Genomic DNA, 57,671 nt, shown 5'->3' with positions numbered 1-57,671 from the left:
TTCCCCAATCAAACGAGGCGTCAGGAATGCACCTTCAATCGTCTGCACGACCAAAAAAACCGCACCTACAAGCGCGATCTGGAGCGGGTCAAACCCCCACTGGCCAAAAGCCATCGCCACAGCTACGCCCGCCGCGAACAACGCCCCGACAAAGGGCACGAAGGACAGCACACCGGCCAGAACACCAAGCACAATCGCGAAATCGAGCCCGGTGAGAGCCCAGCCGACGCCATACAAAACCCCCATTGTGGTGCTGACCAGAAGTTGTCCTCGCACAAAACCAGCCAACACGGTATCAACTTTTGTGGCAAGAGTTCTGACTGTTGTTGCTTTAGAAGGCGGCAACCAGCTATCGATTTTATCGACAATGCGGTCCCAGTCCCGAAGCAGATAGAACGCAACCACGGGGGAGATTAAGGCCAATGAAAGCAGGTTAAATAGCGCGAGGCCGCCTTTCAGCGCGCCTGTCGCGGCATCACGTATCTTACCCAGAATTTCGCCTGAGAAACTTGCCATAAGACCATCGACATCGGTCGACAACTCAGCGCCAAAGCGTTCTGAGAAGGTAACCAACAATTCATTTAGCCAAGGGCGCAGGCCAGCAAGCGTTTTTGGTAGCGTGTGAGAAGCCGCAATGATCTGGGATTGCAGCACCGGCCAGAACGCGAGCAAGATAGCGATAATAATAAGGAAAAATAGTGATATGACCAGCGTGGCAGCCAGACCTCTCGGCACTCTTCGGGCCTCAAGTTTATCTGCAACCGGGTCTAGAAAATAAGCGATCGCAAGCCCGGCTAAAAAAGGTAACAGTATGCCGCGCGTGAGATAGAACAGCAGCGCAGTAACACCAATGCCGCCGAGCCAATACCATCTGTTCATAACGTCCCCCTATTCACCCTCGACGCGTAACCCAAGCAATCGGTCTCTTCCGTACTGACTGAGATCAAGGCCTGCATACCGTAGCGCTAATACCAGTTGATCTTCCCTGCCGGTATAGCTGAAGGCGATACGACTGAACGGTAAGCCGATTTCAATGGCTCTAGCATCTCGAACCAATGACACATCTTTCAGCCGCGCCTGAATATCAGCCAGTATATCTAGCGACGTCGTTGGCACCAAAGCGACAATCTCGCCGCCTACGCCAGTATCAACGAGAAGCTGACTGCGCCACGCGCTATCAATCGTGTCTAAAACCCGTTCATACATCGCCGCTAGGGCGGTTGCTTCATCTGCCGCATCGTCAACCATGCCTTCGCCTTGCATGTTGCCATCCGTTGAACGGTAACGGTAGTTCAAAACAGGGCCATCCCAACTCGTCGTCCATTCACTGGCGATCAGGAGCGCGTCACGCACCCCGTATCGAAGTGCAACTTGTTTTGCTTCATTCGATGATAGTGCCTGAACTTCAGCAAAGGTAATTGCCGCGCGTTCGCTGATCTCACCGCGGGGGAAAACATATTCCCTGATTCGGTTAACCCAGTCTACACGCTCTCGCGCCGCTCGTATGGTTTCGTCCTGCTCCCACAAAAGTTCCGTCAGGCCACGTTTGTGCCCATGCATAACCAGAATGCCTTGCCCGGTACTCAGCACATGCGGGACACTATATTTCGCCAAAAGCTCGCTTACGAGCCCTGGCTCAAACCGCACATTGAGCGTTGCGAGATACCTTCTCGAAGAGGACTGCTCTTCAACCACCTCAATCGCAGTAATAAGTGACTGGATTTCAGGCCGGGTCAGCTCTGGCAACTTCTGCCGGCCATCCTCCTGTGCCAGTTTACGAATAAGCGTTTGATAGGCCTGCAATTCGGCCCTCTCAAGAGCAGTTTCGCGTGCTTGGCTGGCGCGGCTTGCAACCTCGTCCACCTTGATGTCGCGGATGGTAAAGAGGCGATCAGTCCTGTCCTCCTGCGCATACACCGGCGCGAAATCGCCAGTCAGAAGCGCCAAGCCCACTAAAATGCCAAAAGCAAGCTGGAAAACTGTGCTATTTCTAAAATACTTGTGCATAAACTCTTTCATAACCGACGCAGCGACACTATAACGCCCCCTTATAGCAACTGGTTATAACAATTGGGCAACCAATTGCCAGTAGCGGATAGGCTGGCAAGCAATTTTGCCTTATTTACGGCAGGACGGGTCTCTATCGTGGCAGAAAATACTCAATCATACACCTATAAGCAGGCTGGCGTTGATATCGACGCAGGCGAAGCCCTTGTTGAAAACATCAAACCGTTGGCGGCTTCAACGCGCAGGTCTGGCGCAGATGCTGACCTTGGCGGTTTTGGTGGTTTGTTCGACCTGAGAGCCGCTGGTTTTAGCGATCCCATACTTGTTGCCGCAAACGACGGGGTTGGTACCAAACTCAAGGTCGCCATCGACGCTGAGATCCATGACACTGTAGGGATCGACCTTGTTGCCATGTGCGTAAACGATCTGGTGGTACAGGGTGCGGAGCCGCTTCTGTTCCTGGACTATATGGCTACTGGCCATCTCGATGTTGCACAGATGACTGATGTGGTTGCTGGCATTGCGGAAGGCTGTCGCCAAGCAGGTTGCGCGCTTATTGGTGGCGAAACCGCCGAGATGCCCGGCATGTACCAAGATAAAGACTATGACCTCGCAGGTTTCGCCGTCGGTGCCGCCGAACGCGGCACTCTGATCGATGGGTCCACGGTACAGGCGGGTGACGTCCTTCTCGGCCTGGCCTCCAACGGCACACACTCAAATGGGTATTCACTGATCCGCCGCATTGTTGGCGACAAAGGCTTCAAGTATGGAGAGAAGGCGCCATTTGATGATAGCGTGACACTCGGTCAGGCATTGCTGGCGCCAACCAAAATCTATGTGAAGAGCTGCCTTGCTGCCATCAAGGAAGGTCATGTCAAGGCGCTTTCCCATATCACGGGTGGCGGGTTTCTGGAGAATGTACCGCGCGTCATGCCTAAAAACACACTGGCGGAAATTGACAGCACCACCTGGGACCTGCCGGGCGTTTTTGAATGGTTGCAGCAAGAAGGCAATATCGAAACCGCAGAGATGTCCCGCACTTTCAACTGCGGCATCGGTATGGTTGTTGTCGTTGCTGCTGAAAACGCTGCCGCCGCAAAGGCTGTTTTCGAGCAACACGGCGAAACCGTATATGTGATCGGCCAGATCACAGAAGGCACCGGCGCGCCCAAATGCCAGGTAACCGGCAGAGCCGGAACCTGGGGTGCAGATAAAGACTGGTCAGCGATCACAGCGGAAGGTTAGGACTGTGCGAAAACTACGCCTAGGGGTGATGATTTCAGGTAGCGGGACCAACCTGCAAGCGCTCATTGATGCCTGCGAGCAGCATGGCTACCCGGCCAAAATTGAGGTTGTTATCTCCAACCGGCCTGACGCGAAAGGGCTGGAGCGTGCTCGCACCGCCGGGCTTAAAGCTGTAACCATAGACCACAAAGACTATGAAGAGCGCGCCGCCTTTGAAGATGCTGTGCATGAGTGCCTGACGGACCACAAAGTGCAGTTGGTTTGCCTTGCAGGCTTTATGCGCCTTTTGGGCGCTGACTTTGTTGGGCGCTGGAAAGATCGGATGATCAACATTCACCCCTCTCTCCTGCCGTCATATAAGGGTTTGCACACCCACGCCCGTGCGCTTGAAGACGGTGTCAAGTTCGCAGGCTGTACTATTCACTACGTGCGCCCCGAGATGGATAACGGCCCTATCATCATGCAGGCCGTCATTCCCATCGCGCCTGACGAGACCGAAGACAGCCTGATTGCCAAGACACTGACGTACGAGCACCGTATGTACCCCGCCGCGGTTCGCCTGATTGCCGAAGGGAAAGCGCGGGTATCTGGCCACAAGGTGGTGATCAAGGAAGATGTGCCCTTACCTGAGGTTGGGCTTATCTGTCCCCTGCCCTAATATTTCACGCCAAGCAAAAAGGCCGGAGCATATAGCCCCGGCCTTTCTTCATTCATCCGCATTGAGAGTGGCGGATTAGCCAACAATCTCGTTGCCGGAGAAGAACTGAGCGATTTCAATCGCAGCATTTTCTTCACTGTCTGAACCGTGAACGGAGTTTTCACCGATTGAGAGCGCGAACTCTTTACGAACGGTGCCTTCGGCAGCTTCAGCCGGGTTGGTTGCGCCCATAACTTCGCGGTGCTTCAGAACAGCGTTTTCACCTTCAAGAACCTGAACAACAACAGGTGCAGAGGTCATGAACTCAACCAGCTCACCAAAAAACGGACGCTCAGCGTGAACAGCGTAGAAAGTCTTCGCTTGAGCTTCTGTCATTTGGATACGTTTTTGAGCAACAATGCGCAGACCATTTTTCTCAAAGATCGCGTTGATAGCGCCTGTGAGGTTACGGTTGGTTGCATCTGGTTTAATGATCGAAAAAGTGCGTTGCACAGCCATGTGACTATCCCTTGTACAAATGGGGTTAAACAGATTCGCGCGCCTTATAGCTTCTAATTTGCGGAAAGCCAAGTGTTGCGTGCGTTTGCACATTTTGTGTCATTGCCAGCCCATGCCGCATGTGATACCTCGCGCTCCATGCTGCATATCAACGACATAACATTCAGAATTGGGGACCGCCTGCTTTTTGATGCGGCGACGGTCCATATTCCGGCAGGCCACAAAGTTGGTTTTGTTGGGCGCAATGGTGCCGGTAAATCCACCCTTCTGAAGATGATTCTGGGGGAACTCGCAGCAGAATCCGGGGATATATCCATCAGGCCGCGTGCGCGAGTTGGTCACGTAGGCCAGGAAGCGCCAGATGGCCCGCAAAGCTTGCTTGAGACCGTCCTGCGCTCCAACAAGGAAATGACAGCCCTTGAAGCCGAGGCTGAAACGGCGACCGACCCACTTCGCGTTGCAGAAATTCACACACGCCTGGCCGATATTGGCGCCCACACCGCAGAAGCGCGTGCAGCCATTATTCTAGCGGGTCTTGGTTTTGATGAAGCTGCGCAGGCGCGGCCATGTGCCAGCTATTCCGGCGGTTGGCGCATGCGCGTTGCACTTGCTTGTGTGCTGTTTAATGAACCCGACCTGCTACTGTTGGACGAGCCAACAAACTATCTCGACCTTGAAGGAGTGATGTGGCTCGAGAATTTCTTGCGTTCATACCCTTACACCGTGCTGATCGTCAGCCACGACAGGGATCTTCTAAATAAGGCTGTTACCCATATCGTGCACCTTGAGCAGGCAAAGCTTAATCTCTACACCGGTGGGTATGATCGATTTGAGCAACTTCGGCACGAGTTGATGGAACGCCAGATGGCGCTCAAAACAAAACAGGAAGCCGAGCGCAGGCACATCCAGTCATTTGTTGACCGTTTCAAGGCCAAAGCAAGCAAGGCCAAGCAGGCCCAGAGCCGTCTCAAGGCCTTGGAGCGCATGAAGCCAATCGCAACAATGGTTGAGGCCCATACGGTGCCGTTCCGCTTCCCGAAGCCAGACCCACTGTCCTCCCCGCTTATTGCACTTGAAGAAGCAAGTGTTGGTTATGAAGAGGGAAACCCCATCCTCAAGAAGCTCGACCTTCGGGTGGATATGGACGACCGCATCGCCCTTCTTGGCGCCAACGGTAACGGCAAGTCTACCTTTGCAAAACTGGTGGCTGATAAGCTGAAGCCCATGGAAGGCAAGATGCGCAAGTCGCGCGTTTTAAAGGTAGGCTATTTCGCGCAACACCAACTGGACGAGTTGGTTGCCAAAGCATCGCCATTTGATCATCTCCAGAAGATGATGCCCGACGCAATCGAAGCAAAAGTTCGGGCGCGCCTGGGCTCCTTTGGCTTTGGCGCGGATAAAGCTGACAGGCCCGTTGAGTCCCTGTCGGGTGGCGAGAAGGCGCGCTTGATGTTTGCGCTTGCAACCTTTGAAGCGCCGCAACTCATCATTCTTGACGAACCCACCAACCATCTGGACGTCGATAGCCGCGAAGCACTCATTCATGCCATCAACGAATATGATGGCGCAGTACTATTGATCAGCCACGACAGGCATTTGGTCGAGGCTTGTGTTGACAGGCTTTGGATCGTTGAGAAAGGCGATGTGAAACGTTTTGATGGCGACCTGGAAGACTATAAACAGCATCTTCTCAAGGAACGATCTGGCGAACGTGCGGAACGCCGCGGACCAAAACAGGAAAATCAGAAAAAAGCGGCACGGCAGAATGCCGCTGAACTGAGACGCCAGCTCGCACCCTACCGCCGGGCAGCTGAACGCGCCGAAGCAGCACTTGAAAAACTGATGGCTGAAAAAGACCGTGTTGATAAACGCTTGACTGACCCGAAACTATATGAACCCGGCCAGGAAGATAAAGTTGCCAAGCTTTCCAAAATGGGCGCTGAACTGGCAGCCCAGATTGCAGAAGCTGAAGATGCCTGGATGGTCGCCGAAGAGGCCTACACAAACGCTCAAGACGCCGTGAACGATGCGTCATAGGGCTTGACGCAACGCCCCACATACCGGCCTATAGGCGTAACTTAGGGGTTAGATGCTAACGAGGGCCGCCATGATTTCCGTTATTGACCGGCTGCGACCGAACCGCAGTTTTACAGACTTTTTCGTAACGCTCTCGCTGGCAGTGCTTTTGATATGGTTTGGCCTGATGAATATCTCGGGTGCATCAAGCGGCATCGTTGAGCGCTGGATCAAAGGTCATTTGTTTCTGAGCGGCCTCTTGCCCTACAAAACGTATATTATGTGGGGCATCGGGGGGCTACAGGCGCTCTCCGGGCTATTGATTGCCCTGCATTCCGTTCCTGACCATATAAAACGCCTCGCTTATATGTTCGCGGCCCTATACAGCGTTGGCGCACTCAGCCTCATGCTCACAAATCCCGTCTGGATTGATAGCTTGGGTGGCTTTCCGGCTATTGGCGCTGGTCAAGGCATCATCAAATACCTCACCCTGCTTGGCCTTGTGATGTGGCGTTTGGGAAACCGGCATGGCGAGACCATTATGCTTTTGGGGCTGATTGTAGTGCTCGGCTGGATTGGTGGCATGAAGTTCACTGGGCCTGAAGCCGACGGCGTAGAACCGCTTCTCAAAACCAGCCCCGTGTTTAACTGGTGGCTAACCGCCTACTTTGCCAAACAGGATGCTTCCAACGTCATTGGGGTCATTGAGCTGATCACGGTTGTTCTGCTCACAGCATATTGGTGGAACCGCCGCTTGTTTACGCTCGGGCTATTCCTCTGCGCGGTTACCTTCATCACCACACTGAGCTTCATGGTAAGTTTTGCCCCAACCTGGCACGGCGGCATGGGTGGGTTTCCCTACCTCAGTTCATCGGGGCACTTTCTCTTGAAGGATCTAGCCCTCCTTGCGGCAACGTTTGTGTTAGCGTCGCGCGCCTGACGCCCCAACGGCCTTTAATGTCTGCCTGTACTGACGGCTGTGTGGCGACTGTATAATGGTTCGCACCGTCAACGGGCACAAAGGCATCATCAGCCCCAAGATAGTCTTTCAATCCCTCACCGGAGGCGAATGGAACAACCTCGTCGGCTGTGCCGTGATATATCACTACATGCCCGGGCGCATGGGCGAGCTTCTCGTCACTCCGGAGTGGATAATTGGTCAAGAATTCAGGCAGAAACGGGTAGCGCCGTGTCGCCATATCAACGATTGATTTCATCGGCGCGAACAAGATTACATTGCCGACTGCCTTCACGGCCGCCACATGGCTCGCGAACGTCGTCCCAAAGGAATAGCCCACTACGCGGACGTTCTGCGCCCCATAGTGTTCCCTGCCCCAGTCAAACCAGCGTTCCGCATCGCTAAGGAGGCTCTGCTCTGAAAGCTCCCCCCGGCTTTTGCCAAAGCCCCTGTAATCCATCGATAGAACATCATAGCCCATACCAAGGAACAGGCTTGCCAGCCGCTCTGAGCTGCCAACATTTCCCGCATTGCCTTTGTAATAGATAACAAGCTCAGGGGATTTCGTTGCGTCATTTGCCTTGAACAACACCCCGTGCAGATGGCTACTTTGTCCACTTAGCCACACTTCTTCCGTGCTTGAATTGAAATGATATTGATAACTTTCGGGGACCGGCGCGAAATGGAACATCAGATGTTCCTGAAAATAATAAGCCGTCGCCGCGATCAGCAGATACCCGCCAACGACAATACTCAAACTCCACTTCACAAACCTATACATATGGGACGCCTCGCCTCAATCCTGGGCTGTTGCACACGTCCTCCCCTATATGTTCAGCTTAGGTGCGAATCGTAAAAAAACTGTAACGTCGCACTGAAAACGAACATCTGGTCATGTTATTTTGTGATTATGGCAAAGCCTTGTCAGCTTGATGGCGGGAATAGATACCCGGAACGGAAATTTCCATCATAATTTCCGGCTTATTCAAGTCGGTGAAACCGACCTGTCTATAGAGCGGGTGCATATCGCTGGTCGCGAGCATTATCCTGCGTAGGCCCTGCAAATCCTCATGGGCCATGATCACATCCATCATCCAGCGCCCAATGCCTTTCCCTCGGCAGCTCTCATCGAGATAAACATCCGCAAGATAAGCGAAGGTGGCACGGTCAGTGGATCATGCGTGCACAACCAACCTGCGCTCCACCCTGGTCAAACACCCCAAAGGACAGAGCATGATCGAAACTGCTCTTCACGATATCGAGCGGGATACCGCGCGCCCAATAGCTGTTGAAGAGCCAGGCATGGATACGGGGCATATCAAACTGAGAAATATCGGTAGAGATAAAATATGGCAGCGAGCCGTGCTCAGCGATCCATTCACTCACGCTTTTTGCTCCCAACCGCCCATTTCCCGCTGTTGCCAGTAGGACATCTCCCCACCCAGTTCCTTGAACCCCTTCCAGGCTTCACGAGCTGCCGCGACAATATCCTCATTTCGACCATCAAACATATAGAGGCAGCGATCATAGTCGGCCACATTGGGACTGGCTACCGCATCCACGAGCACAAGCACGGAGGCTCCATTCAGCTTTTCATCACCTGTAGACAGATAAATCATCTGCTCCTCCGGGTGTTCACAGCCTTCCATGTCATGAGGCAGAAAGCTTGCGGGATCGTAATCCCACAAGACTTTATTGAGTGTTTCCATCATGCCGCGGTCCGGCACCTTGATGTGGGCGCATAGGCCAGCGTCAACCACGCGCTCCATCAGCTTGGGAAGAGCTTCCTCAAGCGTTTGTCGCTGCAAGTGATAGAAGCGAATATCGGCCACAGGCATCAGCCCTCGTAGTTATCCGCCACGAAGCGGTCGAGCAGGCGCACACCATAGCCTGTACCGCCTTTTTCAGAAAGCGGCAGGTCCTTCTCTGACCAAACAGTGCCCGCAATATCAATGTGACACCACGGAACATCATTGGTAAACCGGCGGAGGAACTGAGCAGCCGTGATCGAACCAGCCGCGCGGCCACCGATATTTTTCATATCTGCGATCGGGCAATCAATCAGCTTATCATAGTTTTTGTGAAGCGGCAGACGCCACACCTTGTCACCGGTCGTACCCCCCGCTGCTTCCAGCTGTTTTGCCAATGTATCATCATCCGTAAAGATGCCTGCATGCTCATGGCCAAGCGTAATGATGATCGCACCGGTTAGTGTTGCGAGGTCAACCATAAACTTCGGCTTGAAGCGGTCCTGACAGTACCATAGCGCGTCAGCCAACACGAGCCGGCCTTCTGCGTCAGTATTCAGTATCTCAATGGTTTGGCCAGACATGGAGGTAACCACATCCCCCGGGCGCTGTGCATTGCCGGAAGGCATGTTTTCCACAAGCCCTACGATGGCCACAACGTTAACCTTCGCCTTCCTGCCTGCTAGAGCCTTCATCAGGCCAACAACCGTGCCTGCACCGCCCATGTCCCATTTCATCTGCTCCATGCCTTCGCCAGGTTTGAGCGAAATACCACCGGTATCGAATGTCACCCCCTTACCCACGAAGCTGATTGGTGCTTCGCCTTCTGCGCCGCCGTTCCACACCATGATGGCAAGCTGGCTTTCACGCTCGGACCCTTGGCCAACACCAAGAAGTGCGCCCATGCCCAGTTTGGTCATTTCTGCTTCGCCCAGCACTTCAACTTCAACGCCTAAGTCTGTCAGCTCTCTGATGCGCTCAGCAAAACTTGCAGGGTACAGTATGTTCGCTGGTTCAGACACAAGGTCACGAGTGAAAAACACACCGTCGATAACTGCTTTACGTGAGGCGAAAGCGCTAGCAGCATCTGAGGCTGCTCCCGCAATTTTAACTACCTTCAGAGTTGGTTTTTTGCTCTCGGGCTCTTTTGTCCGGTATTTATCAAAGCGGTACGACCGCAATAACGCGCCTTCCGCGAGCGCCAAGGCATCTGCGCCGCTAGCATCTGCCACAATAGTTGCTTCTGCGCTGCCAGAACCTAGAAGGCTTGCACAAACAGCCGCGCCAGTCTCGAGCCACTCTTGCTGAGTGAGTTTGCCAGCTTCTCCTACACCAACAAACAAAACACGGTCAGCATCAAGGCCAGACGGCGCTACCACATCGAGTGTTTGCCCCGCACCACCACTGAACCGTGAGGTTGCGATCGCCTTAGAGAGCGCCCCGCTCGTTTTGCTATCGGCTTCAGCCGCCAAACCAGCAAGTGGTTTATCTTTTTCCACCAGAAATGCGATAGCCCCGGATGTGGGCAGTTCAAGTGCAGCAAAAGAGATTTGCATGGGATTCCCTCTATATCTGATTTTGGTTATTTCAGGCGCGCCAAGAAAGCGTCAGACCGATCTCCACAAACTAATGCCTTTTCTGGCGAGGAGACGCAAGTGGTGCCCGTGAAATCGCCACATTTTTAATAAAGAAAGCTCTCAAGCGTGCGCTTGGGCCATGAACATCGTTGCACCGCGTGGACGCAGCCGCTATCAAGGCACAAATTGTAGGGTGGAACCGCGTCAGTGCACAAAACATCAGTCTCGTCCCGTCGATCGCTTATTCTCGCAGGATTGCTGGCCTCAACCGGCTTGTGGGCGACACCTGCACTCGCACAGCGCACAACTGCCACAGAGACAGAAAGTGTTGAGCTTTCCGCAGACAACCTCATCTACAATGCAGAGACCGGCGAAGTACGTGCTATTGGCCGGGTATATCTGGAACGTGATGGGTTTATCCTAGAGGCCGGTGAGGTGGTGTACAACGAACGTACAGGGCGCGCGGAAGCCTACGGTGCGGTTGAACTCACCACCCCTACGGGCGAACGCATCTTTGCCCCCAAAGTCGTTCTCGAAGACGCTCTTAAAAACGCATTTGTTGAAGATGTTCGCCTTCTCATGAAAGACGGCGCGCAAGTTGCGGCGGCGGAAGCCAGCCGCGATAGCGACGCTGGCACCATGACGCTCAACAAAGCGGTATATAGCCCTTGTAAGGTGTGTGCTGACGATAGCGGAAAAGCGCCACTATGGCAGATTAAGGCCGTGAAGGTGACGCACGACCGTGAAAAACGGCGCCTGTACTATGATGACGCAACTCTTGAGGTCTTTGGTGTTCCAGTCCTCTGGACACCCTATTTCTCCCATCCCGACCCCACAGTAGACCGGGCGAGCGGACTGTTGCCGCTTGATATTCAAACCAGCAAAAACCTAGGCTTCGTGGTTGGTATTCCTTACTACCACGTTTTCAACGATAGCATTGACGCAACAATCAGGCCCATCTTCACAACAAAGGAAGGTTTGGTTTTGGCGGGCGAGTATCGCCAGCATCTAGGCTTTGGGCAGTATCAGGCTGACGGCAGCATCACCTATACCGATGGGCGCGATGATAATGGTGTACTCACCGGTAGCAAAGAGTTCCGTGGTCATCTCAGCTCCGACGGGCAATTTAACCACTCCAAGCGCTGGCGGTCCACCTACCAGCTAAATTGGGCGTCTGATGATACCTATCTTCGGCGGTATGATCTCTCGGATGCCGATACGCTTGTGAGCGAGTATAAGCTTGAGGGTTTTTACGACCGCTCGTACCTATCAGTGCGTACTGTGGGCTTCCAGGGCTTGCGGGTGGAGGACGAAGCGGGCTTAACGGGCCATGCGCTACCGCTCCTTGACGCAGAGTATATTCCTTCTTTCTCACCGCTTGGGGGAACCATCAGCCTCAAGGGCAACGCGCTTGCCCTTCATAGAAGTGAAGGTCTTGATACTCAGCGGGTGTCATTGTCAGCAAGCTGGCAGCGGCGCTGGATCACCCCTAAAGGTTTTGTGGTGGATCTTGAGGGATACGCACGATCAGAGGCTTATAAGCTCAGCGATATTGACCGGCCGGACGACCCATCATTCGCTGGCACCTTCGGCGGCAATAGTGGCAGTGAATGGCGCAACCTTGTGCGTGCAACCGCTACCGTTACCTGGCCGCTGGTCAAATTTACGGACAGCGGCAGCCACACAATTGAACCCATTGTTGAGGTGACTGTATCTCCGCGACGAGGCACACCAGACAATATCGTGAACGAAGACAGCCGGGCCTTTGAGCTCAACGACTTAAACCTGTTTTCCGCAGACCGGGCATCTGGCTACGACCTCTGGGAAGAAGGTAGCCGTGTAACCTATGGGATGCAGTGGCGCTATGATGGCAATGACTGGGGCGCGGATGTCATGCTTGGTCAGTCCTGGCGCATCAGTGGTACCGCACAGGTTTTTGCCGACGGCGCGGGCCTGGAGGGTGATCTCTCAAACATCGTTGGGCGAACGCGCGTTCGTTACAAAGACTGGTTAAACTTTGAGCATCGTTACCGGGTTGACGAACAGAGCTTTGCCGTAAGGCGAAACGAGATATCCCTGAGCCTGAACGGCACCAAAGTTGGCATGTACGCGGGCTATCTCAAGCTTGACCGAGACATGACAATTATCACGCGCGAGGACCGCGAAGAGCTTCGCACTGGCGCTTATTATAACATCAATGAGAACTGGCGTATTGATGGTGGTCTTATACATCGGCTGACAGGTGCACGGGTCGCAACACTTGATACCGGAACCGGAACCACCCAGTATATGCAGGAAGACAGTGGCGGCGTGAAGTATGACATCGGCCTCTCCTACACCAATGAATGCATTGAGCTCGGCCTGCGTTGGCGTGAGACCTTCACACAGGACCGCGACGTCGAACCCGGCACTTCAATTATGTTCCGGCTTAAATTGAAGAATTTGGGCTAGTGCATTGCCTCGAAAGCGTCTAAAAGGCTAACCATACTGAGTGGCTAAAACCCGCTGTAAATTATTTGAAATGTAAAGTTTGGGCATGGCGAGAGTGATCGAAAAGACAAAACAAATTGTGAAACACAGCCTCATGGGAATAAGCTTTGCTGCCCTCTTGGCTGGCGCAGCACAAAGTCAGCAGGCTATTAACAGCATTGAAGTTCTTGTTAATGATGAGCCGCTCTCAAGCTTTGATATCAACCAGCGTCTACGTCTTGTGATCGCCGTTGCAGGTGGCGTGGAAAGTGAACAAGAGTTCCTGAAAGTTCGGGAACAAGTGATCCGCTCGATGGTCGACGAAAAACTGCAACTTCAAGAGGCCGCAACGGTTGACCTGACCATTGAAGAAGCACAGCTCGAGGAATTCTTTGCGCGGCGTGCACAGGGCCTTGGCCAAACACCTGAGCAATTTGCGACAGCCCTCGCCAGCATTGGATCCAGCAAGCAAACCATGATGGACCAGATGGAAGCAGAGATCGCGTGGTCTCAACTGGTTCAGGGGCGTTTGGGTTCGTTCGTGAGCGTTTCAGACGAAGAAGTTGAAGCCTATATTCAGCGCATCTATGACAACAAAGGCAAGTTTGAGTATCGCCTTGCGGAGATCGTTCTTCTGGTGGATAGCCCGGAACAGGAAGCAAGTGTAAAAGCGAACGCTGATGACCTCGTTACCCGTATTCGCAGCGGCGCTTCTTTCCCTGACCTCGCGCAACAACTTTCAGCTTCTTCAACCGCCGCGGTTGGTGGCGACCTCGGCTGGATTACCGCAGAAGATCTGGACCCCGACTACGCAAAAGCGATTGAAGGCGTTGCTGTTGGTGATGTCGCTGACCCGCTTCGTACCGCTGGCGGCTACGTAATTCTAGCCCAGCGTGATCGCCGCCGCATCTTGACGGCTGATCCACTGGATACACAGATTTCGTTGCGTCAGGTTCATTTGACGCCAGAAAAAATGGCAGATGCAGAGGCTGTGGCAAATTTCCGGTCGGTAGCAGAAACATTGTCATCACAGGAAACCTCCTGTGCACAGGTTGCGCAGTATGTGGAAGATTCCGGTGCTGACGGTCGTGCCGAGATTGGCGTGTTGCGCTATCGCGACCTGCAGCCTCAAATTCGCACCGCTGTCGAAGGCGCTGAAATCGGGAAGGCAAGCGAACTATTGACCATGGAGGACGGACTGCGCGTCCTGTTTGTGTGCGCACGCGAAGAAGCAACCGTGCAGGAACCCGATTTTGACGCTGTCTATAACCAGATGGAACAGCAGCGTCTTTCAATGATGGGCCGCCGTTATCTGCGCGACCTGCGTCGTGATGCTATCGTCGATTACCGCTAGAAATTGACCGGAGGCCCATGACCGGGGCACTGTTAAACCCACAACGCTCTGCTCCGCTTGGTATTACCATGGGGGAACCTTCGGGTGTTGGACCAGAGCTGATTGTCCGCCTTTGGCGTGACAGGGAAAAGCTTGGCCTCCCCCCGTTTATCTATATCGGTGCGGCGGAAGCCATTCACGCCATTGACGCTGATATTCCCGTCTCCCACGTCTCCGACAACTTTGAAAATTTGGCACCAGATACCCTTCCCGTACTTGAAATCCCCCTTGTTGCAAGGCTCGAACTGGGTACACCGCAACAAGACAATGGTGCTGCTGTCATCGCCAGTCTTGATAAGGCATGCGAACTTGCCCTAAGTGGCTCTATCAGCGGTATTGTGACCGCCCCCATCCATAAAGCGGCGCTTTATAAAGCAGGGTTCACCGCGCCAGGGCATACAGAGTATCTCGCCCGCAGATGCGGACTGGCGGATGAAAGTTCTGTCATGATGCTGGCGACAGATGAACTGCGTGTTATTCCAGTAACAATCCACGTCCCACTCAAGGACGTAGCGCGAACCTTGACGGCAGATAAGATTATTCACGCGGGCATCGTTGCGGCTCATGACCTCAGGGCCAGATTTGGCATCGCACAACCGAGAATAGCTATCGCTGGCCTTAACCCGCATGCCGGAGAATCGGGAACCATTGGCCTTGAGGAAGCAACGCACATCATGCCAGCCGTATGGGCGCTTCGCGACGAAGGCATTAATGTGAGTGATCCGCTGCCCGCCGATACCCTGTTCCATGCGGAAGCACGGGCGGAGTATGATGTTGTCCTCTGCATGTATCATGATCAGGCATTGATCCCGATCAAAACGCTGGATTTCTGGGGCGGTGTTAATACAACGCTTGGCCTGCCTTTCATCCGTACATCACCCGATCATGGCACGGCCTTGAGCCTTGCGGGGCACCACACAGCCCGCACCGATAGTATGCTGGCCGCAATCCGTATGGCAGACCAGATGGCTCGTAACGCCGCGAGCCGGAAGGAAAACGAATAATGGCCGCACCTCTACCGCCCCTTCGTGAGGTCATTCGGGAATTTGACCTACGCGCTAAAAAGTCGTTCGGTCAAAACTTCCTGTTGGACCTGAACCTGACGAGGAAAATAGCACGTGTAGCGGGAGATCTCAGCGATAGTGTGGTCTATGAGGTTGGCCCCGGTCCGGGAGGGCTCACTCGAGGCCTTCTGGAAGAAGGTGCAAAACGCGTTGTCGCGGTCGAGATGGACAGCCGCTGCCTGCCCGCCCTTGAGCAAGTATCCCAAGCGTTTGATGGTCGGCTTACCGTACATCAGGGGGATGCTCTTGATGTGGAGGAGTCCCAACTCCTTAATCCGCAGCCGGGTGAAACACTCCGCATCGCTTCCAACCTTCCTTATAATGTTGGCACAATGCTGCTCATCAAATGGCTTACGCTTGAGGATTGGAAACCATGGTTCGCGTCTCTCACGCTTATGTTCCAACGGGAAGTTGCTGAGCGTATTGTCGCGAAACCGGGCACCAAGGCATACGGCAGGCTATCTGTGTTGGCACAATGGCGCGGGAATGTGCGAATTGCCGTGAATGTCCCTGCTGCCGCCTTCACACCACCACCAAAGGTCGCGAGTGCTGTTATTCATTTTGAGCCTTCTGAACCGATGGACGAGACAGTACAACTGAAGGACCTGGAACTCGTAGTCGAACGAGCGTTCGGTCAACGCCGCAAAATGATGCGTGCGAGCCTCAAAAGCTTACCGGTCAATGCTCTTGAGCTTCTAAACAACGCACACATTCCGGAGACCAGCCGCGCAGAAGATGTAAGTGTGGAAGATTTTGTCCGCCTCGCCCGCATCTACCGCGAGATGCTAAACGCCTGACATAGCGTTACTTTTCAGGCATTTGTCGTTCGGCCTGGAGGTTGCGGACAAATTCTGAAAGACCCGGGCGGCGTTCGCGATGCAAGCGTTCGGCCCGGATGATATTTTTGAGAGATTCGAACGTGGCATCCAAATCGTCGTTGATCAGCACATAATCATACTCTGCCCAGTGACTGATTTCAGCCTCGGCTTTTGCCATGCGCTTTCTAATTGTTTCTTCAGTATCTTGGCCACGCTTCTTCAGGCGTTCTTCGAGCGCACGAACAGAAGGTGGAAGAATAAATATGCGCACAAGGTCAATCGCACGCGTGCTTGAATCGAGCTGCTGAGCACCTTGCCAGTCGATATCAAAAATAACATCCTGCCCACGCCCCAACGCATCCATCACAGGGCCTCTCGGCGTACCGTAGCGATTCTCAAACACCACAGCATGTTCCAGAAGTTCATCCCCCTCTATCATTTCTTTGAAACGCTCGTGGCTTACAAAAAAATAATCTTTCCCGTGTTCTTCGCCTGGCCGTGGCTCCCGCGTTGTGGCAGAGACAGACATCACAATCTCTGTATCCTCTGCCAGCAGACGCCGCGTAAGCGTCGTTTTACCCGCACCAGAAGGCGAGGAGATCACGAGCATGAGCCCACGGCGGGAATAAACGGATTTAGCGGTCATATATCTAGCCTGCCTGCAGATTATTCAATGTTCTGAATTTGTTCACGGAATTGATCGATCAGTGCCTTAAGGTCTAGACCGATGTTCGTCAATGACGAATCGCCCGATTTAGAGCATAAAGTATTCGCTTCCCGGTTAAACTCCTGACACAGGAAATCCAACCGGCGCCCCACTGGTTTGTCACTTTTCAGGAGTTTTTTGGCTTCCACAACATGGCTATCAAGCCTGTCCAGTTCCTCCTGAATGTCCGCTTTTACTGCCATCATGGCAACTTCTTGCGCCAAACGATCTTCCGAAACAGGCTTATCGGTGTTTTGAAGCTTTGCAAGCTGCGTGAGAAAGCGCGCTTGCATCGCTTCAACCCTGTCACCAGCGGTAGCTCGAGCCCTCTCTGAAAGCGATTGAATTTCGGCCAGTTGTGCGCCCAGCACCTCGCCCATTCTTCCGCCCTCATCTTCGCGCGTGGCTTTAAGCGCCTTTAGAAGCTCTAGCAAGTCTTTCGCCAGAACCTGTTCCAGCGCCTCACGTTCATCATCGCTGGTTTCCCTGACGCTGAGGTCAGCCACGCCTTTGATAGCCAGAAGGCCATCAATGCTCGCCTGCGCAACGCCGCCATGCCCGCCATATTGCGCCGCCACATCTATAAGTGCCTTCAGGCGTTCTTCATTGATTTCAAACACGGCTTCATCACCGTCCCGCGTTACGGTCAGGTTGATAAATACTGAGCCGCGCGCCAGTGCGCCGCCAACCATGCGTTTAATCTGCAAATCAAAGCCGTCCAAAAAGGTCGGTAATTTACACCGCACCTCTAGGCCCTTGTTGTTGACGCTTTTGATCTCCCAGTTCCAGCGAAAGCCAGAGCCTTCCCCTGCCCTGCGCGCGAAACCGGTCATGCTGCTAAGCGGCATACTATTCCTTCCTCAATAAACTACCCGCGCACTATAGAGAGCCAGATTGGGAAACGGCACCCCAAAACGTACCACATGATAGCTATCGTCTCGACTTGGCTTCGATCTGACGCCAACGCGCCACATTACGGTTATGTTCCTGAAGTGTATTTGCGAACGCATGGCCGCCGCTACCATCCGCCACAAAATACAGATAAGATACATCTGCTGGCTTAAGCACGGCCGCGATTGATGCTTTGCCGGGGTTTGCAATCGGCGTGGGCGGTAGCCCTCCAACCCGATAGGTATTATAAGGTGTTACCTCGCTCAGATCCGAACGCAAAATAGGACGGTCGAGCATCTCGCCGTTCGTAATGCCGTAAATCACCGTTGGGTCTGATTGTAGGCGCATGCCACGCTTCAGCCTGTTTACGAACACCGCAGCCACCAAGGGTCGCTCGGACGCAACAGCGGTTTCTTTCTCCACGATTGAAGCAAGGATAATGGCCTCATCAGGGCTTTGAATTGGCAAGGCGTTGTCGCGGTCTGGCCAAAGCCTGTCGACCTCAGCCCATAGGGCTGCTTGCATTCGGCCAATGAGGTTTTTAGCGCTGTCGCCACGTTCATAAAAATAGGTATCCGGCAGCAAACTGCCTTCGGGCGGACGGGTGTAACCTGTCATATCGAGGCCAAAGCTGGCTTTAAGTATCGCCTCAACTTCCGCCACACTGCGCCCCTCAGGCACCACCAAGCGCCGCATGTAGCGATCGCCGTTTCCAATCTTGGAAAAGACCTCCGTGAGCTTGATTCCGGCAGCCAGTTCATACTCGCCCGCCTGCAAACGTCGCTCCATGCCAAGAAGGCGCGCCGCAAGCCTGAAATGCCAGTTTGCAGCAACAAGACCTTGCTGCTTCGCCACATAACTTGCCCGCAACAGCCCGTTGCCCGGGGCGATATAATAATACTGGGTTTCGGTTGTCTGAGCGGGTCGGTCTAAAATGGCGCGTGCCACACCCCATGCCACACTTGCCGCCATCGCGAACATGAGCACAACAAACAAGCAGACAATAAAAAACCGGCTCTGGATCATGATGTTAGCCTATCAGGCTAGTTTCAGGTTCCAAAGCCGGTCTTGATATCTTCAGGCGATATTATTAGTCGCCGTTGTATTCCCGCATCACGAGAGACGCATTGGTACCGCCAAACCCGAATGAGTTGGACAGCGCTACCTTAACGTCACGCTCCTGCGCAACCAGAGGCACGAGGTCGATGCCCTCACACCCATCTGCACGGTCATGCAGATTCAGGGTTGGCGGTACGATATTGTCCTGGATCGCTTTAATACAGAAAATCGCTTCAACCGCCCCGGCAGCACCAAGCAGGTGGCCGATTGATGACTTCGTCGACGACATGGCAACCTTCGCCGCATGATCACCAAGCAGACGCTTTACCGCACCAAACTCAATTGGGTCACCGACCGGCGTAGAAGTGCCGTGCGCATTGATATAGTCAATCTCATCAATGTTGATGCCTGCCCGCTTCACCGCTGCCTGCATGGAGCGGTAGCCACCGTTTCCGTCTGGCACGGGTGCTGTCACGTGATATCCGTCACCTGACATGCCGTAGCCGGTCACCTCAGCATAGATTTTAGCGCCACGCTTCTTGGCGTGCTCAAGTTCTTCAAGCACAACAACACCGGCACCTTCGCCCATGACAAAACCGTCATGGCCTTTGTCCCACGGGCGCGAAGCCTGCTCTGGCGTGTCGTTGTACTTGGTTGAAAGCGCTTTTGCCTGACTAAAGCCTGCCATACCGATGCCGCAGATCGACGCTTCCGCGCCACCTGCAATCATGACATCTGCGTCATCAAGCATAATCAAACGTGCCGCGTCGCCGATGGCGTGCGCCCCCGTCGAGCAAGCTGTTACCGGTGCGTGGTTTGGCCCTTTAAAGCCGTATTTGATAGACACGTTTCCGGATACAAGGTTGATGATCGAGCCAGCAATAAAGTGCGGGCTAATCCGACGATGACCACGTTCGTGCAAGAGAACCGCCGAATCCGCAATCCACCTCAAACCACCGATACCAGCACCAATCATAACACCGGTGCGCAGGCATTCTTCCTCACCAGGATCTTCCCACCCCGCATCGCGAGCAGCCTGCATCGCAGCAGCCATACCAAAAATAATAAAATTATCTACGCGGCGCTGGTCTTTCGGCTCCATCCAGTCATCGGCATTAAATGTGCCGTTGCTGCCGTCGCCCAAGGGCACCTCACACGCAATTTTGCATGGAAAATCACTCGCATCATAAAGGGTGATTGGCCCTGCGCCAGATTTACCGTCAATCAAACGCTTCCAGGTTTCATCAACGCTGGAGGCCAGCGGCGAAACCATACCCAAACCTGTAACTACTACTCGTCTCATCTGTCCATCCTCAATTCAATCGATCGGCCCAAACCTGACAGAAAATGAAAAGGGCAACAGCCTAACCCCGCGGCCCGGCTGTTGCCCCACTGAATAACAGATTCAGCTTAGGAATTCGCGCTAATAAAGTCGATCGCGTCCTTTACAGTCTGAATTTTTTCAGCTGCATCGTCCGGGATCTCAATACCGAATTCTTCTTCAAACGCCATAACCAGCTCAACGGTATCCAGGCTGTCAGCGCCCAGATCGTCAATGAAGCTAGCGGTGTCGGTTACTTTATCTTCGTCAACACCGAGGTGCTCGACTACGATTTTCTTCACCTTGTCGGCGATATCGCTCATTGCTTTTTTCCTCGTTTTTTACACCGAAATGTAAGGGGACAGTCCCTTGTTTGAAGCCCCCCCGTGTTGCGGAAATCCTAGCAATCTTGAGCCAGATCGCCCGCATCGAGGGCGCTAGTAACACAGTTTCTTCCCTTTGAGAAGACACTGTTATGTTTTTATGGCAAGCGCCTTGGCACTACCTCTACCAACTATTGGTCTTTGGGACAAAACAAAAAAGCACCAAAAACCAATCAAAATTAAATCATCGCCAGACCGCCATTGACGTGCAAAGTCTGGCCCGTGACATATTTTGCTTCGCTACTGGCCAAATACAAGACCGCCGCTGCAATATCTTCTGGCGATCCCAGCTCCCCGCTTGGAATGCCGCTCGTGATCGCAGCCTTCTGCTCGTCATTAAGCACATCCGTCATCGGCGTTGCGATAAAGCCTGGTGCCACACAGTTTACTGTGATTCCCCGGCTCGCAAGCTCTGACGCCAGGGATTTGGACATGCCGATCATCCCCGCTTTGGACGCACAATAGTTCGCCTGCCCCGGGTTGCCTGTGACGCCAACCACAGAAGTAATGTTAACGACCCGGCCCCAGCGTGATTTCATCATGCCACGCATTAGGCCCTTGATAAGCCGGAAAGAGCTCTCGAGATTGACCTGCATGACGCTGTCCCAATCCTCGTCTTTCATACGCATTGCGAGATTATCTTTGGTGATCCCCGCGTTATTGACGAGAATATCGACACCACCGAGCACTTCTGTAGCATCCTTAACCAACTGGTCCACGCTCGCACGATCAGACAGATTCGCCGTCACAATATACACGCGCTCGCCAAGGCTTGCGGCTAGCTCTTGCAGCTTCTCAGCACGCGTACCAGAGATAGCGACCTCAGCCCCCGCCGCGTGCAGCATACTAGCGATCGCAGCGCCAATGCCGCCTGTTGCACCGGTTACCAGTGCCTTCTTGCCCGTTAAATCAAACATAATTTACCCCTTAGACCTTTATAATGACGCTGCAAACGTATCGATATCAGCAGGATCCTGCAGGTTGACTGTGGCGAGATCACGATCAATACGCCGCACAAGGCCAGTAAGCACCTTCCCAGCTCCTACCTCAACCACCTCATGAACCCCAAGTGATCCAAATGCAGCCACGCTCTCACGCCAACGTACGGCAGCGGTGACCTGTTCAACGAGTAGCGTACGAACACCTTCCGGTTCGCTGATCGGCGCGGCTATTACGTTCGCAATGACAGGGACCACTGGCCGGTTGATGGCGACGTCTGCAAGCGCATCTTTCATTTCATCCGCTGCTGGCTTCATAAGCGGGCAATGGAACGGTGCAGAAACTGGTAACAACAGTCCGCGCTTTGCACCTTTTGCTTTGGCAAGTTCAATAGCCCTTTCAACAGCAGCCTTGTGGCCCGACACCACGACCTGGCCGTCAGAGTTATCATTTGCGGTGACGCAAACCTGGCCGTCGGATGCTTCCTCCGCAACCGCGTTCACATCTTCAAGGCTAAGACCGAGAATGGCCGCCATGGCACCCTCACCCACAGGCACAGCCCGCTGCATCGCCTGACCACGCAGCTTCAGAAGCCGTGCAGCATCTGAAATGGAGAACGCACCAGCGGCGGCTAACGCAGAATATTCGCCAAGGGAATGACCCGCCACATGGCTTGCAATGTGCTCGACCTTCTTACCACCAGCCTCGAGCACCCTAATCACTGCCATGGAGACAGCCATGAGGGCGGGCTGCGTGTTTTCGGTCAAACGGAGATCGTCCTCCGGCCCTTCCCACATGATTTTTGAAAGATTCTGAGAGAGAGCGTCATCCACCTCTTCAAAAACAAGACGTGCTGCTTCTTCAGCATCTGCTAACGATTTTCCCATGCCGACAAATTGGCTGCCTTGGCCGGGGAACACGAGTGCGCGGGTCATAAACCACCTCCGATTGCCCATCTCTTTAGCGCCAAATGGCACATGCCGTAGCGTCAGTGCAAGAGTTTAGAGGATTTTATTCGCCAATGGCAGGCTTTCCCTTGCATTTAACCTGTCATGGCGCTATAGAGGCCCGTCTTTTGCCCCGCTGGGGCCAAGGGCTTTTGTTAAGGAGAGCTGGAGGCACCCGTCATTGCGACTGGTGAACGATCAGCAATTAGGAGCAAAACATGGCTACTTACGAGCATGTTTTCATCGCGCGGCAGGACGTAAATGCCTCGCAGGTGGAAAGCATCACTGCCGACTTCTCCAAGATCATTGAGGAGAATGAAGGCAAGGTCGCTAAGACCGAATACTGGGGTCTCAAGAACCTCGCATACAAAATCAAAAAGAATCGCAAAGGCCACTATGTTCTTATGAACATCGATGCGCCGCACGCAGCTGTTGCCGAGATGGAGCGTCAAGCACGCCTTCATGAAGACGTTATCCGTTTCATGACCATCCGTGTAGAAGAGCTTGAAGCTGGCGATTCTATCGTGCTTCGCGCTAAAGCTGACAAAGAGCGCCGCGGCCCTCGCCCAGAACGTGGCGACCGTGGTGATCGCGGTGATAACCGTGGTGAAAGGAGGCCCCGCTAATGGCTGCTCGTCGTCCTTTTTTCCGCCGTCGTAAAACGTGTCCGTTTTCCGGTGAAAATGCACAAGTAATTGATTATAAAGACGTAAAACTGCTTCAGAAGTATGTTTCTGAGCGTGGTAAAATCGTACCTAGCCGGATCACAGCCGTTTCTGCAAAGAAACAGCGTGAACTCGCTAAAGCGATCAAGCGCGCCCGTAACATCGCCCTGCTGCCGTTTATCGTCAGCTAATCGCTCACCCTAAAGGAGACATAAAATGCAAGTCATCCTGCTGGAACGCGTCGAGAAACTCGGCCAGATGGGCGATGTCGTAACCGTTAAGGACGGTTTTGCCCGTAACTTCCTGCTGCCACAAAACAAAGCTCTTCGTGCAACTGCATCGAACAAAGCTGCGTTTGAGGCTGATAAAGCTCGCCTTGAAGCTGAAAACCTTGAGCGTCGTAAAGAAGCTGAAGCTGTTGCAGCAAAAATGGGCGACCTCAAAGTTGTTATGGTTCGCGCCGCTGGTGAAAGCGGTCAGCTTTATGGTTCTGTATCAAGCCGCGATATTGCTGATGCTGTTACCGAAGCCGGTGTTGCGATCAACCGCAACCAGGTTGTTCTTGACCGCGCGATCAAAACTCTTGGCCTGCACGACGTTGTCATTCGTCTGCACCCTGAAGTTTCCAAGACCGTTGTTGTTAACATCGCTCGCTCTGAAGCTGAAGCTGAGACCCAGTTTGAAACTGGCTCTGCTGTTACAGGCGGCGTGTCTGACGATGAAGACTTGGTTGAAGAAGAAGTTGTTGAAGACCTCTTCGAAGAGGAAGCACCAGAAGAAGCTGTTGAAGAAGTGGTTGCTGCCGCTGAAGACGACGCTGAAAAAGCTGACGCTTAATCTTACCAATATATCCACGGAAAAGGCGGCTTTCGAGCCGCCTTTTTTTATGCCTATGCTCAAAAAGCTCAGTTATCCCCAAAGTTATACCTCTGTGGATAACTTTGTGGTGGAAAAGGTGAATTAGCTGTTTCTGCCTCACCTTCCCTATGGCATGGTCGCGCCTCAAACGGGACGCAGACGCACTGCACAATACCCGGCTCAGGGAAACACCACCACGGAGGGCTCCTTATGGAAGCGCTGAAATCAGACGCTGCCAACGACGAAGATCAGTTGCCGCATTACCGCCAACCACCTCACAACCTGGAGGCGGAACAGGCCCTACTCGGCTCGATCCTCGTCAACAATGAAGCCGCGCAAAAGGTTCAGGGTTTCCTCCTTTCAGAGCACTTCTTTGAGCCCGTTCACGGGCGCATATACGATTCTGTCCTTAAGCTGATGGACAAGAACCAGATTGCAGACCCGGTAAAACTGAAGCCCTATTTTGATAACGATGAAGCACTGGCTGATGTCGGCGGTGCGAAATATCTGGTGCGTCTCGCTGCATCTGCTGCCACGATCATCAACGCAGAAGATTACGGTCGCACCATCTATGATCTCGCCATGCGCCGTGCGCTTATCCAGATCGGGGAACAGATGGTCAACGACGCGTATGACGCTCCCGTTGACGCCGAAGCAAGCGAACAGATATCCGACGCTGAAAAACAGCTCTTTGACCTTGCCGAACTTGGGCAGGCCGAAACAGGGGCGCAAGCCTTCTCCCGCGCACTTAGAACAGCGGTAGAGAACATTGAGAACGCATACAAGGACCCGGATAGCCTTTCAGGCGTCACCACGGGTCTTACACGACTGAATGAAAAGATTGGCGGGCTGCATAACTCGGACCTCATGATTCTTGCTGGACGTCCAGCCATGGGGAAAACCGCGCTCGCCACCAATATCGCGTTTAATGCCGCCAAGCGCTATGCAGATGACATGCTCGCGGGCATTGAACCTGAACGCTCGAAAGGCGCTGTTGTTTGCTTCTTCAGCCTCGAGATGTCAGCTGATCAGTTGGCTGCTCGTATCCTGTCTGACATTGCAAACCGGCACTATAACGGGCCAGACCCCATACAATCTCACGCCATGCGTCAAGGTAAACTGACCCAGGATCAGTTTGAGGCGATTGCACGTGCGGCTATTGAGCTTGAAGATACACCGCTTTTTATCGATGACACCCCTGCACTGACAATTGCCGCGCTGAGAAACCGCGCGCGACGCCTCAAGCGCCAGCACAATCTAGGGCTCGTCGTCGTCGATTACCTGCAACTTCTCAGGGGCTCCGGCAAGGGAACATCCGCAGAAAATCGCGTGCAGGAGATTTCAGAAATTACGCGTGGTCTCAAAGGCTTAGCAAAAGAACTTCATGTTCCTGTTATCGCTCTGTCTCAGCTCAGCCGTGGTGTGGAGCAGCGCGAGAACAAGCGCCCGATGCTCTCTGACCTTCGTGAGTCAGGTTCGATCGAGCAAGACGCCGATATGGTCATGTTTGTATTCCGTGAGGAATATTACAAAGAGAAAGAACAGCCATCAGAGAGCGACCAGACCAAACACGCAGAATGGCAAGCGCAAATGCAGGCACTATACGGCAAAGCTGAAGTGATTATCGGCAAACAGCGGCACGGCCCTGTGGGGACCGTGCATCTGGCGTTCGAGAAAGAATGCACCCGCTTTACCGATCTGATCGATGACGATCACCTGCCTGAGCGATTCGAATAGCCGCTCAGGCAGCATTCATAACGCTTTATATTATTCGTCGCAGGTAATGGTGATTTTTTTGCCGCTTGGGCGTTCAATGGTTACGCTACCGCCATTGGTTTTGCAGTTGATCTCCGCGTCGCCCGAGTGAACGACAATTTCGCGGCTATCGCTTTCAATTACCAGATCATTTTCGCCAGCGAGCTGCCAGCTATCCTCATAGGACGGATCATCCGACATCCAGCTTGATACCGCTGCTGCTGCAACAATGAGCCCCAAAACCCCCAGAAAAATAGTATTCCTCGTCATGATTATGTCCTCGCGCTATTTATATTTATTCAGCTAAAGATAACCATTCCTGCAAAACTTTCAAGAAAGTGAACCGTTCTATTTCGCGTGTGCTTTCCTGATACTATTACACCTTTTCACGTATTTGGGGACCTCCTTGTCATTGGAAAGGGTCCAGAAAATAGCGTCATCAGAGCATTCTGTATCTGAGAGAACAGCACCTGCAATAAGCTGGATGCTGTCAGAAAATCTGAGATAACCACCAAAAAGGGCAAGCTGATCCACATACCAGAAGCCCCGTCTATTGGTGTCTCCGAAAACTGACAGGAGATAATGCCTGCAGGACAGGGAAAGCTTCTCGGTCACAAGGTGCCCATACGGAAGATATACAAAGGGAGCGGAGATCATGTCCCATACTGGTCCAAATTCGATATAATATAGCGCCGGATCACATACTCTCTCAAAGAACTCAAACAAACGGTCCTCACTGTTGAGGACAGAGTCTGCATCCAAAATTAGATAGTCTCGTTTAAATCGATCTTGGAAATAGGGCGCCAAGATAAACCGATTTGACGCTAGGTAGCTTACTTGCTTCGCCAAGCTTCCTTGTTCGTGCAACTCGTGGGAGACGATGAGCGTTACAGCATTCTGATCGCTGAATTCTTTTAACCAATCAAAATTCTCTACACTACCGTTAATGAGGTGCACATGGAGTGTTACCTTTTCATGGCATCCACTCATCGACATCAAGAGGTTCTGCCCAAACCTCTCAAAATATCCGCTGTCACATGAGAAAAAGACAACAGGTTGATCAGGGAGTGTTTCTGGCTCATCAACAAACTCAAAAATATCAGCCAAAGGGTTGGCTTCCCCATTTAGCGCTGAATCATATGTCTCTGGATAAGTATCAAGAAGCCCTCGTGAATCAAAGGGCTGCACAAGAGCGCCCCGCCCAATCAACAGATTTCCGAACAAGAAAGCCTTTGGCATGGTGTGCGACAGGTGCTCTCCCTTACTGAGCGCAACACGCGCGCAAGATAGCGCCCGACCATGATCCCCCGCCAGCGATGCCATTAAACCGAGCTTTGCCAGAGAGTTAACATCTTCAGGATCCAGCTCGCAAGCTGTCTGCAGCAATTGCGCCGCAGCACTATAAAACCCGCGCTGCATATAAGTTTGAGCTATGGTGATCCGCAAGGTTATATCACCCGGATACTGCCGGAGTAGAATACGAGCGTACTGGGCCAACTTATGCTGGGGAGCCTTCCTTGAAAACCTGACAAAACTCATCAAACGCAGAAAATCTCTTTCCCGTGCATTTTCTGGTGCAATCTTGGGGTTATCGTCCAGTTCGTCCCGCCGCTCTTTTGTTATTTCCTTACAAAAATTGGGCAGAGGGATACCACCGGAATTCAGTATCCGCTTATAATAGACATTACAGTGCTCGATTTTATTATAATCAATCTCTGAATAAAGACTGTTATTCTCAAACCGATCCTTAGCAGTAGAAGCCATAGTCCCCCCGAAGACACTACCCTTGCAATGACAGCCAACTAAAAGCCCATCATGTTCCGCGTCGCCTTTGGCAAAAACAGGCGGATACCATCTAGCTCACTTGTTAGCAACACCTGACACCCAAGCCTTGATGTAGCTGTCAAACCAACAGCAAGGTCGAGCATCTCCTCCTCATCCTCGCAGGCGGCTGGCAAGCGTTCAAAATCCTTGTCTTCAACGATTACATGGCAGGTTGAGCATGCCATGTTCCCTTCGCACGCCCCTTCCATCTCAAGGCCCAGTTCGTGAGCGAGCTGCAGCACGGTAACATTCTGTTCCGTTTCAACCTGCTGCTCCGAACCGTCTGCATGAATAAAAGTGACCGTGATTTTACTCATGCTGCCCCCTTCCTGAGCGAGATAATCGCTTTCTGAAACACTGTGACTGCACGGTCGATTTCCTCATCTGTCGTAAAACGACCAATGCCAATACGGAGTGCCGATTTGCTCTCACTCTCGCTGCGCCCCAATGCTGACAGTACATAAGATGGCCCGCTAACCGCTGATGCGCACGCAGCGCCACTTGAAAGAGCCAACCCACGCACACTTGCGAGTAGCATATCGCCATCAATCCCGGGAAAACTGACGTTCAGGTTCCCTGCCCATCGTTTTTGTTCACTGCCGTTCACAATAATGTCCGGGGCAGCGTCAAGGAGCCCAAGCTTCAGCCTTGTCATCAGTGTCTCTAATCGCCCGGCCTCCTGGGTCATATCCGTAAGCGCCAAGGCTGCGGCCGCGCCAAGCCCTGCAACAAGCCCAGGAGCCTGGGTGCCGGACCTTACGCCGCCTTCCTGTCCGCCACCAGACATCTGCGGTGCTAGTGATCTAGCGCGCCCAGAACGTTTATAGATCGCCCCCACGCCCTTAGGTCCGTATATCTTGTGGCCTGATATACTCATGAAATCGAGACCCAAAGCATTCACATTTAACGGTATTTTACCGAATCCCTGTGCGGCATCGCTATGGAACAAGGCGCCTTTTGCGCGCGCCAACCGGCCAATCTCTGCAAGGGGCTGGATGACGCCAATCTCATTGTTCACAGCCATAACGGACACCAGCGCAGTTCTCTCTGTTACCGCATCACGCACGTCATCCAAATTTACAAGGCCGTCTTTCTTAACGGGTAAAACGGTAACCTCATATCCTTGGCGTTTGCAGGCCATGACGGCCTCAAGCACGCACTTGTGTTCCGTCACCACCGTGACCAAATGTGGTCGTTTTCTGCCCCAAACCTCCATCACCCCTTTAATCACAAGATTATTCGCTTCCGTCGCGCCTGAAGTGAAGATGATCTCGTCACTCTGCGAGCCAATCACCTCGGCAACCTGTTCGCGTGCGATATCAAGAGCCGCGTCCGCCTCCCAGCCGTAGGTGTGTGTGTTTGAATGCGGATTACCAAATTTTTCGGTAAAAAAGGGCATCATGGCTTCCAACACTCTCGGATCGAGAGGTGTTGTAGCCTGATAGTCAAGGTAGATGGGCTTCGTCATCATCTATCCCTGTACTGCCGTGCGGTCATAGAGAGTTTTCCAGGCACTGATAAACTTGTCGATATCACTATCGGTCGTTCCGTAGCCCAATGAAATTCGGACAGAAGCGTCAGCCACTCCCGCTTCATAGCCCATTGCATCCAGCACATGGCTCACTTTCACTTTGCCTGACGAGCAGGCGGAACCGCTTGAGACACAAATGCCGTTAAGATCAAAATGCATCACCTGCGTTTCGCCTTTAACACCTGGCATCGCAATACAGCTTGTATTGTTAAGCCTGGGCACCCGCTCAGCCACAATCTGTGCCGCATTGGTGTGGCTTTTGATTTCGCTTTCCAGCCTGTCCCGCATAGCTGCTAACTCCGCCCCTTTGCCGAGCTCAGCCATCGCCTCGAGCGCCGCCACGCCAAAGCCGACAATGCCCGCAACATTTTCCGTGCCGGAGCGACGGGAAAGTTCTTGGCCACCACCAGCTATAAGTGCCTGCAACGGCGCTGTAGGCGCTGAGATAATCGCCCCTACACCCTGCGGACCGCCAATCTTGTGGGCAGAAAGCGTTAGATAGTCGACACCGAGTGCCGCGCGGTCGATCATGATCTTGCCTGCGGCCTGCACGGCATCCGTATGGACGCGTGCGCCATGCTCCCGCGCCAAAGCTGCAACATCAGCAATCGGTTGAATGGCACCCATCTCATTGTTTGCGTACATAACAGACACCAGCGCAGGTTTTGGCGCATCCTTGAGGTGATGCTCAAGCATGGTCATGTCCACAACACCGTCACCATCCACCGGCACCTCCAAGACTGGCAACCCGCTCGCTGCAGCCGCAGCCCGAACGCAGTCATGTTCTATTGCGGAGATAATAAGAGAGGCTGCGCCTGCCCCGCGAATCACCGTATTGCTCGCTTCGGTACCACCAGAACAGAAGGTAACATCACGCGCGCGACTACCGGCGAGCGCAGCGACCTGCGCCCTCGCCTGCTCTACCATTGCCCTAGCCTTGCGGCCAGCATCATGCACTGAGGACGGGTTACCATATACCGCCATAGCACCAGCCACAGCATCTATTACGGCACTGCGGATAGGTGCAGTTGCATTATAATCGAGATAGACCATGCTTTTCATAGCGCCTGACATAAGGTGCATCCCACCGGCATTCAATTCTAAATTCATGCTCCCGCACGAGTTTGCTTGCGATTCGGTACCAAAATTCTATATACGAGGGTCAAGACCTCATCGCGGAAACTGTTCCGTATCATGCCAACTAATTATAAGCGCACAAAGATCACAGATGCCCGAAATTATTTTCAGTGGACCAGCCGGTCGCCTTGAAGGCCGTTATCAACCCGGTAAAACCGAAACTGCTCCCGTTGCATTGATCCTTCACTCCAACCCCCAGTATGGCGGAAAGATGGATGAAAAGATCAGCTATTATCTGTACCATGCCTTTGCGCACCGGGGCTTTGCTACCCTGCGATTTAACTTCCGGGGTGTTGGCCGTAGCCAAGGCGAGTTTGATGCAGGCACAGGCGAACTATCGGACGCTGCTTCAGCGCTTGACTGGCTCCAGTCAATGAACCCGAATTCAACCGGCACTTGGATCGCAGGCTTCTCTTTTGGCGCATGGATTGGCATGCAATTGCTGATGCGGCGACCCGAAATCAAGGGCTTCATCTCGGTGGCGCCACCGGCAAACCTCTATGACTTCTCATTCCTGGCACCATGTCCATCATCTGGCCTCATCATTCAGGCCGATCAGGATGACCTGGTGACACCAATTTCAGTCCAGAAGCTGGTTGAGAAGCTGAAGACCCAAAAAGCCATTACCATTCATCATGATACGGTCAAGGGTGCCAATCATTTCTTCGAGAATGAGCTGAATCACCTGATGGCATCCGTGAACTCATATCTCAACCTCCGCCTTAGCGCTGGCGAGTAACGAGAACAAAGTTGGAAATGAGGGGCGATTTTCGTCCCTTTTTTTATGATTTGCCGCCCCAGCGTGCACGCCGCGAACTCGGTTTATGCAAAACGCCCCCCGTAGTTGGTTCGCTGCATCCTGTTGTACTCGGCAGGCTTAGAGGTAGACCACGCAACGACCTTACAGCAAGAAATGCAAAGGCCTCTGCCTCGATAGCGTCACCTCGCAGACCTAAAACCTCAATCGGATCGACGAGCACTGGCATACGGCGCCTGAGCCGCCGCATCAGTGTTGGGTTATGGCGCCCGCCCCCTGTCACGTACCACGCATCCGGTGGTGTTGGGAAATGGCTCTGAGCTGAGATAACAGATTCAACAACAAAATTGGTAAGCGTCGCCGCACCATCCTCTGCGGATAAGCCCCGCACCGCTTGAATATTGAAATCGTCGCGGTCCAGTGTTTTCGGCGGTTTTTCATCAAAGTATGGCGATGCCATCAAGCCCATCACCACTTCCTCATGGTTCAACCCACGTGCTGCCAGATTGCCATCAATGTCTACTGGTTTACCCGTGTGTATTTCAGCCCAGTCATCCAGCATGGCGTTGCCAGGGCCTGTATCAAACGCAACAATCTCCGGGTCATCAGCACCGTTCTTAAACGAAACCCATGTAACATTTGCCACGCCCCCAATATTCAGCACGGCCACCACCTCATGGCGGCGTGCGCGGCCAAGCAATGCGGCGTGATACAGAGGGACAAGCGGCGCCCCTTCCCCGCCTGCGGCCACATCCGCTGTACGAAAATCATTCACAACCTTGATGCCTGTGCGACCGGCTAAGCGGCCGCCATCACCAATCTGCCACGTCCAGTGTCGGTCAGGCCGGTGGGTCAGGGTTTGGCCGTGAAAACCGATAACATCTACATCTGCAACTGTGTGGCCTGTCACGGCCAGCAGTTCGTCAACCGCGTCTGCGTGCCAGTCCGTCAGGTCCTGCTCAAGTTGTCTGATATCCTCGGGCACCGGCGTGTTGTGAGAACAACTGGTAGCAAGGCTAAGCCCCCTTTTCACCTGGTCTCGCATCGCGGGTGTATAGGGTAGCGTCAACGATGGGCCCAAGCGCTCAACCTTCACCCCATCCGTATAGATCATTGCTGCATCGATACCGTCCATCGATGTGCCACTCATCAGCCCAATCGCGCATTTGATTTCGCCGGACTTACCCAAAACTGACATAGAACACCCGTTTCCCTCGTTGGATGGAAGCTATAGCTTTGCCTTTGGCTCACCCTATGCTACATCAGCCCGCTCTTAAACGATTTTTGTAACAACGCCGCAATATTTTGCGACTGACTTTTAAGTAGGCGAGATCAATGACCAGCTTGAAATCGGAATTCCTTCAAATCCTGTCCGAACGCGACTTTATCCACCAGGCAACTGACCTGGAGGCTCTTGACGCCAAGATGTCTGAGGGACCGATTTCTGCTTATATTGGCTTTGATTGTACAGCCCGCTCCTTGCACGTGGGTAGCCTTGTTCAGATCATGATGTTGCGCTGGCTCCAGAAAACTGGCCATCAGCCGATCGTGCTTATGGGTGGCGGCACAAGTAAGATTGGTGACCCTTCCGGCCGAGATGAAAGCCGCCAGTTGATGACGGATGAAATCATCGCTGACAATATGGCGGGTATTCGTACAGTGTTCGACCGCCTTCTGACGTTCGGTGAAGGCAAAACCGATGCGGTGATGGTCAACAACGGTGAGTGGCTTGATACCCTTCAATACATCCCGTTCCTGAGGGATATTGGTACCCATTTCACTATCAACCGGATGCTCACGTTTGATAGCGTGAAACTGCGGCTTGATCGTGAGCAGCCGCTCACGTTCCTCGAGTTCAACTACATGATCTTGCAGGCTTATGACTTTATGGAGCTCGGCAAGCGTTACGGTTGTGCCCTCCAGATGGGTGGCTCGGACCAATGGGGCAACATCGTCAACGGCATTGAGCTGGCACGCCGGGCATCGAGCCAGCATCTTTTTGGCCTGACGACACCGCTGATCACAACGGCGGACGGCAAAAAGATGGGGAAAACCGCGTCTGGCGCCGTATGGCTCAATGAGGACCACCTGCCATCATATGATTACTGGCAGTTCTGGCGAAACACACAGGACGCAGATGTAGGCAAATTCCTGCGTCTCTTCACCGAACTGCCTCTGGATGAAGTTCGTCGTCTTGAGGCGCTGGAGGGTGCGGAGATCAATGACGCCAAAGTCATTCTGGCCAATGCTGCGACAGCTTTGGTACGTGGTGAAGCAGCAGCTATCACGGCTGAAGCAACCGCTAAGGAAACCTTTGAAAAAGGCGGTGCTGGAGCCGACCTGCCAACGGTAAACCTTGCGCTATCCTCACTTTCGAGCGGCATTAACGTCGTCGATCTGTTTATTGAAGCTGGCCTCGGAGGCTCCAAAGGCGAAGTACGCCGGTTGATCAAACAGGGCGGCGCCAAGCTCAATGATATTAAAGTTGAGGACGAGACAACCACAGTCACGGCAGATTTGCTGCAAGATGGCCAGATCAAACTATCCGCAGGCAAGAAGCGCCACGCGATTGTGAAGGCTGACTAACACCTCATAGACACCGCACGTTAATTAGGAACCCCGGGCTTTGGCTCGGGGTTTTCTGTTTTTGGCTCGACTATTTCGCCAACTTCGTCATCATTGGCTGGCGTCTGCGCGTCCTTAACATCGTCGACCTTTCCTTTGCGCCCCTCAAACAGCAGCCTCAGGAAACCGGGGGCAAGACCCGAAAGCGGATTGACTGAGAACTCCGGACTGGCGGTTGGTCCTTTCACGCGGTAAGCGACGCCAAAGATGCCCTTACCCTCACCACCTGTCAGGATGGCGCCAAGGAGTGGTATTTTACCCAGTAGCGCATTGAGGCCATAGGCAGGGACAAACACGCCGTTCACGTTAATTTTCTCCGCCCGCGCAGATATCTGCCCCTCCATCGTCATGCCAAGCGACGGCCCATTTGCCTTCATTTTACTGATATCGAGCACTCCTTCCGAATAGTCGAAAGGCATCTCGATGGTACTAAGTTCGACCGCGTCATCTTTCAGATATTCATTCAGCCCCTCGATAACGCCTTCATTCACGTCATCACTAAGCTTGTTTTTTGAAACCATGAACGAATCGCGAATATTGATCTCGCCTTGAATGTGGAGATCATTGCCCCAGCCCGACGTTTTGCCGCTGAGTTCCAGTTCTCCGTCCCGCAGGTGCGAAAACAGGCCAAGACCGCGAAGGAAGTGCCCTGCATCTGGCGTAGAGACATGCAAATCGCGCAGTGCCTGATCATCACTCGGAGTGATAGTGAGAGCCAGAGCCTTGGAGGTGCCGAACACGAGCGCATTGATTTCCAGTCGCTCGGGCGCCCCGCCAAGAAAGCTGCCGTTCAAGGTAACGGCATCCTGTTTCTCACCATTCATGAGCAGCAATGTGTCGACGGACAATGTGAGATTCAAGCGCTCCAGATCGCTCTCAATTCCTTGGGCTTTGCCCTCCTGCTCCGCGTCTAGTATCGGCGCGAGATCAAACTGCTTGCCCGCAATATCGATGGTTGTGGACCCATCTTCATCCTCAGCAACGGAGGCCCTAAAGCTGTTGTTACCGAGGCGGGCAATGTCGATGTCTGCAGTAAACTGCTGAGCATCCTTACTAGCCCACCAGATATCAGCTCGTACATCCATCTCTTCACCAGTCACGATCAAAGGCGATAGACTGGTTTTACCATCATCAAAAATCACCGTGCCTGTGACTGTGGCGGGTGACGAAGGCTCTTTCCGCCAGGCAAGATGCTGTTCTTTGAGTACGGCGCCGGTGGTATCGGCTGAGAAGTATCCTCGATTAAACTCAAAGTTACGGCCCACAAACGTTGCTTCGGCGAGGACCTGCCCTGAAAGATAGGTCGACACATCCACACCCAGCGCCGCAATGTCACGCTCATCAACGGCCCCGGAAAGAACTATCTCAGTAGTATCCGCGTTAGGGTCCTCCCGCGCGGTTTTAAGGTCTTCTCGCCAGTACAGAGCCAGCGGCACCCCATTCATCCGGCCTGAACCCTCAACTGCGACGCTGTCCTTGTTTACAAGAAGCATGAGATCGCCCTCCGTCAGTCCTTCACCGCCAAGCAGATCTGCGACCGTTGTATTCATTATGCTCGCGTTTACCTCATAGTTCACGTCATCGGCGGGAAGGTCCTTGATGAGGGGAAGTGAGATAACGGCGCGCACATGGGCGTCACCATTCACGCGCGATACGTCAAACCCCATTTTCTGCGGCACCCGCAACGGGTCGTGATCAATCACGTCCATGATTGTGGTGACATCACCGCTTAGCCTGACATCAAATACACCTGTGGCACCATTGCGCACGTCAATATCAGCCATATGAATGGTAGTCCCGGCGATAGGCATTCCCCTTATGGCACCACCTGTGAGCTCAAGGTCAAAAACATCACGGGTGAGTACACCCCGACCGGACGCGCCAATAATTTCCGGCATTGAGAGCAAATAGTATGTGTTGAGGCTATCGAAGCCGAAGGTGAGCCGGTACGGACTGCCGTCATCAAAGCCGCCACCTGTTGCTGGGTTCCAGTCCACTTCAAAACTCACGTTATAGGTACGCCCTTCAGTAATGTGGTCATCTATCCACGCTCTTGCTCCCCGTGGCGTACCGTCAGGATGCAACTTTATCGGCCAGTATTGCAGTACTTCCGGGATCGTGACTTCTTTGACCCGCGCTGTAAGCTGCACCGCTGGGGCCTGTTCATTGGCAATCCAATAAACCAAGCCTTCCCCTGATATCACGCGGTTCTGGGTCGCCAGCTCTATCCCATCAAACACCAGTGTATCTTCACCAGCTTCATATCGTCCGGTGATCAAGCCGTAACGAACCTGCGCACCATTCGGGAATGAGACCGGGTGCACCAGCTCCCCTTCATCCAGAGTCGCCGAAAAGCGCGCAAGTTCCAGCCCTTGAGACGCAGAAAGTTCAAGATCAACATCCAGCGCGACCGGCACATTCAGGTAGCTGACAATCTCCGGAAGCTCGGCTAAAGCGGACAATGAAGAAGGCCTGAACTCGCTAAAGTTCAGCGACAGTTCCATATCCCCAAGAAAAGGTTCAGCTTGGCCCTGCACGCGAATCTGAGTGGGTGTTTCCGCCAACCGAGCATCCACCAAGGCGTCCAGCGCTAGGGTTTCAAGCCGCCTTGTCACCGTGAGGCGTGGCACTGCGAATTCTGCGTTTTCCAACCCCTCCGTGCGCACAATACCTACGAGCACATTGGTAAAAGAAACCTGATCAAGCACCGGCGCGTTGTTCAGAAGCCGAGCACCAAAGCGGCTGAATGCCTCGCTCACTGGCTTGAACACCTCTGGCGTGGGCACACCGCTATCACCATACAGCGCATTGAGAGTACCCTTGTCGGACGCATCGCTGAAACCACCAAGGTTGGAAACCAGAACCTGTGCCCGATCAATCTCAACGCTTGAGAAGCTTACATCTGTGAAAAATTCTGTGAACGCGAGAGCTACGCGCGCTTCAGGTACGAACGCCGTCAATCTGTTGCGGCGGTCAATGAAGCGAACGTCCTGCAAGGATACCCACGGCCTGACACGGCGCCAATCCCAACCGACTTCAGCCTCTTCGAAACTTACGATCCAGCCAGGCAGGAGTTCTTTGGTTTGGCTTACAACCGCATCACGGGCGAAACCCAGATCAATGGGCGCAATCAATAGCCGCACAAAAAGTAGTGTGCCGAGCAGCAATCCCGCTGTCGCGACCCATATCCCAGACCGAACGACTATTCCCACTGAACGTTTCAATGCCCTCGCCTACAATACTGAAAGACACTTGATTTGATACGGCAAGGTATGAACACTCCCTGTATCTCGCAATGCAATTATGGACCTATTGACACCCTATGCCCAATAATCACAACTATCCAGCTGCGCATGATAGCCAGAAAGCCGACGAAATTTGGGCAACACTTGAAGAATTTGCGCATTCTAATCAGGAAAACGCAATAGCGATCGACAAGGTAGACAAAAACCTTGCCATAGCGCTCTTTGGCAACAGCCCTTTCCTTGCATCCATTGCTCGCCGTCAACCCGCGCTCGCTCTTGCGGTACTATCTGGCAACCCCAGCCACAAACTGGAAGACATTCTGGCGGGAATGGCTGAGGCCCGCCCTGGAGGAGAACAGACAGGCGATCTGATGGCCTTCCTGCGCACCCAAAAGGCAGCGGTTGCGCTTCTCACCGCTGCGGCGGATGTTGCCGCCTGGTGGACACTTGAGCAAGTAACCGCCGCCCTTAGTCGCTTCGCAGATGCCGCACTTGAACTAGCACTTGCCCATCTACTGCATGCACGCATGAAAGCCGGCGACCTCGCATGGCCGAGTGGTGCGAGCGAACCCGTCTCCCCCGCTCTCAGCAAAAACAGCGGCTATTTTGTGCTCGGCATGGGTAAACTTGGCGCATATGAGCTCAACTATTCATCCGATGTCGATCTCATTGTGCTCTATGACAAGACACGTGCGCAGTACACTGGTTCCAGAACCATAAGTCACTGCTTTATAAAGATAACGCAGGAACTGGTTCAGATAATGGAACAACGGACCATGCACGGGTACGTCTTTCGTACCGACCTGCGCCTTCGGCCTGACCCGGGCGCCACGCCCGTTGCGATCTCAACCGATGCTGCTGAAAGCTATTACCATTCCATGGCTGTAAACTGGGAGCGCTCCGCCATGATCAAGGCCCGTGTCGTTGCGGGCGATATGGAAGCCGGCGAAGATTATCTCGATACAATGGCGCGCTGGGTATGGCGTAAGAACATGGATTTTGTCGCGCTCAAGGACATTGCAGCCATCAAAAACCAGATTAACCGGCACTATGGTCAGACCCATATCAGCTTTGAGGGGTACGACGTAAAACTCGGGCATGGCGGAATTCGCGAGATCGAGTTTTTCGCTCAGGTAAACCAACTCCTGTATGCGGGGCGGCACCCACGCCTACGAGTACGCGGCACTCTGGATGCCTTAGAGAGCCTTGTCACTGAACAACTTATCGAACCACGCATCTATAAAGAACTTCTCGAAGCTTATCGTTTCCTTCGCACACTCGAACATCGCATTCAGATGGTTGATGATGCGCAAACGCACGCTATCCCCGAAACGCAGGATGCCATTGACCGCATCGCCACGTTTATGGGTTATGAAACCGCCACGGAGCTTGAACACACGCTAAGAAGCCACGCGCAGAAGGTGAGCGCTTGCTATGATGAACTCCTGCCAGATGAAACAAGCTCAAGCACAGCCTCGGAATATTCTGAAGCCAACCTGCCGGAACGCTTAAAGGCGCTCGGCTTCGATGACGCTGAGAACGCCGCAGCAACGATTGAAGGATGGCGTCGTGGCCGATACCGCGCATTAAGGACCGAGCGCGCGAAAGGTCTGCTTGAACAAATTCTGCCGGGGCTTCTCACGGCCTTTTCAGAGACACAACAGCCGAACTCTGCATTAATGCGATTTGATAAATTTATCTCACAACTTCCTGCTGGTATTCAGCTTTTCTCTCTATTACAGTCCAATCCATCTCTCTTCGGATTGATGGCCCGCATGATGGGCCTCGCGCCCGCGCTTGCAGAAACACTCTCCAAAAAGCCAGAACTTTGGGATTCCGTATTGGAGCCTGACTTCTTCGGCCCGATGGAAAGCGAAGAGGAATTGGGCGACTATCTGCGTCATATGCTTTCCAGCGCCAAGGACTATCAAGACATACTCGATATAGTGCGGCGGTTTGTGGCCGATGGCCGCTTCCGGATCGGTGTACAGCTTCTGGAAGCCTTGGCGGATGTGCGGGAAAGCGGCGAGGCCATGACACGCCTCGCTGACGTTTCGCTTAAATTGCTGATTTCTGCAGTCGAGGACGATTTTGCCGAACGACACGGCCGTTTTGAAGGTGGTGGCATTGCCGTGATAGCGATGGGCAAATATGGCGGCCGTGAACTGACAAACACGTCTGATCTTGATATCGTCTTTCTCTACCACGTGCCCGACATGAACGCTGAATCAGATGGCCCCAAACCACTATCACCAAGCCAGTATTTCTCGCGACTTGGGCAACACATCATCACGGCAATAACTGCGCTGACCCCAGAAGGGCGGCTTTTTGAGGTCGACACCCGGTTGCGGCCCTCAGGTCAACAGGGGCCCCTCGTCGTAACACTCAAAACATTTTCGGACTATTACACCCAGTCTGCCTGGACCTGGGAACATATGGCACTCACTCGGGCACGTATTCTCATTGCGCCTGACGCCATGCGAGCACCGCTTGAGAAGTCTATCCGGGAAGTCCTGACAGCCCCGCGGGATATTGATCAGCTACTTCTTCACGTTCACGATATGCGGCTGAAGCTCAACGAACAGTTTGGTACCCAGAACATGTGGGCGATAAAAAATGTTCGCGGCGGGCTTATCGATATGGAGTTTATCACGCAATATCTGATGCTGCGCGAAGGGCACCATAACCCTGAAATATTCAGCGCAGACCTAGGAACAAGCATAGACCGCCTTGCGAATATCGGTGCTCTCAGCCCAGACCAAGCCAGCAAGATGCATGCGGCCCATATATTCGAGCAGAACGTTCAGTCACTGCTCCGTCTCTGTCTCGGCAGTTCGCAAGTTGATGACACGCAAATCTCTGTCGGCATTCGGGAGGCTCTGTGCCGCCTCACCAAATCAGCCAATTTTGAAGACTTGAGGCAAGACCTGCTCTCGCATCAAAGAGGCATATACAGTCTGTTCCAAGATATGATAGAGAAACCCGCAACCGACGCGATCAACAAGAACGAATAATCGAGGAGGAACGCATGACCGCACAAGTTGGCGCACCAGCACCGGATTTTTCACTGCCCGCAGATGGTGGCGAGACCATTACGCTCTCCGCCCTTCGGGGCAAACACGTTGTGCTCTATTTCTACCCAAAGGATGATACTCCGGGGTGCACAACGGAAGCCAAGGATTTCACTGCCATGGCAGAGGAGTTTAAGGCCGCCGGTGCAGTCGTCATTGGCATGTCTCGCGATACAGCAACGAAGCACGATAAATTCATCGCCAAACATGACCTTAAGGTAAAACTTGCTGCCGATGTCGATGGCTCAGCCACTGAGGCGTATGGCGTGTGGGTCGAAAAGAACATGTATGGCCGGACCTATATGGGTATTGAGCGCGCAACCTACCTGATCGACGACAAAGGCGTAGTGCGTCAAGTTTGGCGGAAAGTGCGCGTTAAAGGCCATGCGCAGGCGGTTCTAGACGCGGTGAAAGCTCTTTGATCCCATGAGCGGCGACTGGAAAACAATTGGTGAAGCGGCTGCTGCTGTCTTGACCACAGAGCGTGCACGCGCCAAGGCTGAAACAGCCCGTGCTGTGGCCGCGGCATGGCGCGCTGGCAAGCTGAAGGACGACTATAACGTCAGACCCCCAAACAGGCCAGCAAGGCCACCACAGCCGCAGTTGCTTGCGCCCGGCGACATGCCCAAGCGGCGCAAGGGCGGCAGCGAAAGCAATAAGCGCGCCCTCTTGCATGCGGTCGCCCACATTGAACTCAACGCAATCGATCTGGCTTTTGACATCATCGCTCGTTTTGGCGAATACATGCCAAAAACTTTCACCGATGACTGGATCCAGGTCGGCGACGACGAAGCGCGTCATTTTGCACTACTGAGTGCGCGCCTGAAGGCGCATGACAGTTTTTATGGTGACCTACCCGCGCATGATGGTCTCTGGCAGTCTGCAGAAGATACCAAGGATAGCCTTCCTGCTCGCTTGGCTATCGTACCCATGGTGCTTGAAGCACGCGGCTTGGATGTAACACCAAAGATGGTGGAACAGTTCAAACGGAACGGTGATCCAACGTCGGCAGAGGTTCTGCAAACAATCTATGAAGAAGAGGTCGCCCACGTTGCTGCTGGCACCCGTTGGTTCAAATATCTGGCCAAAAAAGGGGAACTGGATGCGGACGCCTGGTTCAAGGAACTGGTGCAGGAATATTTTAATGGCCACCTGAAAAGACCGTTCAACAAACCCGCACGCACCCGGGCTGGCATGCCGCCGAGCTTCTACGAACCGCTTGCGGAGATGCTTGAAGCAGAATAAGAAGCTTGACCAAAGCGCTCAAAATGAGTGGAATGCAGACAAAATTAACGGAATAGTACAATAATAATCATAGTGTTGGGTCAGGGGCGGCCCTTGAGTATCAGGGTACGGAAACGACGAGGCGTGGGCAGTACGTGGCTAACGAGTTGACATTATTAGATAAATTTCACGCGTTTAGGGCAAAATATTTCCCTGAGCGGCAATTGTTCCTGCGTAGTGAGGGCCGTGTAAGGTTCCTTACCATAGGAAGTTACACCCAGATGACGATGGCGTCTGCTATCGCAATTTCGCTGATTTGGGGTGGCATAACGTCATATGCCTATCTGACAAGCGATCTTACGCTTCAGGAAAAAAATCGCACAATCTCGACCATGAGCGCGCAGTATCAGGCGCTTTCCAGTGACTTCTCCGCGCTAGAGGTTGAGGTGGAGCGCCGTGCCCAGCAGCTGGAAACGCGCCAGAAATTCCTTGAAGAAATGGTGGGGACCCCAGCGACTCCCCTGCTCGAACCTGAGGTTATGGATGCAGAGCCTGAAGCTGCGACCTCAACAGGTACTGGCCCGGACACATCTGAAAACCTGAGTACAGGGTCGCAAAGCTCCACTTTCATCAAACGTATTTTCGGGACAGGTAGCGCTCAGGCCGCCGTGCATTCAAACATCGACCGCCGGAAGAACCTGCTCTTTCGCCTGCAAGACATGGAAGCGCGGCAACGCAACCTTGCTACAGCCATGCGCGACAACGCGGTAAGCGAACTTGCCAATATTGATAGTGTTCTTGCGCCCACCAAGCTGGCAAGCAGCGACCTTATCGAGAAATTTGGCTCGCATGCAGACGCTCAAGGCGGTCCATTTGTTGCTGATGTCGCTTTTGAGCCAGTTTTCAGTGAAGAAGACGGAAATATCTACGCTGAACTATTCACCGAACGCCAACGCCTTGAGATGGTCACAAATGCATTGAATAGTTTCCCTATAGGGGAGCCGGCGGAAAAATATTATCTTTCCAGCCGTTTCGGTCGTCGTGTTGATCCGCTCAAAAAGGTTTGGGCCAAGCACTCTGGCCTTGATCTAGCTGGTTGGCCTGGCACAGCGATTTATGCTGCCGCACCCGGCAAAGTGGTGCACGCAGGATGGTACGGCCCCTATGGAAACATGGTCGAGATTGACCATGGTAACGGCTTCAAAACCCGCTATGGGCATATGCGCAAAGTACGGGTTGAAAAGAATGAAGAGGTAACATTGGGGCAGCGTATTGGCGATATGGGAAAAACAGGTCGGGCAACCGATACCCATGTTCACTACGAAGTGTGGTTTGACGGACGCGTTCGCGACCCTATGCCCTATTTGAAAGCAGCAAACGATGTTCTCGAAATCCAAGGAAGACATGAAAAAACCAGCCAGCAATAACAACCCGGTGCCCCGTCCTGGTACGGCACCGACTCCATCGATCATCGGTTCAGATGTTGAAATTGAAGGCAATATCCGCACGGTCGGAGAGTTGCAGCTTGATGGCAGCATTACGGGTGATCTGACATGTGGCGGCCTTGTTATGGGCGAAAGTGGTGCCGTTAAAGGCACGATTTCTGCCGACAATGTCACAATCCGCGGTTCGGTAAACGGCGAAATTCGCGCACGCTCAGTTCGGCTTGAGAAAAGCGCCGTGGTAGACGGTGACGTTTATCACGAAAGCCTGTCTGTTGAGGCAGGCGCCAAGCTTACAGGCCGTTTTGCGCATACCTCCAGCCCGAAGGAGAAGACCAAATCCGCACCGGATGAGACACCTTCCTTCGTGGCTAAAACATCTGCCGCAGAATAGCTGGACATAAATTTATAGAAAAAGGGGGACGCATCTGCGTCCCCCTTTTTTTGTTTCACACGATAGAGAATGCCGCTTAAGAAACTTCATCCTGGCTTGAGACGATTTTGCCCACAATGCCGTATGACACCGCGTCTTCGCATCCAAGCCAAAAGTCCCTATCAACGTCCGCCTCAATTTTCTCAAACTTCTGCCCTGTGGCGTCAGCAAAAATCTGGTTGAGACGCGCACGCATCTTCACGATCTGCACAGCCTGAATATCAATATTGGTCGCATCACCACGTACGCCGCCCGAAGGTTGGTGCAACAGGAACCGGGTGTTTGGCGTGGCAAAGCGGTTTTCCCTGTCTGCTGCAACGTAGATAAGCGCACCGGCACTAGCCACCCAGCCTGTACCCAGCATCTTGACCGGCGATTTGATAAATTTCACCATGTCATGGATCATATCGCCAGATTCAACATGACCACCCGGCGATGAAATCACGATCGTGATCGGATCATGGGATACATGATCCATCGCCATCAGCCGCGCGCAGGTGGCGCGCGCAACATCCTGATCAATTTCACCGGTGATAAAGATCTTCCGTGCATCAAACAGGATCTTGTTGATCTGCTCACTGCCCGATTTACCCTTCTCTTTTTCGTTCTCTGTTTCTTTGCTCACAATTCATCCCCAAGTGGCTGATCGGGCACAATGGCCGCTATTAATCTATATCCTGAACGTCAGAACTTTCGCCGTGGACACGGGCCGCAAGCGCGGCTGCCATGAACGGGTCAAGGTCTCCATCGAGTACCTTATCCGGCTGGCCAGATTCCTCGCCCGTCCGCAGGTCCTTCACCATCTGGTAAGGCTGCATGACATATGAGCGTATCTGATGCCCCCAACCGATTTCCGTCTTCTGCGCATTCACGGCGTTCGCTTCTTCCTCGCGGCGGCGCAACTCGGCTTCATAAAGTCGTGCTTTAAGCATGCTCATGGCAGCAGCCCGGTTTTTGTGCTGTGACCGCTCGGCCTGACACTGCACCACAATACCAGACGGTTGGTGCGTGATACGAACCGCAGAATCAGTCGTGTTTACGTGCTGACCACCTGCCCCCGATGCCCGGTAGGTATCAACCTTCAGGTCGCCTTCATTGATATCGATCTCGATAGAATCGTCAATAACAGGATAGACCCAAACAGAGGCAAAACTCGTATGCCGCCGGGCGTTACTGTCATATGGCGATATGCGAACAAGCCGGTGCACACCGGACTCTGTCTTGAGCCAGCCGTATGCGTCCTCGCCCTTGATTTGAAGGGTTGCAGATTTTATGCCCGCTTCTTCACCTGGCATATATTGAACAGTTTCAACCTTGAAACCACGTTTTTCCGCCCAACGCATATACATGCGGAACAGCATGGAAGCCCAGTCCTGGCTTTCTGTGCCGCCCGCACCTGAATGAATTTCAACGTAAGTGTCGTTGCCGTCCGCCTCACCAGACAACAGCGCTTTCAGCTCTGCCGTCTTGGCTTGTTCTGCCAGCTTCTTAAGTTGCCCTTCAGCTTCCTTGATCATGTCTTCATCGTCTTCCATTTCTGAAAGTTCAATGATTTCAACGGTCGCTTCGAGGTCATCCCCGATTTCACGCACGGCTGTAATTGCGTCATCAAGCTTGGTACGCTCGCGCATCAGTTTCTGTGCGTTTTGGGGATCATTCCACAGATCAGGATCTTCAGCGAGAGCATTCAGCTCTTCAAGCCTCAGTAAAGCCCGATCCCAGTCAAAGATGCCTCCTCAGCAGCGCCATTGACTGCTGGAGTTGGTCGACGGTTGCCTGAGCTTCCGCACGCATAAACAAAGTCCTTCTATACAGGGTGGCCCGAAACGAATGCTCGGGGCGGTCAGTAAATCCCGCCAGTGCCTTTTCGAATTGTGCTTTTTGTTTTAGCGTCTTCGAGCGAACCGTCAAGCACTGCGTATTGCCCTGCCCGAGGTTCGGTTCCCGGCTTGAAAGCTTCAAGCACGATATTGGTGTCCCCCATCGTTGCGGGCTGGCCGGTTTCAGCGTTTACCCGTACGAGGCGTATACCTGATGGCATACGGAACGGCACACCCGGTTCATTCTTCAGCGCCTCCGCCATAAAGTCCCGGAATATTGGCACCGCGACGGATGATCCTTCCTCCCCGTCACCAAGTGAGCGGGGGCGGTCAAACCCAGTGAAAACCCCAACGGCTAGGTCAGCTGAAAAGCCGATGAACCAAGCATCCAGGCTATCGTTGGTTGTGCCCGTTTTGCCCGCGAGCGGTTTTCTAAGCCACTTAATTTTCTGGCCAGTACCGTTTTCCACCACGCCTTGCATCATGGACACCATCTGATACGCCGTCAGCGGGTCCAAAATCTGCTTTCGATTGTCAGGCAACTGTGGTTCACGCTGGTTTCTGTCCCAGGTTAACTCGCACGGCATGCAGGTGCGTTCATCATGCCTGTAGACGGTCTCCCCGCGGCGGTCCTGTATACGGTCAATCAAGGAAGGCGAAATCTCTTTACCTCCATTCACCAGCATGCCGTAAGCCGCTGTAAGCTGTAGGAGGGTAACTTCGCCAGCCCCCAGTGAGGCAGCCAGTGAAGGCTCCATATTTTCTGCTAGGCCAAATTTGCCAGCGTAATCCATCACCGTGCCCATACCTAAATGCTGCGCAAGGCGCACGGTCATCAGGTTGCGGGACTTCTCAATCCCCAGACGCAAGGTGCTGGGTCCATAAAACTTGTTTGAGCTGTTCTTGGGTTTCCATTTGCCTTGACCATCACCTTGGTCGATCACAAATGGCGCATCAAGAACAAGGCTTGCTGGTGTAAAGCCGTTATCCAGCGCTGCTGCATACACAAATGGCTTAAAGGCAGAGCCTGGCTGCCGTTCAGCCTGCACGGCCCTATTATACTGGCTGGCTGCATAATCGAAGCCACCAACCATGGCCAAAACCCTGCCGGTGTGCGGGTCCATTGCGACCAAGGCGCCATCAATCTCCGGCACTTGCCTCAAACCATAGTTTTGCACCGTGCCAATAGGCTCGCCTTTGGCGTTCCAGAAGGTGGAAATTGTGGTTGTCTTGTCTGCACTCAGGGGCTCAATGGCAATAACATCGCCAACAGACAAAACTTGTGCGGTATCCTTCACGCTTGGGCCCAAGCGCTCACCTTGGCGCCAGGCACGCGCCCAGGTTATCTCGTCAAAAGGTACAAAACCAAAGTTGCCGTCCTTCAGGCCGATAATTGCGCCGTCTTCACGAACCTCGTGTACCGCCGCCAATGACCAACTTGCAAAACCAAGAGGCTTCTTGAAGGCCCGCAGACGTTCAGCCCACTCACTGTCCATCACCGTGCGGCCAACTGGCCCACGCCAACCATGGCGCCGATCATAGGCAACAAGCCCCTCACGCAATGTGCGCTCTGCAATCGCCTGAAGCCGTGGTTCAAGTGACGTGCGAACGGAAAGTCCGCCCTCATAAAGCACCCGGTCACCATACATACGCCCTACGCGGCGGCGAACTTCTTCGGCGAAATGTTCGGCTTCGAAACGCGCGTGGCCTTCACGCTCATGCATAACAAGGTCTTCAGCGACCGCTTCGCGATAGGTGGCTTCATCGATATGGCCAAGCTCATACATGCGTGACAACACCCAGTTACGCCGTCCGAGCGCACGTTCCTTGTTGCGCACCGGATGATAATTATTTGGCGCTTTCGGAAGAGCTGCAAGATAAGCCATCTCAGCAACTGTCAGCTCATTGAGAGCCTTGTTAAAATAATTGAGCGCGGCGGCTGCCACACCGTATGACCTGTTCCCGAAATAAATTTCGTTCAGATACAGTTCAAGAATACGGTCTTTTGAAAACGCCCGTTCAATCCGAAGCGTCAGAATCATTTCCTTGATCTTGCGGTCAAGGCGCTGATCGAGGGTCAGGAGGAAGGTACGTGCCACTTGTTGCGTGATGGTGGAGCCGCCCTGCAAAGGCCGGTCTTGCAGCACGTTCAGTACGTTCCTTAGGTTGCCGCGCACCATGCCGAGATAATCAAGCCCGTCATGCTCATAGAAATTTTTATCTTCCGCAGCAAGAAAAGCCTCAATTAAACCTTCGGGGATCACATTGATCGGCACAAAAAGACGCTGTTGTCGTGCGAATTCTGTCAGCAAACTACCGTCCCCAGCGTGAATGCGGGTCACAATTGAGGGCTCATAGTTCGCAAGCTGCCGATAGTCAGGAAGATCGCGGCCATAGTAGATGATCGCCCAGAGCACAGCGCCGCCCGCGGCGACAACACCAAGCGCACCGGAGATAAGTCCGAACTTGACCAATCGCCGCCATAGCGGACGCTTAGCCTTTACCGGCTTATCATCACTATTCTTCTGTTCCTGATCTGTCATGGCCTCGTACGGGTCTTCCTAGCAAAGCACACCAGTTTATACAGTTGGCACCAGAATGTGTCGCCCTTATGGCATTGTTGCCGCGTTATGGCACTTCATTGCCATCTGCGCAATTATCGCCTTAAATTTTCAGTGTTTGCGCAAGCTTCACCGCCCGAGCGCTACCATCTGCTGGAAATACCGATCTGTCGCGCGGCGAACAGCTTGCGCGATTTTCTTACGTCCATTGTCGCTATTGATGAAACGAGCGTTGGTTTTGTTGGTCAGATACCCGGCTTCAAGAAGCACTGATGGCACATCGGGTGCTTTCAAAACTCCTAAGTTGGCAAACCGGTGGCTCCGGCCGAGCATCGGCACATCACGCGCAAGTTCCTGCACCAAGACGTTGGCATATTGCGCAGAAAAATTCATGGTTTCGCGCTGTGCAAGATCAATCAGGATGCTAGAAACCTCGTCATCAGCTTCGTCAAGATTCACCCCGGCAATCACATCGGACTTGTTCTCCCGCGCGGCAAGACGCCCCGCCTCCTTATCCGACGCGGTTTCTGAGAGATTGTAGACGCTTGCGCCACTCACTTTGGAGTTGGCGATAGAATCCGCGTGCACACTGATAAAGAGATCAGCGTGATGACGCCGCGCGATCCTGAAACGTTCGCGTACCGGATGAAAGATGTCTCTGTCTCTGGTGAGATGAACTTCGTAGCGGCCTGTTTTATTGAGCTCATCACGAATAGCGCGCGCAATCTCAAGCACGACTACCTTTTCATGGACCCCAATAACACCAAGGTTTCCTGGGTCTGGGCCGCCATGGCCCGGGTCAATAACCACAACCCTCTTGCCCGCAATACGTTTTCGCGGCGCTGTTACATCGGGCACCGACGCTGTCGCAACAACAGGACGTTCATCTTTACTGCTTTGCACTGCTGCGAGGAAACTGCTGCGGGATGCAGGCTCCAGATCGAGAACAAATCGGTGTCCGTACTGCCCACGCGGCGGGAGGCTGAAGGCGGCTTTGACTGTCGCTGGTTCCTTGAGGTCCAAGACGATACGGTAGACACCCGGCGCAAACAGCCCGTGGCGGTATCCATCAACCGCACCGGTAGTTTGCACGGCGCTGTCGGCATGCCAGTTCGCTTCAGGAAGGTCGATAACTACCCTGTACGGGTCTGCGAGAAGGAAGATGCTTGGCTCTGTCTCATTGGAGATATCAAGGACGAAGCGTGTGGTGTCTCCGTTCACCCCGAACCGTAGACCATCAATCTGCACATCCTTTGCCGTAGATGATGTGGACGTCCCCATCAAGGCTCCGGCAACAAGCAAGATTAAACTAAACAGACGCAGCACAGAAATTCCCCACGAACGCTTCCTTTTTTCCTGATTTTGCCGCTCATACTATGAACAACGCCTTAATCTCTCAAGAGAAACAAATTCACATGGCGACAATCGGGCCCATTTGCCGCTTTATTACGGCAAATCAGCAACATCATTGCTCAAGGCAGACAATTTAGATTGTAATGCTTGCCCGACTTCACTATTTTAGCTCTGCGAGTTTATCGACCGGTCGCATGCGCGCGGCGGGTCTGGCTTTGATGGAACGCTCTCGTGGGCTGGCTTTATGCTTAGCTCGCCACCGGACCCAAAGCCGAATAAGGACAAGAACCGGCAATGGCCAAAAGGCTTTGCGCATTGAAAAAACATAAGACAGGTCTGCCTATATATATTGGGCAGCGACCATCTTCTGTTGTCTGTGGTCTTCCGGGGACTGCCTACTCCACACCTACTGAAGTACCATCATATAAATTGGACTTGGCCAGCGCCCCCCTTTCTGAGGGCGTGCCCGCGCGGCCAAGCATCCGGAGAAGTAGTTTATGTCGACAAGAATGCTTATCGACGCGCGTCACTCTGAAGAGACGCGGGTCACTGTTGTTAAGGGAAGCCGCGTAGAGGAGTTTGACTACGAATCTGCAACGAGACGTCAACTTAAAGGGAATATCTATCTTGCGCGTGTAACTCGCGTTGAACCTTCCCTGCAAGCAGCGTTCGTGGAATATGGCGGCAACCGCCATGGTTTCCTGGCTTTCAGCGAAATCCACCCAGATTATTATCAAATCCCGGTTGAAGACCGGGAAGAGCTCATTGCGGCTGAAACAGAAGCTGTCGCAGAGACAATGGCGCATGATGATGTCGCCACAGAATCTGCGCCGGACGCTGCTGAAAAGCACGATGACGAAGAGGGCGATGAAGCGCCTGACGTTAAAGCCAGCGACGAAGATGAAAAAGACGCTGAGATCGAAGAAGCTGCGGCTCGTCGCCGTGGTCTTCGGGCCCTCAAGCGCAAATACAACATTCAGGAAGTTATCAAGCGCCGGCAGGTGCTGCTTGTGCAGGTTGTTAAAGAAGAGCGCGGCAACAAAGGCGCGGCTCTCACAACATACCTCTCGCTGGCAGGTCGTTATTGTGTACTGATGCCTAACTCCACCCATTCAGGTGGTATTAGCCGCAAGATCTCCAGCGCCACAGACCGCAAACGTCTGAAGAAAATGATCTCAGACATGCAAGTTCCTGAAGAGATGGGCCTCATCGTTCGCACTGCGGGCATGAAGCGTACCAAGGCAGAAGTAAAGCGGGACTATGAGTATCTTCTGCGTCTCTGGAACGGTATCCGTGAGCTGACCTTGCAGTCAGTTGCCCCTGCCCTTGTGTACGAAGAGGGTAACCTGATCAAGCGCACGATCCGGGATCTGTACACCCGTGATGTGGACGAGATTCTGGTTGAGGGTGATGAAGGGTATCGCGCAGCCAAAGACTTCATGAAGCTTCTGATGCCAAGCCACGCGAAGAAAGTTCAGCACTACAAGGACCGTATTCCACTTTTCCACCGGTATCAGGTCGAAAACCATTTGGAGGCGATGTACCAGCCCGTGGTGCAACTGCGTTCAGGCGGTTACATCGTGATCAACCCAACGGAAGCGCTCATCTCTATCGATGTGAACTCCGGTCGCGCCACACGCGAACACAACATCGAGGAAACCGCGCTCAAAACCAACATGGAAGCGGCCGAAGAAGTTGCACGTCAACTCCGTCTCCGCGACATGGCTGGCCTTGTTGTGATCGATTTCATTGATATGGAAGAACGCAACAATAACCGTGCTGTTGAGCGCCGCATGAAGGACGTTCTTAAAAACGACCGTGCGCGTATTCAGGTTGGCCGCATCTCAAGCTTCGGCCTGATGGAAATGTCACGCCAGCGGCTGCGTCCAAATCTCCTTGAAGCCAGCATGGAAACCTGTAACGCCTGTGGCGGCACAGGTGTGGTTCGCTCTGTCGAATCAGCGGCCCTTATGGTACTGCGTCAGTTGGAAGAAGAAGGCATTCGTGGTCGCAGCTCCGTTGTGCGCGTAACCGCGAGCCCTGAGGTTGCGATCTATCTTCTCAACAAAAAACGCGCGATGCTCTCTGATCTTGAAAGCAGCTATGACTTTGTTATCGAAGTGCTTTCCTCGCCAAGCATGGCACCTGCCGAAGTTGAAGTTACCCGTGAAGCACAGGTAGCTGGCGCCAAGGCTGAAGGCCCGGTTGAGACAGCAGCCGTTAAACCTGACAGTGCGGCAAGTGCTGCACCTGTTGCGCCGGTTGCTGAAGAGCGCACAGCATCACATCATCATGAAGAAAAGTCTGAGGACGACAAACCTCGCCGCAAGCGCCGTCGTCGTCGTCGTCGCAGACGCGGTGATGAAAACACCGAAAATGCAGTGGCACAAGGTAACGACGCTTCCACGGACGAGGATGCGAACGAAGCTGGTCAGGACGATGCTGCAGCAAAAGCCGACGGCAATGAAGCTGGTGCTGAGCGGGAGGATCGCCCTCGCCGCCGCAGAGGTAGCCGTGGCGGCCGCCGCCGCCGTGAGCGGACAACTGACCAGAATGCCGACCAGCAAACGGCTGAAGCCCAAACGGATACCACGGATCAAGCAGAAAGCGCTGAACCTGCAACCGCAGGCGACGCTGCTGGCACCGAAACTGCGGAGCCACAAAAGCCTGCACGCCGTCGTCGCCGTGTTGTCAAAAAATCTGATGAAGCATCACAAGATGCGGTTGCAGAGACAACCGCTGACAGTGCCAGTGACGAAACAGCCGCAGAGGACAAACCAAAACCACGCCGTCGCACCCGCAAAAAAGCTGAGCCTGCACCAGATTTAGCTGCTGCCGAGAGTGACACTCCGGATGCTGCACCTGTGGAAGAGAAACCAAAACGCCGCCCACGGCGTAAAGCAGCGGACAAGGTCGATGCAGCGGCTGCTTCTGATACGCCAGAAGCTGCGCCCGCTGAGAAGAAGGAAGCCAAGGCCCCTGCCCGCCGCAGGCGTGCACCGAAGAAAGCCGATGAAGCTGAGGCAACAGTCGCAGCAGAAGCCACGCCAAAGGCACCGGTGGTGAAGTCTGAGAAAAAGGCACCGGCTAAACCTGCCGCCAAGAAGCCTGCTGCCAAGGACAAACCTGTTCAGTCCATCAAGGTGAGTGCGGATGCTGGTTCATCTGAATCCACACCCACTTCACCAGCGGAGGGCGAAGGCGGCCCAAAGCGTAAAGGGTGGTGGCAACGCACCTTCGGATAACCACCCGAAAGTCACGAGATTAAGGCGGCGAGGCCACAGCTTCGCCGCCTTTTTGTTTCAATATGGTTTGAGGCTGGCTTTCACGCGCTTGTCAATCATTGTTCATTGACGATTAAGGCCATGAGCCCTAGCGTTCGCACACGGTGTTGGAGAAATATTTTGTCAAAAGCCTTTAAACAAATAACCGCGTCTGTTCTGCTTTTACTTGTGCTGCCTTTTTCTGCAGTAAGAGCACAATCAATCCTTCGCGACGCTGAGACAGAAGACTTTCTTCATGAAGTTTCCGACCCTATTTTCATAGCGGCAGGGCTCAACCCCAGCTCTGTCCACCTCTATCTTCTGCACGACAATTCCGTCAATGCTTTCGTAACCGGTGGTCAAAACATCTTCATTCACTCGGGCCTTATTCTTGAAGCCGACAATGTGAATGAATTCCTGGGCGTTATGGCGCATGAAACCTGTCACATTGCTTGCGGCCACAGGGTGCGGACGGCAAGCGCTTTAGGAACTGCAGGCACCACTTCGATCCTTTCCATGGTACTCGGTGCGGCCGCTATTCTCGCAGGCGGCGCTGACGCAGGCATGGGTATCATGATGGCCGGCCAGTCCATGGCTCAGGGCCAGTTTCTCGCCTATAGCCGTGGCCAAGAGAGCGAAGCCGACCTAGCTGGCGCCCGCTACCTCGAGGAGGCAGGCATACCGGGTGAAGGTATGATCGCCTTTTTCGAGAAGCTTCGTGATCAGGAAATCCTCGCGCAAGTACGGCAAGACCCCTATGTGCGCAGCCACCCCCTCAACCGCACGCGTATCATGCAGTTGCAGGAAGTGGTGGGTGATAGCCCCTTTGCTGGCCAAGCACCAAACCCAGATATGAATGAAAAGTTCAATCGGCTGAAGGCAAAGCTTGCTGGATATCTATTTGAGCCTCGTCGGACGCTACGGGATTATCCGCTCTCTGACACGAGCGCATCTGCGCGTTACGCGCGCGTTTATGCCTACCACAAGGCTCTTGAATGGGATGCCGCCCTAAACGAGGCTGACGCACTGATCGCGATGGAGCCCAACAATCCGTATTTTTATGAGATCAAAGGCCAGATTCTTTTCGAGAACGGTCATGTTGAACAGAGCCTGCCGGTTTTCAAAAAGGCCGTTGAACTAGCGCCCCGTCAGCCACTTATCGCAACGGCACTCGGGCAAGCCATGGTTTCCACGGAAGATGAAAAACTGATGGCCGACGCCATCCCCATCCTTGAAGCAGCGACCCGACAAGACCGCAACAACAGCTTTGCCTGGTTTAACCTCGCCAAAGCGTATGCATGGATGGGCCGGGAAGCAGAAGCCAGCCTCGCGACGGCTGAGCGCTTCTATTCAGGTGGGTCGCCTATGCAAGCCGTTATGCATGCTCAGCGGGCTATGGAAGGTTTTGACGAAGGCACACCAGAATGGCTGCGCGCACAGGATATTCTTTATGTATCGCAGGAAGCTGCAGAAAAATTCAGACGCCAACAAGAGAGGCAACGCCGGGAGCAAGAACGGCGGCGCCTGCAAGAATTTGAGTAGAAAGTATCAAACCTTATGAATTCCAAATCGATCGTTTTCGCCGCCGCACTCGCTGGCGCCGCATTCCAGAACGCAAATGCTGAGGAAAGGCTGGCTATTGACCCTGCAGAACGCGCCAAAATTGAGGCTGTACTGCAAGACTATCTGCTTGAGAACCCGGAGATCGTTATGTATGCGATCCGGGAACTTCAGCGCCGCCAAACCGTTGCCCAGATGCTGCCCTCCATTGAGATGTACCGGAGCTTCCTTGAGGAAGACAAGGACGCTCCAGTTCTCGGTAACCCGAATGGCGACGTCACAATCGTTGAATTTTTTGACTATCGCTGCGGTTATTGCCGCCGCCACTTCCCTGATGTGATGCGGCTCGTTGAAGAAGATGGCAACATTCGCCTGCTCCCTAAGCAGTTCCCGGTACTTGACCGTCCTGAAGAGAAAGCGATTTCACGCCTCGCGGCACAAGCGGCATTGGCTGCCAACAAGCAAGGCAAGTTTGAAGAGTTTCATACTGCGCTTATGAGTTCGGGTGTTTCTGTAACGGAAGACTCGATCTACAAAACCGCCGCAAGCGTTGGGCTGGACGTTACCCGGCTTAAGGCGGACATGGCAGACAAGCTGATTGACAAGCGTATCGGAAACACGCTCGCAATCGGCCAGGATATTGGTTTTGAAGGCACCCCCGGTTACATCATCGGCAAAGACGTGGTGCTCGGGGCTGAAGGATATGATCGCCTGAAACAGGCGGTCTCCCGCGCCAGAGAGAAGCTGGCGGACGCTTCGCAATAAAATTAGAACATCAAAAAAGGCCGCATCAGCGGCCTTTTTTATAGGTTAACGATCCAGACTTTATATCAGCCCTGAAAGCGGTGAGCTCGGATCCGCATACCGCTTCTTCGGCATACGCCCCGCGAGATAAGCAAGTCGCCCACTTTCAACACCCAACTTCATGGCCCGCGCCATACGGACAGGGTCTTTGGCTTCTGCGATAGCAGTATTCATCAGCACACCATCACAGCCCAGTTCCATCGCGACCGCCGCGTCAGACGCTGTACCAACACCCGCGTCTACCAACACCGGCACATTCGCCTGTTCGATCATAAGGCGGATCTGTACCGGGTTTTGAATACCGAGCCCGGAACCAATAGGCGCGCCAAGCGGCATGATCGCCACACATCCCATATCTTCAAGCTTTTTGGCCGCAATAGGATCGTCAGAGCAATAAACCATTACCTTAAAGCCGTCCTTGATCAGGGCTTCTGCTGCATTGAATGTCTCGAGCATGTTGGGATAGAGCGTTTTCTGGTCCCCAAGCACCTCAAGCTTCACGAGATCCCAACCGCCAGCTTCGCGCGCCAGCCTGAGCGTGCGCACGGCACTATCAGCGTCAAAACAGCCCGCAGTATTTGGCAAGTATGTAATTTTTTTGGGATCAAGATAGTCTACTAACATGGGCTGGTTGGGATCGGATACATTCACCCGGCGCACGGCAACGGTGACAATCTCCGCACCAGACGCTTCAACGGCCTTTGCAGTCTCGTCAAAATCCTTATATTTGCCGGTGCCAACGATCAGGCGAGAGTTATAGGTTTTACCCGCCAGTTGCCAACTATCACTCTGTCCTGCCACGGTGCTGTTTCCTCCGCCGATAAAATGTACAATTTCCAACTGATCGCCGTCCTGAAGCGCCACATCAGCGAAGGTTGATTTGGGGACAATCTCCAGGTTGCGTTCTACAGCAACCTTCGATGGCTCAAGGCCTATATCCCTCAAAAACTCTGCCAGGCCCTGCCCCGGAGGCAGTTTTTTCGTTTCGCCATTCACGGTGATACTGATCACGATACTCTTGTCCTTAATAGGCTGTTGCGATGTGCATGGGCACACTTTCCGCCGAATTCTTGTTGATGCGGCTTTGCATGCCATCCATATGGCATTATACAGAGGGCTTCAAGCAGTCTGTCGAAACATTGGACGTGTTCTATGAGTGATACCGAGATGCCAAGAATACTGGTTCTCAACGGCCCCAACCTCAACCTGCTGGGAAGCCGCGAACCAGAGACCTACGGCTCCCAAACATTGCCTGAGATTGGCACTATGCTCAAGGAACACGCGTCTGGCCGTGGTTTTGCGATCGATTTTCGCCAAAGCAACCACGAAGGCACGCTGGTGGACTGGATTCAGGAAGGGGCGGATGATACCGCTGGCATTATTCTCAATGCTGGCGCCTATACTCATACATCCGTTGCAATCCGGGATGCGATAGCTGCAATCAAAACGCCTGTCATTGAAGTACATCTTTCCAATATTTTCGCGCGGGAGGAATTTCGCCATCACTCCTATATTTCGGATGTTGCCGAGGGGGTGATCTGCGGATTTGGTGCGGTTGGATATGTGCTTGCGATTGACGCGATAGCGAGTATGCTGCGCGTCAAATAACGATCAAGGGTTAAGGGCCTAATACATGTCTAAAATCAAAGATTATAAAGAACTTATCCGTGAAATTGCTGAGCTTCTGGATAAATCCTCTCTCTCAGAAATTGAGGTTGAAGAAGAAGATTTCCGTATTCGTGTTGCGCGTGAAGTACCAGCGAACGTGAGCTATACAGCGCCTGCGGCAGTGCCAGCTGCAGCACCAGCGCCGTCTGCCCCTGCTGCAGCACCTGTGGCTCCTGCGGCTGCGCCCGCTGCTGCTAACCCAGCTGACCATCCTGGTGCGGTCCCTGCTCCGATGGTTGGTACAGCATACACCGCGCCAACCCCTGGTGCTGACGTATTTGTCAAAGTGGGTGACAAGGTCAAGGAAGGCGACACGCTGCTTATTATTGAAGCGATGAAGGTGATGAACCAAATCGCCGCGCCACGGTCAGGCACAGTAAAAGAAATCTTCTTTGCTGACGCCCAGCCGGTAGAATTTGGTGAAACCCTCTGCATTATCGAATAGGGACAGCATCAGATGTTCGAAAAAGTCCTGATCGCTAACCGTGGTGAGATCGCGCTCCGCATTCACCGTGCATGCCATGAAATGGGTATCAAAACGGTCGCTGTGCACTCTACGGCAGACAGTGATGCCATGCATGTGCGGCTTGCGGATGAAAGCGTTTGTATCGGCCCACCCGCTTCGGCGCAAAGCTATCTGAATATCCCGGCGATTATATCCGCGGCCGAAATTACCGGCGCGGATGCAATTCACCCGGGCTATGGTTTCCTCTCTGAAAATGCGCATTTCGCCGACATCGTTGGCGAACACGAAATCGCATTTATTGGCCCCAAGCCCAATCATATCCGCATGATGGGTGACAAGATCACTGCCAAAGAAACCGTTAAAAAGCTTGGCATTCCTGTGGTTCCCGGCTCCGACGGTGGTATCACCGATGATGAGGAAGCCCGCAAGGTATGCCGCGAAATCGGCTTCCCCGTGATCATCAAGGCATCTGCCGGTGGTGGGGGCCGCGGTATGCAGATTGTGCGCACCGAAGAAGAACTGCCACGAAAGCTGCAAACCTGCCGCACCGAAGCAAAAGCCGCTTTTGGTGATGATGCGGTATATATCGAGAAGTTCCTGCAAAAACCCCGGCACATCGAGTTTCAGATCATCGGGGATAGTCACGGCAACTGTATTCACCTGGGCGAGCGGGATTGTTCCCTTCAGCGCCGCCACCAGAAGGTGCTTGAAGAGGCCCCTTCCCCGGTGATCGACGGTGAAACACGGGAGCGCATGGGCGGAATTGTCGCCAAAGCCATGGCCGATTTCGGTTACTGCGGCGCTGGCACCATTGAGTTCCTGTATGAAGACGGTGAGTTCTATTTCATTGAAATGAACACCCGTGTTCAGGTAGAGCACCCCGTGACAGAAATGATCACCGGCATCGATATT

52 protein-coding genes (2 of these 52 only partly in view) are annotated in these 57,671 nt (G+C 53.4%); 25 read left to right on the top strand and 27 right to left on the bottom strand.

Annotated elements, in window-relative coordinates; genetic code table 11:
• Together ACN0XZ_RS06965 and ACN0XZ_RS06960 are read right to left on the bottom strand one after the other, a co-directional pair.
• A protein-coding gene (locus tag ACN0XZ_RS06965) for an AI-2E family transporter (protein ID WP_417457012.1) crosses the window boundary here: on the bottom strand, positions 1 to 879 show its 5' portion. It extends 210 nt beyond the left edge of the window; 879 of the gene's 1,089 nt are visible here — the first part of the coding sequence; the start codon lies at positions 877 to 879; its stop codon lies off the left edge, out of view.
• A gap of 9 nt (positions 880 to 888) precedes the next feature.
• A complete protein-coding gene (locus tag ACN0XZ_RS06960; RefSeq protein WP_417457011.1) occupies positions 889 to 2,007 on the bottom strand; it encodes a DUF2066 domain-containing protein in 1,119 nt (372 codons plus the stop codon).
• Positions 2,008 to 2,145: 138 nt separating this feature from the next.
• On the opposite strand from ACN0XZ_RS06960, the gene purM reads away from it, so the two are divergent.
• Both purM and purN read left to right on the top strand, forming a co-directional pair.
• A complete protein-coding gene (gene purM / locus ACN0XZ_RS06955) occupies positions 2,146 to 3,252 on the top strand; it encodes a phosphoribosylformylglycinamidine cyclo-ligase (RefSeq protein WP_417457010.1) in 1,107 nt (368 codons plus the stop codon).
• Between the two features lie 4 nt (positions 3,253 to 3,256).
• Positions 3,257 to 3,910, top strand: a complete 654-nt coding sequence (gene purN / locus ACN0XZ_RS06950) for a phosphoribosylglycinamide formyltransferase (RefSeq protein ID WP_417457009.1) — start codon at positions 3,257 to 3,259, stop codon at positions 3,908 to 3,910.
• A 75-nt stretch (positions 3,911 to 3,985) separates the two neighbouring features.
• Here purN and ndk read toward each other — a convergent pair whose 3' ends face one another.
• On the bottom strand, positions 3,986 to 4,408 hold the full coding sequence (ndk, locus tag ACN0XZ_RS06945) for a nucleoside-diphosphate kinase (protein ID WP_417457008.1): 423 nt from the start codon (positions 4,406 to 4,408) through the stop codon (positions 3,986 to 3,988).
• A gap of 138 nt (positions 4,409 to 4,546) precedes the next feature.
• Here ndk and ACN0XZ_RS06940 point away from each other — a divergent pair, with 138 nt between their 5' ends.
• Positions 4,547 to 6,445, top strand: coding sequence for an ABC-F family ATP-binding cassette domain-containing protein (locus ACN0XZ_RS06940; RefSeq protein ID WP_417457573.1), 1,899 nt, complete (start codon positions 4,547 to 4,549; stop codon positions 6,443 to 6,445).
• Between the two features lie 70 nt (positions 6,446 to 6,515).
• The gene (locus ACN0XZ_RS06935) at positions 6,516 to 7,364 is read left to right on the top strand and encodes a DUF417 family protein (protein ID WP_417457007.1); all 849 of its coding nucleotides are present in this window, start codon (positions 6,516 to 6,518) and stop codon (positions 7,362 to 7,364) included.
• Here the strand turns inward: ACN0XZ_RS06935 and ACN0XZ_RS06930 are convergent.
• The 5 genes from ACN0XZ_RS06930 to ACN0XZ_RS06910 all read right to left on the bottom strand — a co-directional run bounded on the left by ACN0XZ_RS06930 (position 7,288) and on the right by ACN0XZ_RS06910 (position 10,686).
• Positions 7,288 to 8,139, bottom strand: coding sequence for an alpha/beta hydrolase (locus tag ACN0XZ_RS06930; protein WP_417457006.1), 852 nt, complete (start codon positions 8,137 to 8,139; stop codon positions 7,288 to 7,290). The genes ACN0XZ_RS06935 and ACN0XZ_RS06930 overlap by 77 nt on opposite strands.
• A gap of 151 nt (positions 8,140 to 8,290) precedes the next feature.
• Positions 8,291 to 8,488, bottom strand: a complete 198-nt coding sequence (locus tag ACN0XZ_RS06925) for a hypothetical protein (RefSeq protein ID WP_417457572.1) — start codon at positions 8,486 to 8,488, stop codon at positions 8,291 to 8,293.
• Positions 8,489 to 8,549: 61 nt separating this feature from the next.
• On the bottom strand, positions 8,550 to 8,768 hold the full coding sequence (locus ACN0XZ_RS06920; protein WP_417457005.1) for a hypothetical protein: 219 nt from the start codon (positions 8,766 to 8,768) through the stop codon (positions 8,550 to 8,552).
• A complete protein-coding gene (locus tag ACN0XZ_RS06915; RefSeq protein WP_417457004.1) occupies positions 8,765 to 9,220 on the bottom strand; it encodes a DNA polymerase III subunit chi in 456 nt (151 codons plus the stop codon). The genes ACN0XZ_RS06920 and ACN0XZ_RS06915 overlap by 4 nt, the downstream gene beginning before the upstream one ends.
• Positions 9,220 to 10,686 carry a leucyl aminopeptidase gene (locus ACN0XZ_RS06910; protein ID WP_417457003.1) on the bottom strand — a complete coding sequence of 489 codons (1,467 nt, stop codon included), beginning with the start codon at positions 10,684 to 10,686 and terminating at the stop codon, positions 9,220 to 9,222. Before ACN0XZ_RS06910 ends, ACN0XZ_RS06915 begins: the two co-directional genes overlap by 1 nt.
• 228 nt (positions 10,687 to 10,914) lie before the next feature.
• Between ACN0XZ_RS06910 and ACN0XZ_RS06905 the strand changes: the two genes are divergently transcribed.
• The 4 genes from ACN0XZ_RS06905 (at position 10,915) to rsmA (ending at position 16,430) form a co-directional block, all read left to right on the top strand.
• Positions 10,915 to 13,158, top strand: a complete 2,244-nt coding sequence (locus ACN0XZ_RS06905) for an LPS-assembly protein LptD (protein ID WP_417457002.1) — start codon at positions 10,915 to 10,917, stop codon at positions 13,156 to 13,158.
• 94 nt (positions 13,159 to 13,252) lie between these two features.
• The gene (locus ACN0XZ_RS06900; protein ID WP_417457001.1) at positions 13,253 to 14,530 is read left to right on the top strand and encodes a peptidylprolyl isomerase; all 1,278 of its coding nucleotides are present in this window, start codon (positions 13,253 to 13,255) and stop codon (positions 14,528 to 14,530) included.
• Positions 14,531 to 14,547: 17 nt separating this feature from the next.
• Positions 14,548 to 15,573, top strand: coding sequence for a 4-hydroxythreonine-4-phosphate dehydrogenase PdxA (pdxA, locus tag ACN0XZ_RS06895; protein ID WP_417457000.1), 1,026 nt, complete (start codon positions 14,548 to 14,550; stop codon positions 15,571 to 15,573).
• Positions 15,573 to 16,430, top strand: coding sequence for a 16S rRNA (adenine(1518)-N(6)/adenine(1519)-N(6))-dimethyltransferase RsmA (rsmA, locus tag ACN0XZ_RS06890; RefSeq protein WP_417456998.1), 858 nt, complete (start codon positions 15,573 to 15,575; stop codon positions 16,428 to 16,430). The genes pdxA and rsmA overlap by 1 nt, the downstream gene beginning before the upstream one ends.
• A gap of 7 nt (positions 16,431 to 16,437) precedes the next feature.
• On the opposite strand, the gene gmk is transcribed toward rsmA, so the two are convergent.
• The 7 genes from gmk to fabD all read right to left on the bottom strand — a co-directional run bounded on the left by gmk (position 16,438) and on the right by fabD (position 22,685).
• Entirely contained in the window at positions 16,438 to 17,097 is a 660-nt protein-coding gene (gene gmk / locus ACN0XZ_RS06885; RefSeq protein ID WP_417456997.1) for a guanylate kinase, read from the bottom strand.
• A 20-nt stretch (positions 17,098 to 17,117) separates the two neighbouring features.
• Complete coding sequence (locus ACN0XZ_RS06880) at positions 17,118 to 18,005, bottom strand: YicC/YloC family endoribonuclease (RefSeq protein WP_417456996.1); 888 nt, start codon at positions 18,003 to 18,005, stop codon at positions 17,118 to 17,120.
• A gap of 82 nt (positions 18,006 to 18,087) precedes the next feature.
• Entirely contained in the window at positions 18,088 to 19,074 is a 987-nt protein-coding gene (gene mltG / locus ACN0XZ_RS06875; protein WP_417456995.1) for an endolytic transglycosylase MltG, read from the bottom strand.
• Between the two features lie 64 nt (positions 19,075 to 19,138).
• Positions 19,139 to 20,410 carry a beta-ketoacyl-ACP synthase II gene (fabF, locus tag ACN0XZ_RS06870; RefSeq protein WP_417456994.1) on the bottom strand — a complete coding sequence of 424 codons (1,272 nt, stop codon included), beginning with the start codon at positions 20,408 to 20,410 and terminating at the stop codon, positions 19,139 to 19,141.
• Between the two features lie 107 nt (positions 20,411 to 20,517).
• The gene (locus ACN0XZ_RS06865) at positions 20,518 to 20,751 is read right to left on the bottom strand and encodes an acyl carrier protein (RefSeq protein ID WP_194212262.1); all 234 of its coding nucleotides are present in this window, start codon (positions 20,749 to 20,751) and stop codon (positions 20,518 to 20,520) included.
• Positions 20,752 to 20,990: 239 nt separating this feature from the next.
• Positions 20,991 to 21,728 carry a 3-oxoacyl-[acyl-carrier-protein] reductase gene (gene fabG, locus ACN0XZ_RS06860; protein ID WP_417456993.1) on the bottom strand — a complete coding sequence of 246 codons (738 nt, stop codon included), beginning with the start codon at positions 21,726 to 21,728 and terminating at the stop codon, positions 20,991 to 20,993.
• Positions 21,729 to 21,746: 18 nt separating this feature from the next.
• Positions 21,747 to 22,685, bottom strand: coding sequence for an ACP S-malonyltransferase (gene fabD / locus ACN0XZ_RS06855; RefSeq protein WP_417456992.1), 939 nt, complete (start codon positions 22,683 to 22,685; stop codon positions 21,747 to 21,749).
• 230 nt (positions 22,686 to 22,915) lie between these two features.
• On the opposite strand from fabD, the gene rpsF reads away from it, so the two are divergent.
• The 4 genes from rpsF to ACN0XZ_RS06835 all read left to right on the top strand — a co-directional run bounded on the left by rpsF (position 22,916) and on the right by ACN0XZ_RS06835 (position 25,957).
• A complete protein-coding gene (rpsF, locus tag ACN0XZ_RS06850; protein WP_417456991.1) occupies positions 22,916 to 23,323 on the top strand; it encodes a 30S ribosomal protein S6 in 408 nt (135 codons plus the stop codon).
• Complete coding sequence (gene rpsR / locus ACN0XZ_RS06845; RefSeq protein ID WP_020399103.1) at positions 23,323 to 23,553, top strand: 30S ribosomal protein S18; 231 nt, start codon at positions 23,323 to 23,325, stop codon at positions 23,551 to 23,553. The genes rpsF and rpsR overlap by 1 nt, the downstream gene beginning before the upstream one ends.
• Before the next feature lie 25 nt (positions 23,554 to 23,578).
• A complete protein-coding gene (rplI, locus tag ACN0XZ_RS06840) occupies positions 23,579 to 24,199 on the top strand; it encodes a 50S ribosomal protein L9 (RefSeq protein WP_417456990.1) in 621 nt (206 codons plus the stop codon).
• 231 nt (positions 24,200 to 24,430) lie between these two features.
• Entirely contained in the window at positions 24,431 to 25,957 is a 1,527-nt protein-coding gene (locus ACN0XZ_RS06835) for a replicative DNA helicase (protein WP_417456989.1), read from the top strand.
• Positions 25,958 to 25,987: 30 nt separating this feature from the next.
• Here the strand turns inward: ACN0XZ_RS06835 and ACN0XZ_RS06830 are convergent, their stop codons facing one another.
• From ACN0XZ_RS06830 to ACN0XZ_RS06810, 5 genes are all read right to left on the bottom strand, one after another.
• Positions 25,988 to 26,245 (bottom strand): hypothetical protein, encoded by a 258-nt coding sequence (locus tag ACN0XZ_RS06830; protein WP_417456988.1) that lies wholly within the window; start codon positions 26,243 to 26,245, stop codon positions 25,988 to 25,990.
• Positions 26,246 to 26,323: 78 nt separating this feature from the next.
• Positions 26,324 to 27,739 (bottom strand): tetratricopeptide repeat protein, encoded by a 1,416-nt coding sequence (locus ACN0XZ_RS06825; protein ID WP_417456987.1) that lies wholly within the window; start codon positions 27,737 to 27,739, stop codon positions 26,324 to 26,326.
• A gap of 38 nt (positions 27,740 to 27,777) precedes the next feature.
• Positions 27,778 to 28,116: a ferredoxin family 2Fe-2S iron-sulfur cluster binding protein gene (locus ACN0XZ_RS06820; RefSeq protein ID WP_417456986.1), complete on the bottom strand. Its 339-nt coding sequence runs from the start codon at positions 28,114 to 28,116 to the stop codon at positions 27,778 to 27,780.
• Positions 28,113 to 29,267 (bottom strand): cysteine desulfurase family protein, encoded by a 1,155-nt coding sequence (locus ACN0XZ_RS06815; RefSeq protein ID WP_417456985.1) that lies wholly within the window; start codon positions 29,265 to 29,267, stop codon positions 28,113 to 28,115. Before ACN0XZ_RS06815 ends, ACN0XZ_RS06820 begins: the two co-directional genes overlap by 4 nt.
• A 3-nt stretch (positions 29,268 to 29,270) precedes the next feature.
• Complete coding sequence (locus tag ACN0XZ_RS06810; protein WP_417456984.1) at positions 29,271 to 30,404, bottom strand: cysteine desulfurase family protein; 1,134 nt, start codon at positions 30,402 to 30,404, stop codon at positions 29,271 to 29,273.
• Between the two features lie 154 nt (positions 30,405 to 30,558).
• On the opposite strand from ACN0XZ_RS06810, the gene ACN0XZ_RS06805 reads away from it, so the two are divergent.
• On the top strand, positions 30,559 to 31,206 hold the full coding sequence (locus ACN0XZ_RS06805; protein WP_417456982.1) for an alpha/beta hydrolase: 648 nt from the start codon (positions 30,559 to 30,561) through the stop codon (positions 31,204 to 31,206).
• A gap of 43 nt (positions 31,207 to 31,249) precedes the next feature.
• Here ACN0XZ_RS06805 and ACN0XZ_RS06800 read toward each other — a convergent pair whose 3' ends face one another.
• Positions 31,250 to 32,422 (bottom strand): anhydro-N-acetylmuramic acid kinase, encoded by a 1,173-nt coding sequence (locus tag ACN0XZ_RS06800; RefSeq protein WP_417456981.1) that lies wholly within the window; start codon positions 32,420 to 32,422, stop codon positions 31,250 to 31,252.
• A gap of 137 nt (positions 32,423 to 32,559) precedes the next feature.
• Here ACN0XZ_RS06800 and tyrS point away from each other — a divergent pair, with 137 nt between their 5' ends.
• On the top strand, positions 32,560 to 33,810 hold the full coding sequence (gene tyrS, locus ACN0XZ_RS06795) for a tyrosine--tRNA ligase (protein WP_417456980.1): 1,251 nt from the start codon (positions 32,560 to 32,562) through the stop codon (positions 33,808 to 33,810).
• A 20-nt stretch (positions 33,811 to 33,830) separates the two neighbouring features.
• Here the strand turns inward: tyrS and ACN0XZ_RS06790 are convergent, their stop codons facing one another.
• Complete coding sequence (locus ACN0XZ_RS06790; RefSeq protein ID WP_417456979.1) at positions 33,831 to 37,073, bottom strand: AsmA-like C-terminal domain-containing protein; 3,243 nt, start codon at positions 37,071 to 37,073, stop codon at positions 33,831 to 33,833.
• Positions 37,074 to 37,171: 98 nt separating this feature from the next.
• Here ACN0XZ_RS06790 and ACN0XZ_RS06785 point away from each other — a divergent pair, with 98 nt between their 5' ends.
• The 5 genes from ACN0XZ_RS06785 (at position 37,172) to ACN0XZ_RS06765 (ending at position 43,225) form a co-directional block, all read left to right on the top strand.
• Entirely contained in the window at positions 37,172 to 40,108 is a 2,937-nt protein-coding gene (locus ACN0XZ_RS06785; protein WP_417456978.1) for a bifunctional [glutamine synthetase] adenylyltransferase/[glutamine synthetase]-adenylyl-L-tyrosine phosphorylase, read from the top strand.
• A 14-nt stretch (positions 40,109 to 40,122) separates the two neighbouring features.
• Complete coding sequence (bcp, locus tag ACN0XZ_RS06780) at positions 40,123 to 40,587, top strand: thioredoxin-dependent thiol peroxidase (RefSeq protein WP_417456977.1); 465 nt, start codon at positions 40,123 to 40,125, stop codon at positions 40,585 to 40,587.
• A 4-nt stretch (positions 40,588 to 40,591) separates the two neighbouring features.
• The gene (locus ACN0XZ_RS06775) at positions 40,592 to 41,410 is read left to right on the top strand and encodes a ferritin-like domain-containing protein (RefSeq protein ID WP_417456976.1); all 819 of its coding nucleotides are present in this window, start codon (positions 40,592 to 40,594) and stop codon (positions 41,408 to 41,410) included.
• A gap of 134 nt (positions 41,411 to 41,544) precedes the next feature.
• A complete protein-coding gene (locus ACN0XZ_RS06770) occupies positions 41,545 to 42,816 on the top strand; it encodes a peptidoglycan DD-metalloendopeptidase family protein (protein WP_417456975.1) in 1,272 nt (423 codons plus the stop codon).
• On the top strand, positions 42,794 to 43,225 hold the full coding sequence (locus tag ACN0XZ_RS06765) for a bactofilin family protein (protein WP_417456974.1): 432 nt from the start codon (positions 42,794 to 42,796) through the stop codon (positions 43,223 to 43,225). The genes ACN0XZ_RS06770 and ACN0XZ_RS06765 overlap by 23 nt, the downstream gene beginning before the upstream one ends.
• A 76-nt stretch (positions 43,226 to 43,301) precedes the next feature.
• Here the strand turns inward: ACN0XZ_RS06765 and ACN0XZ_RS06760 are convergent, their stop codons facing one another.
• From ACN0XZ_RS06760 to ACN0XZ_RS06745, 4 genes are all read right to left on the bottom strand, one after another.
• Positions 43,302 to 43,889: an ATP-dependent Clp protease proteolytic subunit gene (locus ACN0XZ_RS06760; RefSeq protein WP_417456973.1), complete on the bottom strand. Its 588-nt coding sequence runs from the start codon at positions 43,887 to 43,889 to the stop codon at positions 43,302 to 43,304.
• Between the two features lie 40 nt (positions 43,890 to 43,929).
• A protein-coding gene (prfB, locus tag ACN0XZ_RS06755; protein WP_417456972.1) for a peptide chain release factor 2 occupies positions 43,930 to 45,058 on the bottom strand; the annotation gives its coding sequence in 2 pieces (ribosomal slippage) (positions 43,930 to 44,988 and positions 44,990 to 45,058; 1,128 coding nt in all).
• 49 nt (positions 45,059 to 45,107) lie between these two features.
• Positions 45,108 to 47,627, bottom strand: a complete 2,520-nt coding sequence (locus ACN0XZ_RS06750) for a penicillin-binding protein 1A (protein ID WP_417456971.1) — start codon at positions 47,625 to 47,627, stop codon at positions 45,108 to 45,110.
• Positions 47,628 to 47,774: 147 nt separating this feature from the next.
• On the bottom strand, positions 47,775 to 48,926 hold the full coding sequence (locus tag ACN0XZ_RS06745) for an N-acetylmuramoyl-L-alanine amidase (RefSeq protein ID WP_417456970.1): 1,152 nt from the start codon (positions 48,924 to 48,926) through the stop codon (positions 47,775 to 47,777).
• 569 nt (positions 48,927 to 49,495) lie between these two features.
• Between ACN0XZ_RS06745 and ACN0XZ_RS06740 the strand changes: the two genes are divergently transcribed.
• From ACN0XZ_RS06740 to ACN0XZ_RS06730, 3 genes are all read left to right on the top strand, one after another.
• Positions 49,496 to 52,243, top strand: coding sequence for an Rne/Rng family ribonuclease (locus ACN0XZ_RS06740; RefSeq protein WP_417456969.1), 2,748 nt, complete (start codon positions 49,496 to 49,498; stop codon positions 52,241 to 52,243).
• Between the two features lie 159 nt (positions 52,244 to 52,402).
• Entirely contained in the window at positions 52,403 to 53,803 is a 1,401-nt protein-coding gene (locus ACN0XZ_RS06735) for a M48 family metalloprotease (protein WP_417456968.1), read from the top strand.
• A 15-nt stretch (positions 53,804 to 53,818) separates the two neighbouring features.
• A complete protein-coding gene (locus ACN0XZ_RS06730; RefSeq protein ID WP_417456967.1) occupies positions 53,819 to 54,586 on the top strand; it encodes a DsbA family protein in 768 nt (255 codons plus the stop codon).
• Between the two features lie 60 nt (positions 54,587 to 54,646).
• Here ACN0XZ_RS06730 and thiS read toward each other — a convergent pair whose 3' ends face one another.
• On the bottom strand, positions 54,647 to 55,636 hold the full coding sequence (thiS, locus tag ACN0XZ_RS06725; protein ID WP_417456966.1) for a sulfur carrier protein ThiS: 990 nt from the start codon (positions 55,634 to 55,636) through the stop codon (positions 54,647 to 54,649).
• 141 nt (positions 55,637 to 55,777) lie between these two features.
• Here thiS and aroQ point away from each other — a divergent pair, with 141 nt between their 5' ends.
• The 3 genes in view from aroQ to accC are tightly spaced (at most 25 nt apart) and all read left to right on the top strand, a layout consistent with a single transcriptional unit that may run on beyond the window.
• Positions 55,778 to 56,233 (top strand): type II 3-dehydroquinate dehydratase, encoded by a 456-nt coding sequence (gene aroQ / locus ACN0XZ_RS06720; protein WP_417456965.1) that lies wholly within the window; start codon positions 55,778 to 55,780, stop codon positions 56,231 to 56,233.
• Between the two features lie 25 nt (positions 56,234 to 56,258).
• Complete coding sequence (accB, locus tag ACN0XZ_RS06715) at positions 56,259 to 56,738, top strand: acetyl-CoA carboxylase biotin carboxyl carrier protein (protein WP_417456964.1); 480 nt, start codon at positions 56,259 to 56,261, stop codon at positions 56,736 to 56,738.
• A gap of 12 nt (positions 56,739 to 56,750) precedes the next feature.
• Positions 56,751 to 57,671, top strand: partial view of an acetyl-CoA carboxylase biotin carboxylase subunit gene (accC, locus tag ACN0XZ_RS06710; RefSeq protein ID WP_417456963.1) — the 5' portion only. The gene runs 429 nt beyond the window's last position; 921 of the gene's 1,350 nt are visible here — the first part of the coding sequence; the start codon lies at positions 56,751 to 56,753; its stop codon lies beyond the right edge, outside the window.

Source organism: Kordiimonas sp., assembly GCF_048264555.1.
Taxonomy (GTDB): Bacteria; Pseudomonadota; Alphaproteobacteria; order Sphingomonadales; family Kordiimonadaceae; genus Kordiimonas.
Note: the sequence above shows the minus strand (reverse complement) of the source record. Positions and strands in the feature narration are given on the sequence as shown.

What these genes read in the sequence shown, in the direction of transcription:
- ACN0XZ_RS06960 (WP_417457011.1), bottom strand. Translation starts at nt 2,007, where the DNA reads ATGCACAAGTATTTTAGAAATAGCACAGTTTTCCAGCTTGCTTTTGGC.
- ndk (WP_417457008.1), bottom strand. Translation starts at nt 4,408, where the DNA reads ATGGCTGTGCAACGCACTTTTTCGATCATTAAACCAGATGCAACCAAC.
- ACN0XZ_RS06940 (WP_417457573.1), top strand. Translation starts at nt 4,547, where the DNA reads ATGCTGCATATCAACGACATAACATTCAGAATTGGGGACCGCCTGCTT.
- ACN0XZ_RS06935 (WP_417457007.1), top strand. Translation starts at nt 6,516, where the DNA reads ATGATTTCCGTTATTGACCGGCTGCGACCGAACCGCAGTTTTACAGAC.
- ACN0XZ_RS06915 (WP_417457004.1), bottom strand. Translation starts at nt 9,220, where the DNA reads ATGCCTGTGGCCGATATTCGCTTCTATCACTTGCAGCGACAAACGCTT.
- ACN0XZ_RS06910 (WP_417457003.1), bottom strand. Translation starts at nt 10,686, where the DNA reads ATGCAAATCTCTTTTGCTGCACTTGAACTGCCCACATCCGGGGCTATC.
- pdxA (WP_417457000.1), top strand. Translation starts at nt 14,548, where the DNA reads ATGACCGGGGCACTGTTAAACCCACAACGCTCTGCTCCGCTTGGTATT.
- rsmA (WP_417456998.1), top strand. Translation starts at nt 15,573, where the DNA reads ATGGCCGCACCTCTACCGCCCCTTCGTGAGGTCATTCGGGAATTTGAC.
- gmk (WP_417456997.1), bottom strand. Translation starts at nt 17,097, where the DNA reads ATGACCGCTAAATCCGTTTATTCCCGCCGTGGGCTCATGCTCGTGATC.
- ACN0XZ_RS06880 (WP_417456996.1), bottom strand. Translation starts at nt 18,005, where the DNA reads ATGCCGCTTAGCAGCATGACCGGTTTCGCGCGCAGGGCAGGGGAAGGC.
- mltG (WP_417456995.1), bottom strand. Translation starts at nt 19,074, where the DNA reads ATGATCCAGAGCCGGTTTTTTATTGTCTGCTTGTTTGTTGTGCTCATG.
- fabF (WP_417456994.1), bottom strand. Translation starts at nt 20,410, where the DNA reads ATGAGACGAGTAGTAGTTACAGGTTTGGGTATGGTTTCGCCGCTGGCC.
- ACN0XZ_RS06865 (WP_194212262.1), bottom strand. Translation starts at nt 20,751, where the DNA reads ATGAGCGATATCGCCGACAAGGTGAAGAAAATCGTAGTCGAGCACCTC.
- fabG (WP_417456993.1), bottom strand. Translation starts at nt 21,728, where the DNA reads ATGTTTGATTTAACGGGCAAGAAGGCACTGGTAACCGGTGCAACAGGC.
- fabD (WP_417456992.1), bottom strand. Translation starts at nt 22,685, where the DNA reads ATGACCCGCGCACTCGTGTTCCCCGGCCAAGGCAGCCAATTTGTCGGC.
- rpsF (WP_417456991.1), top strand. Translation starts at nt 22,916, where the DNA reads ATGGCTACTTACGAGCATGTTTTCATCGCGCGGCAGGACGTAAATGCC.
- rpsR (WP_020399103.1), top strand. Translation starts at nt 23,323, where the DNA reads ATGGCTGCTCGTCGTCCTTTTTTCCGCCGTCGTAAAACGTGTCCGTTT.
- rplI (WP_417456990.1), top strand. Translation starts at nt 23,579, where the DNA reads ATGCAAGTCATCCTGCTGGAACGCGTCGAGAAACTCGGCCAGATGGGC.
- ACN0XZ_RS06835 (WP_417456989.1), top strand. Translation starts at nt 24,431, where the DNA reads ATGGAAGCGCTGAAATCAGACGCTGCCAACGACGAAGATCAGTTGCCG.
- ACN0XZ_RS06830 (WP_417456988.1), bottom strand. Translation starts at nt 26,245, where the DNA reads ATGACGAGGAATACTATTTTTCTGGGGGTTTTGGGGCTCATTGTTGCA.
- ACN0XZ_RS06825 (WP_417456987.1), bottom strand. Translation starts at nt 27,739, where the DNA reads ATGGCTTCTACTGCTAAGGATCGGTTTGAGAATAACAGTCTTTATTCA.
- ACN0XZ_RS06820 (WP_417456986.1), bottom strand. Translation starts at nt 28,116, where the DNA reads ATGAGTAAAATCACGGTCACTTTTATTCATGCAGACGGTTCGGAGCAG.
- ACN0XZ_RS06815 (WP_417456985.1), bottom strand. Translation starts at nt 29,267, where the DNA reads ATGACGAAGCCCATCTACCTTGACTATCAGGCTACAACACCTCTCGAT.
- ACN0XZ_RS06810 (WP_417456984.1), bottom strand. Translation starts at nt 30,404, where the DNA reads ATGTCAGGCGCTATGAAAAGCATGGTCTATCTCGATTATAATGCAACT.
- ACN0XZ_RS06805 (WP_417456982.1), top strand. Translation starts at nt 30,559, where the DNA reads ATGCCCGAAATTATTTTCAGTGGACCAGCCGGTCGCCTTGAAGGCCGT.
- ACN0XZ_RS06800 (WP_417456981.1), bottom strand. Translation starts at nt 32,422, where the DNA reads ATGTCAGTTTTGGGTAAGTCCGGCGAAATCAAATGCGCGATTGGGCTG.
- tyrS (WP_417456980.1), top strand. Translation starts at nt 32,560, where the DNA reads ATGACCAGCTTGAAATCGGAATTCCTTCAAATCCTGTCCGAACGCGAC.
- ACN0XZ_RS06785 (WP_417456978.1), top strand. Translation starts at nt 37,172, where the DNA reads ATGCCCAATAATCACAACTATCCAGCTGCGCATGATAGCCAGAAAGCC.
- bcp (WP_417456977.1), top strand. Translation starts at nt 40,123, where the DNA reads ATGACCGCACAAGTTGGCGCACCAGCACCGGATTTTTCACTGCCCGCA.
- ACN0XZ_RS06775 (WP_417456976.1), top strand. Translation starts at nt 40,592, where the DNA reads ATGAGCGGCGACTGGAAAACAATTGGTGAAGCGGCTGCTGCTGTCTTG.
- ACN0XZ_RS06765 (WP_417456974.1), top strand. Translation starts at nt 42,794, where the DNA reads ATGAAAAAACCAGCCAGCAATAACAACCCGGTGCCCCGTCCTGGTACG.
- ACN0XZ_RS06750 (WP_417456971.1), bottom strand. Translation starts at nt 47,627, where the DNA reads ATGACAGATCAGGAACAGAAGAATAGTGATGATAAGCCGGTAAAGGCT.
- ACN0XZ_RS06745 (WP_417456970.1), bottom strand. Translation starts at nt 48,926, where the DNA reads ATGGGGACGTCCACATCATCTACGGCAAAGGATGTGCAGATTGATGGT.
- ACN0XZ_RS06740 (WP_417456969.1), top strand. Translation starts at nt 49,496, where the DNA reads ATGTCGACAAGAATGCTTATCGACGCGCGTCACTCTGAAGAGACGCGG.
- ACN0XZ_RS06730 (WP_417456967.1), top strand. Translation starts at nt 53,819, where the DNA reads ATGAATTCCAAATCGATCGTTTTCGCCGCCGCACTCGCTGGCGCCGCA.
- aroQ (WP_417456965.1), top strand. Translation starts at nt 55,778, where the DNA reads ATGAGTGATACCGAGATGCCAAGAATACTGGTTCTCAACGGCCCCAAC.
- accB (WP_417456964.1), top strand. Translation starts at nt 56,259, where the DNA reads ATGTCTAAAATCAAAGATTATAAAGAACTTATCCGTGAAATTGCTGAG.